44 protein-coding genes and 2 pseudogenes are annotated in these 50953 nt (G+C 42.5%); 18 read left to right on the top strand and 28 right to left on the bottom strand.

The annotated features are described in order from the left end of the window. Positions 1–236 precede the first annotated feature (236 nt). The 4 genes from IFO66_RS21640 to IFO66_RS21625 all read right to left on the bottom strand — a co-directional run bounded on the left by IFO66_RS21640 (position 237) and on the right by IFO66_RS21625 (position 3602). Positions 237–1055, bottom strand: coding sequence for an SDR family oxidoreductase (locus IFO66_RS21640; RefSeq protein ID WP_192027112.1), 819 nt, complete (start codon positions 1053–1055; stop codon positions 237–239). A 299-nt stretch (positions 1056–1354) separates the two neighbouring features. Then, entirely contained in the window at positions 1355–2062 is a 708-nt protein-coding gene (deoD, locus tag IFO66_RS21635) for a purine-nucleoside phosphorylase (RefSeq protein WP_192027111.1), read from the bottom strand. A 19-nt stretch (positions 2063–2081) separates the two neighbouring features. Continuing rightward, entirely contained in the window at positions 2082–2744 is a 663-nt protein-coding gene (gene pnuC, locus IFO66_RS21630) for a nicotinamide riboside transporter PnuC (protein ID WP_192027110.1), read from the bottom strand. Between the two features lie 159 nt (positions 2745–2903). Continuing rightward, the gene (locus tag IFO66_RS21625; protein WP_192027109.1) at positions 2904–3602 is read right to left on the bottom strand and encodes a Crp/Fnr family transcriptional regulator; all 699 of its coding nucleotides are present in this window, start codon (positions 3600–3602) and stop codon (positions 2904–2906) included. 228 nt (positions 3603–3830) lie between these two features. Between IFO66_RS21625 and IFO66_RS21620 the strand changes: the two genes are divergently transcribed. After that, positions 3831–3986, top strand: coding sequence for a DUF1540 domain-containing protein (locus IFO66_RS21620; RefSeq protein ID WP_084509058.1), 156 nt, complete (start codon positions 3831–3833; stop codon positions 3984–3986). 439 nt (positions 3987–4425) lie between these two features. On the opposite strand, the gene IFO66_RS21615 is transcribed toward IFO66_RS21620, so the two are convergent. Next, positions 4426–7536: an MMPL family transporter gene (locus IFO66_RS21615; RefSeq protein ID WP_192027108.1), complete on the bottom strand. Its 3111-nt coding sequence runs from the start codon at positions 7534–7536 to the stop codon at positions 4426–4428. A 177-nt stretch (positions 7537–7713) separates the two neighbouring features. Here IFO66_RS21615 and IFO66_RS21610 point away from each other — a divergent pair, with 177 nt between their 5' ends. Continuing rightward, entirely contained in the window at positions 7714–8295 is a 582-nt protein-coding gene (locus tag IFO66_RS21610) for a TetR/AcrR family transcriptional regulator (protein ID WP_192027107.1), read from the top strand. 357 nt (positions 8296–8652) lie between these two features. After that, positions 8653–9033, top strand: a complete 381-nt coding sequence (locus tag IFO66_RS21605; protein ID WP_192027106.1) for a hypothetical protein — start codon at positions 8653–8655, stop codon at positions 9031–9033. Between the two features lie 396 nt (positions 9034–9429). Here IFO66_RS21605 and IFO66_RS21600 read toward each other — a convergent pair. Then, positions 9430–9561 (bottom strand): annotated as a pseudogene (locus IFO66_RS21600) (amino acid--tRNA ligase-related protein); the annotation flags it as partial. A gap of 377 nt (positions 9562–9938) precedes the next feature. Here IFO66_RS21600 and IFO66_RS21595 point away from each other — a divergent pair. Then, on the top strand, positions 9939–10376 hold the full coding sequence (locus tag IFO66_RS21595; RefSeq protein ID WP_192027105.1) for a MarR family winged helix-turn-helix transcriptional regulator: 438 nt from the start codon (positions 9939–9941) through the stop codon (positions 10374–10376). Between the two features lie 6 nt (positions 10377–10382). Continuing rightward, positions 10383–11021, top strand: a complete 639-nt coding sequence (locus IFO66_RS21590; protein ID WP_192027104.1) for a nitroreductase family protein — start codon at positions 10383–10385, stop codon at positions 11019–11021. Positions 11022–11146: 125 nt separating this feature from the next. Here the strand turns inward: IFO66_RS21590 and IFO66_RS21585 are convergent, their stop codons facing one another. The 5 genes from IFO66_RS21585 to IFO66_RS21565 are packed head-to-tail and all read right to left on the bottom strand — an operon-like array spanning position 11147 to position 15705. Then, entirely contained in the window at positions 11147–12622 is a 1476-nt protein-coding gene (locus tag IFO66_RS21585; RefSeq protein ID WP_192027103.1) for a serine hydrolase domain-containing protein, read from the bottom strand. Positions 12623–12669: 47 nt separating this feature from the next. Then, positions 12670–13785: a HAMP domain-containing sensor histidine kinase gene (locus IFO66_RS21580; protein WP_192027102.1), complete on the bottom strand. Its 1116-nt coding sequence runs from the start codon at positions 13783–13785 to the stop codon at positions 12670–12672. After that, positions 13773–14444, bottom strand: a complete 672-nt coding sequence (locus IFO66_RS21575) for a response regulator transcription factor (protein WP_192027101.1) — start codon at positions 14442–14444, stop codon at positions 13773–13775. Before IFO66_RS21575 ends, IFO66_RS21580 begins: the two co-directional genes overlap by 13 nt. Positions 14445–14481: 37 nt before the next feature. Next, positions 14482–15087, bottom strand: a complete 606-nt coding sequence (locus IFO66_RS21570) for a GNAT family N-acetyltransferase (protein ID WP_192027100.1) — start codon at positions 15085–15087, stop codon at positions 14482–14484. A 6-nt stretch (positions 15088–15093) separates the two neighbouring features. Beyond that, positions 15094–15705 carry a TetR/AcrR family transcriptional regulator gene (locus IFO66_RS21565; RefSeq protein ID WP_192027099.1) on the bottom strand — a complete coding sequence of 204 codons (612 nt, stop codon included), beginning with the start codon at positions 15703–15705 and terminating at the stop codon, positions 15094–15096. A gap of 450 nt (positions 15706–16155) precedes the next feature. On the opposite strand from IFO66_RS21565, the pseudogene IFO66_RS23910 reads away from it, so the two are divergent. Further along, positions 16156–16272, top strand: a pseudogene (locus IFO66_RS23910) (excalibur calcium-binding domain-containing protein); the annotation flags it as partial. Positions 16273–16500: 228 nt separating this feature from the next. After that, positions 16501–17034, top strand: coding sequence for a pyridoxamine 5'-phosphate oxidase family protein (locus IFO66_RS21555; RefSeq protein ID WP_192027098.1), 534 nt, complete (start codon positions 16501–16503; stop codon positions 17032–17034). A gap of 94 nt (positions 17035–17128) precedes the next feature. On the opposite strand, the gene pdxR (IFO66_RS21550) is transcribed toward IFO66_RS21555, so the two are convergent. The 6 genes from pdxR (IFO66_RS21550) to IFO66_RS21525 form a co-directional block, all read right to left on the bottom strand. Further along, a complete protein-coding gene (pdxR, locus tag IFO66_RS21550) occupies positions 17129–18559 on the bottom strand; it encodes a MocR-like pyridoxine biosynthesis transcription factor PdxR (protein ID WP_192027097.1) in 1431 nt (476 codons plus the stop codon). 57 nt (positions 18560–18616) lie between these two features. Continuing rightward, positions 18617–19834, bottom strand: coding sequence for an efflux RND transporter periplasmic adaptor subunit (locus tag IFO66_RS21545; RefSeq protein ID WP_192027096.1), 1218 nt, complete (start codon positions 19832–19834; stop codon positions 18617–18619). 27 nt (positions 19835–19861) lie between these two features. Continuing rightward, entirely contained in the window at positions 19862–22957 is a 3096-nt protein-coding gene (locus IFO66_RS21540; RefSeq protein ID WP_192027095.1) for an efflux RND transporter permease subunit, read from the bottom strand. Positions 22958–23154: 197 nt separating this feature from the next. After that, the gene (locus IFO66_RS21535) at positions 23155–24528 is read right to left on the bottom strand and encodes a sensor histidine kinase (protein WP_192027094.1); all 1374 of its coding nucleotides are present in this window, start codon (positions 24526–24528) and stop codon (positions 23155–23157) included. Further along, on the bottom strand, positions 24525–25205 hold the full coding sequence (locus tag IFO66_RS21530) for a response regulator transcription factor (RefSeq protein ID WP_192027093.1): 681 nt from the start codon (positions 25203–25205) through the stop codon (positions 24525–24527). The genes IFO66_RS21535 and IFO66_RS21530 overlap by 4 nt, the downstream gene beginning before the upstream one ends. Before the next feature lie 116 nt (positions 25206–25321). After that, positions 25322–26185 carry a LysR family transcriptional regulator gene (locus IFO66_RS21525; protein WP_192027092.1) on the bottom strand — a complete coding sequence of 288 codons (864 nt, stop codon included), beginning with the start codon at positions 26183–26185 and terminating at the stop codon, positions 25322–25324. Between the two features lie 131 nt (positions 26186–26316). On the opposite strand from IFO66_RS21525, the gene IFO66_RS21520 reads away from it, so the two are divergent. Beyond that, positions 26317–26841 (top strand): GNAT family N-acetyltransferase, encoded by a 525-nt coding sequence (locus IFO66_RS21520; protein WP_192027091.1) that lies wholly within the window; start codon positions 26317–26319, stop codon positions 26839–26841. A 178-nt stretch (positions 26842–27019) separates the two neighbouring features. On the opposite strand, the gene IFO66_RS21515 is transcribed toward IFO66_RS21520, so the two are convergent. The 3 genes from IFO66_RS21515 to IFO66_RS21505 form a co-directional block, all read right to left on the bottom strand. Then, a complete protein-coding gene (locus IFO66_RS21515; RefSeq protein ID WP_192027090.1) occupies positions 27020–27301 on the bottom strand; it encodes a hypothetical protein in 282 nt (93 codons plus the stop codon). Positions 27302–27400: 99 nt separating this feature from the next. Then, positions 27401–28621: an MFS transporter gene (locus tag IFO66_RS21510; protein ID WP_192027089.1), complete on the bottom strand. Its 1221-nt coding sequence runs from the start codon at positions 28619–28621 to the stop codon at positions 27401–27403. A 30-nt stretch (positions 28622–28651) separates the two neighbouring features. Next, entirely contained in the window at positions 28652–29467 is an 816-nt protein-coding gene (locus IFO66_RS21505; protein WP_192027088.1) for a MerR family transcriptional regulator, read from the bottom strand. Positions 29468–29706: 239 nt separating this feature from the next. Between IFO66_RS21505 and IFO66_RS21500 the strand changes: the two genes are divergently transcribed. Further along, positions 29707–30534 (top strand): lipase family protein, encoded by an 828-nt coding sequence (locus IFO66_RS21500; protein WP_192027087.1) that lies wholly within the window; start codon positions 29707–29709, stop codon positions 30532–30534. A 34-nt stretch (positions 30535–30568) separates the two neighbouring features. Then, the gene (locus tag IFO66_RS21495) at positions 30569–31441 is read left to right on the top strand and encodes a lipase family protein (protein WP_192027086.1); all 873 of its coding nucleotides are present in this window, start codon (positions 30569–30571) and stop codon (positions 31439–31441) included. A 279-nt stretch (positions 31442–31720) separates the two neighbouring features. On the opposite strand, the gene IFO66_RS21490 is transcribed toward IFO66_RS21495, so the two are convergent. Continuing rightward, positions 31721–32779 (bottom strand): LLM class oxidoreductase, encoded by a 1059-nt coding sequence (locus tag IFO66_RS21490; protein ID WP_225445970.1) that lies wholly within the window; start codon positions 32777–32779, stop codon positions 31721–31723. A gap of 155 nt (positions 32780–32934) precedes the next feature. Here IFO66_RS21490 and pdxR (IFO66_RS21485) point away from each other — a divergent pair, with 155 nt between their 5' ends. The 3 genes from pdxR (IFO66_RS21485) (at position 32935) to IFO66_RS21475 (ending at position 37487) form a co-directional block, all read left to right on the top strand. Next, positions 32935–34353 (top strand): MocR-like pyridoxine biosynthesis transcription factor PdxR, encoded by a 1419-nt coding sequence (gene pdxR, locus IFO66_RS21485; RefSeq protein WP_192027085.1) that lies wholly within the window; start codon positions 32935–32937, stop codon positions 34351–34353. A gap of 131 nt (positions 34354–34484) precedes the next feature. Then, complete coding sequence (locus IFO66_RS21480) at positions 34485–35768, top strand: agmatine deiminase family protein (protein ID WP_225445969.1); 1284 nt, start codon at positions 34485–34487, stop codon at positions 35766–35768. 327 nt (positions 35769–36095) lie between these two features. Then, positions 36096–37487, top strand: a complete 1392-nt coding sequence (locus IFO66_RS21475; protein ID WP_192027084.1) for a family 8 glycosyl hydrolase — start codon at positions 36096–36098, stop codon at positions 37485–37487. 132 nt (positions 37488–37619) lie between these two features. Here the strand turns inward: IFO66_RS21475 and IFO66_RS21470 are convergent, their stop codons facing one another. After that, positions 37620–38249, bottom strand: a complete 630-nt coding sequence (locus IFO66_RS21470) for a hypothetical protein (protein WP_192027083.1) — start codon at positions 38247–38249, stop codon at positions 37620–37622. Between the two features lie 124 nt (positions 38250–38373). Between IFO66_RS21470 and IFO66_RS21465 the strand changes: the two genes are divergently transcribed. The 5 genes from IFO66_RS21465 to IFO66_RS21445 are packed head-to-tail and all read left to right on the top strand — an operon-like array spanning position 38374 to position 42537. After that, positions 38374–39108: a response regulator transcription factor gene (locus tag IFO66_RS21465; RefSeq protein ID WP_225445968.1), complete on the top strand. Its 735-nt coding sequence runs from the start codon at positions 38374–38376 to the stop codon at positions 39106–39108. Then, positions 39102–40037, top strand: coding sequence for a sensor histidine kinase (locus tag IFO66_RS21460; RefSeq protein WP_192027082.1), 936 nt, complete (start codon positions 39102–39104; stop codon positions 40035–40037). Before IFO66_RS21465 ends, IFO66_RS21460 begins: the two co-directional genes overlap by 7 nt. Positions 40038–40089: 52 nt before the next feature. Beyond that, positions 40090–41010: an ABC transporter ATP-binding protein gene (locus IFO66_RS21455; RefSeq protein ID WP_192027081.1), complete on the top strand. Its 921-nt coding sequence runs from the start codon at positions 40090–40092 to the stop codon at positions 41008–41010. Then, positions 41003–41764, top strand: coding sequence for an ABC transporter permease (locus tag IFO66_RS21450; RefSeq protein WP_192027080.1), 762 nt, complete (start codon positions 41003–41005; stop codon positions 41762–41764). The genes IFO66_RS21455 and IFO66_RS21450 overlap by 8 nt, the downstream gene beginning before the upstream one ends. Positions 41765–41784: 20 nt before the next feature. Continuing rightward, positions 41785–42537 (top strand): ABC transporter permease, encoded by a 753-nt coding sequence (locus IFO66_RS21445; RefSeq protein ID WP_192027079.1) that lies wholly within the window; start codon positions 41785–41787, stop codon positions 42535–42537. Positions 42538–42599: 62 nt separating this feature from the next. Here IFO66_RS21445 and IFO66_RS24405 read toward each other — a convergent pair whose 3' ends face one another. The 6 genes from IFO66_RS24405 to IFO66_RS21415 all read right to left on the bottom strand — a co-directional run bounded on the left by IFO66_RS24405 (position 42600) and on the right by IFO66_RS21415 (position 50615). Further along, positions 42600–42761: an FDLD family class I lanthipeptide gene (locus IFO66_RS24405; RefSeq protein ID WP_225445971.1), complete on the bottom strand. Its 162-nt coding sequence runs from the start codon at positions 42759–42761 to the stop codon at positions 42600–42602. 105 nt (positions 42762–42866) lie between these two features. Then, positions 42867–44231, bottom strand: coding sequence for a lanthionine synthetase C family protein (locus IFO66_RS21435; RefSeq protein WP_192027077.1), 1365 nt, complete (start codon positions 44229–44231; stop codon positions 42867–42869). After that, complete coding sequence (locus tag IFO66_RS21430) at positions 44228–46072, bottom strand: ABC transporter ATP-binding protein (protein ID WP_192027076.1); 1845 nt, start codon at positions 46070–46072, stop codon at positions 44228–44230. Before IFO66_RS21430 ends, IFO66_RS21435 begins: the two co-directional genes overlap by 4 nt. Further along, positions 46069–49293 carry a lantibiotic dehydratase gene (locus IFO66_RS21425; protein ID WP_192027075.1) on the bottom strand — a complete coding sequence of 1075 codons (3225 nt, stop codon included), beginning with the start codon at positions 49291–49293 and terminating at the stop codon, positions 46069–46071. Before IFO66_RS21425 ends, IFO66_RS21430 begins: the two co-directional genes overlap by 4 nt. Before the next feature lie 532 nt (positions 49294–49825). After that, on the bottom strand, positions 49826–49969 hold the full coding sequence (locus tag IFO66_RS21420) for a terminase small subunit (protein WP_192027074.1): 144 nt from the start codon (positions 49967–49969) through the stop codon (positions 49826–49828). A gap of 196 nt (positions 49970–50165) precedes the next feature. Then, entirely contained in the window at positions 50166–50615 is a 450-nt protein-coding gene (locus tag IFO66_RS21415; RefSeq protein ID WP_192027073.1) for a hypothetical protein, read from the bottom strand. Between the last annotated feature and the right edge of the window lie 338 nt (positions 50616–50953).

Genomic DNA, 50953 nt, shown 5'->3' with positions numbered 1-50953 from the left:
GCTTCCTTCAGATTCTGCCTCACGACAGACACCCTTGCTCTTGGCTAACGGTAGGCGTTCGCCAGCCCCCGTTCGGGACTTTCACCCTAGAGATGACGCCCATGCTGGGCGTACAACAAAAAAACACGATCCATTGGACCGTGTTTAACTAGATTTCCATGTTCTTAATCGATAATTGATCCATTCGAAGCAACGATACACACTGTACAGACTATGCAAATAAACTCCATAAAACTCTACGATTTTATAAAATAATTCGCATTTTCCTCGGCCCATTGCTTAAACGTGTATGCGGGTTGTCCAAGAACTTCTTCTATTGTAGGTACGATCGTATAAGCATATGGTGGTGGATTGAGATGCCAGCTAATTACGAAGTTGATAACATCCTCTCGAACCCCCATTTTTCGCATCTGTTCTCGTTCTTCTTCTTCCGTCGTCTCAAGTAACGTCAACTGCTGTCCCGTTACCTCTCCGATAATCCGAACTTGATCCGTAACAGACAGCACTTCAGGACCAGTCAGTATATATTCCTTACCCGCATGACCATCCTCGGTCAGAGCAACCGCGGCTACTCTGCCAATATCAGCTTCATGAACGGGTGCATTCAAGGAGCCACTAAATAAATCTCTTACTACCCCTTCATTGCGGATGGAGTCCGTCCATTTACGTACGTTGGACATAAATTCAACAGGATGAAGCTGAGTCCATTCCAGATCACTGGCCTCAACGGCTTGCTCAACGGTTCCTTTTCCTCCCGTCCACAGGACTGTAACTTTGCGAACCCCTGATTTTGTAGCCAGCGCGATGATTTCTGGGCCTGTTTGCAAAGGAACATACTCATCACCTGTCGTTATCAAATGTACAGCTGATACGCCTTCAAAAGCCGCCGCCAAGGTACTCGGATCACTTAAATCCCCAATTGCAATCTCGACCCCTGCAGGTAGTATGGCCTGTGGATTGCGTGTCAAAGCCCTAACTTTCTGACCTCTTCGCAGCAGTTGATCCACGACATGACGCCCCACTGTACCTGTCGCTCCGGTTACTAATATCGTCATTGCTCTTCCTCCTCCTTGTGCTCATAATGTCGAATTGAACGGGTACTGGCTCCGGCGGTAATTTTAATAACTTTTCCGATTTTCATGCCGATCCCCTCCATTTCGATCCAGTGGTCTAAGCTAATTATAAACCCTCACATTAATGTTAGGGGCAATAGTTTATTTGCGATACTGACTATTAGGCAAAAAGCAAAAAAGCAGCCGCTATGGGCTGCTTCCTAATTTAGTAAGTGTGTTGACGCTTCTATACGTCACTATTTAGCTCTGTCAGTTTTCTATACGTCTTCGGTCATTTCACTTTAGAGAACGATAGCCGTCTCCAATCCCATGCGGATCATGTCATGCAGTGCCGTCTCGCGCGTTTCCGACGTAATCGTTTCATTCGTCAACATATGGTCGGTAACCGTTAGTATCGACATTGCACGAGCATTGTATTTGGCAGCAACCATATACATGGCAGCTGACTCGTTGTCGCACGCTAGCACTTGGTATTGAGCCATTTTCTTATACATAGGCTCATTGCCGTCATAAAAATGATCTTCAGTCATTATCAATCCTGCACGTACAGGCAAGTTCATTTTTTCTCCGATATCGAATGCCGTCCTTACCATTTTAAAGTCAGCAGTCGGTGCGTAAGAGAAGTTCTCGAACTCATGTCTGAACATCGCCGAGCTTGTACATACCGCTGTACCTAGTACCAGATCCATATGCTGCACGTCAGGATGGTAGGAGCCGCTTGACCCAATCCGAATCAGGTTCTTTACTCCATAATCGTTTACCAGTTCCGTCGCATAAATGGACATCGATGGCATGCCCATTCCCGTGCCTTGAACCGAGATGCGCTTGCCTTTATACGTTCCCGTATATCCAAGAATACCACGAATTCGGTTATAACAGACGGCATCTTCTAGATAATTCTCCGCGATAAATTTCGCACGCATCGGATCGCCAGGCAGCAATATCGTTTCGGCGATATCGCCTACTTTTGCTTCAATATGAAAGCTCATGATGTATTCCTCCTATCCCTTACAAGCCAGTTCCCGTTGCACCTTCACGATTACGATTAGCTTTATGTGCTTGCTGCCACTCGATTAAGCCATCCACACAAATGAACAAGTTAATAATTGCTAACAGAATCATGACATACAAACCTGTAGAAAGATACATGACAATTAGAATCAAGTTCATTAGAATCCACAAATGCCAGTTTTCCACAATTTTCTTACTTAACAAGTACTGGGCAACCAAGCCAATAACCGCGATGAAAGCATCTAAATATGGATTCGTTGCTCCTGTGTAATTGACTTGAATGTAAGACCAAATACCCCATGTTACTAAAATAATAGCTATCCATATTCCGTAACCCTTTGAAGACAAGCGAATAGTTGGTGCAGTATCCTCTTCGCCTTTATTTTTAACCCAGTAGTACCAGCCATAAATGTTAAAGAGCAACTGCAACGCTGACAAAATGACCATCGCGTAAAGGCCTGTTTGGAAGTAAATATACATAAAGCTCGCTACCGCGATGGCTCCAAACAAGAAGTTGAGAACCTTTTGTCTCGCCAACAGCCATACGTTGATGACACCGACGACAGAAGCAAAGATTTCAATATACGAGGAATCCAGATACAAACCCGCCCCAATACTGATGGCACAAGCAATGATAACAAACAAAGGATGTTTAATCATTTTCTATAACCTCCTAAATGATAGACTGACTTGATGCTTACACGTTCCTTTCAACTTTGAAAACCATTTTCACGTTTAATGATAAGGCTTTCATTTTTCCAAATATAGAATTCAACTTACACTTTTGCATCTACAAACCTGTGCAATTCTGATTAATTGTTAAGCTCGACTATTTCGCTCTTCCAGCTCTAACTGTAATCGCATTGCATTCAAAATTATAATTTCCTGTTTGTTCAAATCAATAACACCCTGCTTCTTTAGCTCTGACAAAGTGCGATTGATACTTCGAGGGGTGACAGCAAATTGGTGACTAAGCTGCTGCTTATCGACCTGAATCACGATTCCTTCTGCCCTCTTTTGACCGTGCGGCAGACAACGGAGCAAATAACTGCACACTCGATCATGCAACGTGTACAGATTGTTGTCTCCCTCTTTCTTCAGAATGTCGTACTGAAGCTTCAAGATGCTGCGGATAAAATACTCATTAAAATTGCGGTCCAACTGGAGCCAATTCAAAAAATGCTCGCGCTTCAGACCCATGAGTACGACATCCGTAACCGCTTCCACGTTACTGATAAAAGGAAGGCGATCCACGATCTCAAGCTCTCCAATCATGTCCCCTTTGTGATAAGTAGACTGCACGTATTTCTTGCCGTTTTCACCAATAACGCTAATATCAGCAACACCTTCCACCAAAATATAGAAACTGTCCTGAATATCGCCTTGGGAGAACAAGATGGTACCCGACTTAAACTTGGTCAACTTCCATTCCCGCAAGATTTCGTAAGGGCATTGCTTCATCATTTCATAAATCTTTTCGTGTTGCTCCATATATTTAATCATTTGCTGCATCCCCATATGTTGGTTCACCTCAAGTATATAGCTCTGGCACAGCTCCAAGATAGGACGCTAGTCCGGCATTTATATAAAAGTAACGGCATTTTAGCGGTCAATCTTTACATAATCGAGACATATGTCTTTCGGGTATAAAGCTACCCATCATTCTATCCGCATACTCCTATTTCCTCTCCAAGTATAAAGAGCCATAGTATTCGACCATCCTAAATAAATGAGGAGGTGAACACTATGGCTAAAGACGTATTGTGTGAAGTAAATAACTGCAAGTTCTGGGCAGCTGGCAATAAATGTGCCGCATCGTCCATCTATGTCGTAAGCAATCGCGGCAATCAAGCGAGCAATAGCGGAGAGACAGACTGCAAAACGTTCGAACCGAAAATTTAAATTCCATTTAACACATGTAGTTTACGAACCACGCAACATGTAAATTAGAGAACTTGATTATGGAGCAGCCCTAGCGGGGGTTGCTCCTTTTCATTGTTCTCGACCGAACATCTGAGCAGCATTTCTGTCTCCTTAGTACAAGTATAACCTCTAAATGAGAATTATTTTCATATGTGTACAAAACTTATTGCAGCCACTTGCTTATTACTTATTGCTTATTTACTCACAGTACATCATAGACGCTAATGCTGTTCGCATAAAAAAGCCACAGGAGATGAAGGAAATCCCTCATTTAAACCTGTGGCTAGCTTTGCTAATGTAATCGTAGACTGCGATAATGCGATAAACTGGTGCTCAGCGTGTACTACTTCCTCTAACGAGCGCCATTGACATATTTACGTAAAATAGCCTCTGTCGCAACCGATAGCGCAACTGCCGCTTATTTTTCCTTGACCCCTAGCCTTTGTACCCGCTCCACTACCGCTAACAAAGCAGGAAGCATCACCGGCAGCATTACAAATCCTAGCAAGCATAAGCCGATCATAACTGTCATCGCTACTTCAATTAGTGTTAGCACTCCCGAAGGGATGAGCGCAGCAAATGTACCACCAAGAATAATTGCGGCTGAGATAACAACTCCACCTATATGACGAGCCGCCTCGATCATGTCTTCCGCAGAATGACCATCCGTTTCACGATAGCGCATCATTAAGAAAATACTGTAGTCTACGCCCAGCGCGACAATCATAATGAAGCTGAAGAACGGAACATTCCAACCTAATTCATTTACAGATAACAAGTGTGTCGCAAGGAATTCACTTATCCCCAATGAAGTAAAGTAGGCTAATACCAATGAAAGAATAATAAAGATGGGTATCCATAAGGAACGTGTGATGAAAATAAGCACAATGCCAATGCCGATCAACATAATCGTTGCTGTTCGTGCAAAGTCACCGCTTGCGATCGCTTCAAGGTCCACATTTTCAGCTGTTTTTCCACCCAATGCTGCCTTGGCATGTTTCAAATCGCTTGCTTGGATCGCAGCCTGCACTTCTGTGTTGATCTGCTTTACGATCGCCATTGCTTCTTTCGAATACGGATTCACGTCCAGCATAATATTCATTTGCACCGTTTTGCGATCTGGAGACATGTACATATCCATCGCTTGTTTAAATTCCTCGCCCTTCAATACGTCTTGAGGAATATAGAACTTTTCCGAAGCCTTGGAATCACTTAGTCCTTGCAAATAGTTCTGAGCATCGCTCAAGCCCGTACTCACTTCTTCCAAGCCTTTCGTGCTTGCTGACAAGCCCGATTGCAGCTTCTCCATATTACTTGTTAACTTGGTCAATCCCGACTGCAACTGCTTTTGACCAGCATTGATATCTGCCAATCCTGTTTGCAAAGCAGGAGGGACTGCGGTCATTTTGTTCGAACCATCCGCTGCTTTTTGCAATCCGCCTTGTAGTTGGGATGCCCCATTATGCAGCTGTGTCACACCTTTTTGAAGCTGTACGAAACCACCATTCACAGCGGAAAGCGAAGCATTTGCTTCTTTAAAGGATGACATGGCTTTGCCATACTCTGTCTTCAAAGTGCTCAGTTGCTTGGATAGTTCCTCCATCTGCTGCTTACCTGCAGCAGCAATACCGATTGCCGTTTGCAAATGCTCATCATTCGCTGCATCTGGATTGGATTGAACATAAACGCCCAAAGCACCTTCGATTTGCTCAAATGCCTGCGCCGCTCCACCAATCGCTTGCTCTAAGCTTGCAAATTGCGTGCTAAAGGAAGACAGTCCTTTCTCCAGCTCCGTATAGCCTTGATGCAACTTCGGCATTGAATGTGATAGCAGATCCATTTGTTCTTTAAGTGATGCTAGACCACTGTCCAACTGTTTAGCGCCATGAGCACCTGAATGTATGCCCTTCGACAACTCTTCAATCGCTTTGCCTAAACTCGAAACACCAGTTTTCACTTCATTCGTTCCATCGATAAGCAACTGCACATTTTGTACGCCATTCGTGTCTGCTTGACCGATCTCTTTATTTGCAGAAGACAGCCCGTCGTTGATCTCGCCAACGCCCTTTGAGGCATCTCCTAAGCCTTTATTTAGTTCCTTTGATTGATCTTTCATATATAACTCATCCATTTTCTTACCAACTGGACGAGTCGTCGTATACACTTCCGCGACACCAGACATCTTGGATATTTGCTCCGCAAGCTCATCCAGCTCTTGTAATGCCTTAGCATTATCCAATGGCTTATCCGATTGAATAAGCAATGTCGTCGGTGAAGAGAAACCTGGAGAGAAATGCTTCTCTATGACCTGAATACCTTGCTTGGAGGCATAGCTATCATCCACCTCTAGCAAGTCGTTGTAGCTCAAGGAATCACTGTACTTCACGACAAATGGGATACATAGTATGGCAATAAATAAAAGGGCTAGAAACGGTCTTGCCACAGATGTCTTCGCTAGCACACCCCAAATTCTGCTTTCACCGTGTCCATCGAACTTCTTAACAGGCCAGAATAACTTTTTCCCTAGCGTAACCATAATGACCGGGTTCAACGTCATCAGTACAAGCACGAGCACGGCAACACCAATAGCAACTGCAGAGCTCGCTCGATAAATACCGAATTCCGCCAAAATTAATGCCATAAATCCGATAAAGACAGCTAACGCACTATAGAGCACCGTTTTTCCAGCAGAACGATACGTTGCTTTTACCGCTGCAAGTGTATTTTCCTGCCGAGTAAGCTCTTCTTTGAATCGAGAGAATAACAAAATATTATAATCGGTTCCGATACCAAATAAGATGACGACTAGAAACACCTGTGTAAAGTTGGAGAACGGGTAGTTAAACCACTCTACAAAATGAGCCACGACGCCAAGTGATACGACATAGGAGATTCCTACCGTTACTAACGAAACAACCGGTACGATAGGAGAACGGAATACGATAATAAGTACGACGATAATAAAGATAACCGCAATAAGTTCGGTTTTCTTAATTCCTTCTTCTGTCGACTTTACAAAATCTTCGATAACTAGGCTGTTGCCTGTCAAATACGTATCTACCGCGTCCACCTTGTTCATCAACACTTCCAACTGCTCTGTTGCTTCAGAGATCGTGCCTTGACTATGACTAACTGACAGCTGCGTTAAAATGGTCGTCTTATCTTTCGAGACGAGCTGACTTTTTGTGTGCTCATCATCTAAATGAGTAAGCATATTTTCAATTCCAAGCTGCGTTTGCTTCGATTGGAATTGTGAAATAACAGATTCAATTTGCTTATGCTGCTCGCTCGTTAAGGGCTTATCACTTCCACTATGGAATACAGCAATAATCGAATAGCTATCGCCACTGTTCTCATCCATCTGGCGTATCATCTCATGCGCGATATTACTTTGCGCACTGTCCGGGATCGATACTTGCCCCTTTTCTCTCACTAATTCCCCGAGGTTCGGCATCGTCATTACGATAACGGCGGTAATGATAATCCAAGCGATAATCGAGGCAATTCTCAAACTCTTTATGTTTCTCATTTTCTAGCTCCTATCTTTACAACATCATCAAAACTGAACACGTGTTTACTTTTATACATGAAAAAAGTATACTCATTGTGATAAAAGCATACAATGGTCAATTTTTAATCATTTATTCAATTTTGAATATATTTAATTAATTATGTTTAATTTTAAACAAAACAAGGAGAATGCCAAATGAGGGAAAAAGCAGAATATAGAAGCGCCATTCGTTCGAGGAACATGATTCGTCGTGCTTTGGTCGAGTTAATGCTGGAAAAAGAATACCAAAAGATTACGATCAAAGATATTGTGGAGCGAGCTGATATTAGTCGTGGAACCTTTTATGCCCATTACTCGGATGTACATGCTGTCATTGAACAGATTGAAAATGAGATTATGGAAAAGATGATTGAATTTCTCGATGAATTCAAACATACCGATCTCATTCAAAATATGATGCCTTTCTTAGCGAAAGTGTCGCACTTCTTAGGTCAAGATATTGAATTTTATCGCATGCTCATTGCGGTCGATGCTGCGAGTACATTTATGACGAAGATGAAGGCTATACTGATCGAGAGTCTACTCAGTTACGAAAGAAAAATGAATACGGTTCAAGAACGTGAAGCGTTTAATCTACACGTCAACTTTTTCGCAAGCGGCCTGGTTGCGATGTATGAAGACTGGTTCAAAGGCAAGCTTAACAGCTCACTCGATGACTTAGCTGCAGCGGTCAGCCGTATTATGGTGCAAGGGTTTCAACCTTTTCTATTGAAATAAATGCATGCAAAAAGCCAAGCGATGTACAGGAGGTATCCTGGTGGTCGTTTGGCTTTTTCTAGCTTATGTTGTATATAGCAACTCGATACATATTAGAATAAATTACCTGTCCATATGAGAAAGGTTGGTATAGAATACAATCACACAGCAGACGTTTACATCTTCCCTACCATACTCCTAAGAGACATTCATAATTCCCGCTACTTCCTTCCATTCATCTGACTTATGCGCTTTCAACAAAATAAGGATAACGAACTTTATACTCTGATAAGGGGGTGATCTTCAAATCTTGAATCCATGAGGTATCGGTGTGTTTCAAGCGGCATCATCAAACCCATTCTAAGGAGGAAGAGTGAAATGAAAAAAGTAAGTTTTGGTCTAATCGCGATTATTATGCTGTTCGTGTTGGCGACAAGCGCATTTGCAGCAACTGCTTCTGCTAATTCACAAAGAACGGAAACAGGTGTTACCACGCATACAGGCGGTAATCTTGCCTTGGACTTTTCTGCTTACGATTCTCGTATCCACGGTTTTATGCATATCCATGTTTATCGGGTTACAACTTCCGGTGATGTCTTTGTCGGCGGTGGATTTAGCATTGAAGGAGGACGGCCTACCGATAACGGCATTCGCAGCGGCACTGTTGATTTGGGTTATCAACCTGCAGGTACTTACAAATACGTCATTATAATTCCAACTAACTGGATGGGACCAAGTGTCTCTTGGCGTACGTATTAGGTCAAAATAAAAATGAGCAGTAGCATGTTCGTATTTGCACTTGCATTTACACTTACACTTACATTCGCATAAACAAATTATATTTTTCAGTTCTCATTGTAAATAAAGGGGACTGTCTCACAAGGAATAAGCCAGCTAGATAGACAGCCCCTTGTTTTGTTTCATCTTCGTAACAACAACTCTTTCAACAGATACGAATGAGATCCGAATCAGTTCCACAAACGTAACGGTTGCCACAGAGGCTATTCAGTGGAAACTTACTCATTTTAAAATCTAACGGTCGCCTGCGAGCTTATTTGTTAGTGATATCGATATCATTCATTATTAATGCCAAAATAAGCGCACTCACGACCGTTAAAAATGAAATACGTACGAATTCGCGTTAATAACGTCAATAGCGACCGTTAGAAGCGTTGGCGTTTCAACTTCCAAATAACCTAACGAGTCCAAATAGCAACGCATGGATTGAATAATACAAGAACACGCAATAAATGTTTGTTGAACGTCTTCGTTCATAATTAGGTCTACCGCTGTCATTATGCAATTTTATGGGGCTTGCATTGGCTTTTATCGGTTTGTATCAGAACATATCGTGCTATACGCTCCCCATCAATTACACTCCAGCAATACGAAATGATCAGGAATGTTTCCATTTCAAATTTTATTTCCAATCTTACTATAACGATTTTGATGGCCTTTAATTTTCCATGCTTTTAGAAGACCAGCACAACATCGAAGCTGCTCGAAAGGTATACATTTGCAAACTGTACCTATCAATGTTATATTACTTGATACATCAATAGTTGACCCATCAATTATTGATCGGTCAAATAATATAGATGGCGTAGAGATATAGCTCTAAATGAAATCGTTCGTATGTTTGCACTCTTAGGAGGCTCGAAAGCATGACACGTAATGATTGCACGGAGGAGCAGATATTGACTCTGCTTAACGGATTGTGCAACAAAATCCACCACAAATTCGAACATTGTACGGGCATAAGCTCGTCTCGGCTCGAAATATTGCACGAACTGTGCGGAGGAGCCGAGATTAAACAGTCCCTTTTACAAAAGCGTATTAACATCGACAATGCCGCAATTACTCGCCATCTTAAGCAGCTAGAAGCTGAAGGCATGGTGACGAGACGCAAAAATCCTGACGATAACCGCGAAACCTTTGTTCGCTTGTCTGATGAAGGACTTCAAAAAATCGAAGGCTACAAAATCGAAAAAGAAAATTTCATTCGCCAGATATTGAAGGACTTCGATGAGAAAGAGATTCCAATACTGGCCGATTTTCTCGCACGAATGAAACACAACATTTCACTTAACAAGGAGCTGTAAGCTATCATGAGCAAATTTCAAACAACAAATGACTTTAATGAAATCACATATGGTCGTCGTTCTGTAAAAGAATATGATCCAGAGGTTAAAATCAGCAAAGAAGTAATGACTGCCATTCTAGAAGGTGCTACGAAAGCCCCATCTTCTGTTAACATGCAGCCTTGGCGCTTTGTCGTTATCGAAAGTAAGGAAGGTAAAGAGAAGCTTGCACCACTGGCGAAATTCAATCAGCCCCAAGTACTCACCTCCTCTGCCGTTATCGCTGTATTTGCTGATATGGAGAATGCAACGTACATGGATGAAATATTCAGTAAATCCGTAGAACATGGCTATTTGCCGCAAGAAATGAAAGACGTGGTCATGAGTATGTATAAGCCATACTATGATACGATTTCTGCAGCGGATCTGCGCGATGTCAACTATATCGATGGTGGTCTTGTATCGATGCAATTGATGCTAGTTGCACGTGCACATGGCTATGATACGAACGCAATTGGCGGTTATGAAAAAGCTCAAATCGCTGAAGCTTTTGATATGGACAAAGAGCGTTACCAGCCAATCATGCTCATCAGCATCGGAAAAGCAGCCAAAGAGGGATACCCTTCCTATCGCTTGCCAGTTGAAACCGTAGCGACTTGGAAATAAATATGATGCCAAGTGCTGAAACATAGCGCTAGCCATCCCATGTAAGCGATGCTTCAAACCGACTCAAGCCTTTCGGCAAGGGTCGGTTTTTCTTTCATCTTCATCCACTTCATACAAAACACAGCCTACATAGGTTGCGACTTGCTTCTTATTTGGACATACAAATGAATTCGATAAACTAATTTCGCTAAATTGACCAGTGAGACTACAACCAGAAACGTAATTAGAGACGGCATCGCCATCCATAGTCCGATCAAAGGCACAACTCGGCCGCCTCCAATAAAGGTTGCAATAGGTGACAAAAACAATAGGATCAAAATAGGGAGCAAATTCAAAAGCGAAGCAGTAATCCATTTCACTGTCGTTATTTCCTTCGTCTTTCTACCCATACGAATACATGTATATATCCCTGACAGAGCCGTTGCAACGATTAAAATTATCATAACGATCTCCATATTTCTACTATTAAATGTAGTAGACTCAGCCTTTTCGCCCATCATGATTTGAGCAATCCCATCAACAATAGCGGTGTAGTCAACAAAAGCATTCAACCCCGCCGTAAACAACATCGTTATGCCCAACTGCTGATCCACAAAAATAATCTCTTCCGCCTTGTAGGTCCAGAAAATGCCTCCATGGGAAATTGTCCTTCCCCAACGTTCATCCTCACCTGCTATCCAACCCATTCCGTAAGGTCCAACTTGTCCAGCCGCATGATACTGCTGCATAAGTTCTGGAGTAAGAAAATGACCGTTATATTGGGCAAGCATCCATTTTGCCATATCTTCTGCCGTGGAAATAATGCCCGCAGGACCATCAATAAACCAGGAAGGCTCAGCTCTATTTACGGGATGGCCGAACGCAATATAATGCCCACTCGGAATCGATGGATTTTCGTTTATTTGTGCTGTCGAGCTTACGTTGAAGGTGTGATTCATTCGCAGTGGTTTAAATATATTTTTATCCAAATAGGAAGAAAAGCTTTGTCCGCTTATCTGTTCCACCAGCAGAGCTAAATATTGATAATTTGGGTTATGATAGCTGTACGCTTCACCAGGATTATGGGAGAGCTTAACCTTGTTTAACGAAATATTAGTCTCCTTCAGCGCTTCGTATTGTGGAAAGCGTGTCATATCAGGATTGACTTTGTCGGTGAGACCACTCGTTTGATGTAACAGCTGCCGGACTGTTATCTGGTTAATACGCTCGTCTGTAGGCGAAAAATTTGAGGAATCCGAGAAATAAGAACAGTATGGCGCATCAAGATCGACTTCCCCCTTTTCCACCAATTGCAGCACAGCTAACGCCGTAAACGATTTGCTTAAGGATGCAATCGGCAGCGGAGTAGTACTCGTTATTGCGCTCGCCTCGGAAACACCACCATAACCTTTTGTATAAAACACATGATCGTTATTGGCGATTGCTAGAGATGCACCTTTGATATTGTTAACTTTCATCCTTTCGACGACATACTCATCGATTTGTTTCAGGACTTCATTCTTGTTTCGAATTTCTACAGCAAGAACGGGATTGGCGAAACTTAACCCCAGCATTAGCAGACAGCATAAACATAGAATCCATTTCTTTCGCAAAATGACCATCGTAGCACCCCTCATCTATGTGATAAGAAGAGCTTAAACGATAGTTATCAACTATTTATCAACTCCGCAACAAAGCATGCTGTTACTCTTCCTCCACCTGAGGAACTGTTTCCGATATGCAGACTCCCCCCATGCTTTTCACATAACACACGGCAAATATAAAGCCCTAGCCCATGATGCATATTCGCCTCCCATACCTCTCCACGATAAAAAGGAAGCTGCGCCTTTTGCAAGGCTTCACCAGAAAAGCCAACACCGTCATCCATGACCGTTATGGAAAAACAGCCTTTTTCGAATTCATAACGAACACGTATATGACTGACAGCATAGCGCACGCCATTCGCAATCACATTTTCAAACACCTGCATCACCACATGCTTATCGACAACCACTTTTTTTGAATCTGTTGAAATGGACGAACTCACAGTCTTGCCTACACGTTCTGCAATTTGACGAGCGTTTTCGTTCAGCAGAGAAAGAAGAAGATCCACTTCCATTTCAACACCATGTAAAGGCATATCCTCCAACTTTTGAATCGAATTCATTGACTCCGTGTATCGTTCCAGCCGAACAATATGGACATTCATCGTTTGGATCGTATCGAGCAGCTTTTCTTCGGATATTTTATTCTGCGGCACATAGGCGGTAAGAAATTCAGCGTATCCTTTTAATACAGAAAGTGGCGTCCTTAGATCATGCGCAAAAATAGCATTCAACTGCTTCCGTTCTTCAACCGAACGCCAAAGTACTCGATGATTGGCTTCCAGTTGGCTTCGCATCTTCTCAAACGCTTGACATAGCTTCCCCATCTCATCTTGATGATCATAAGTAATATGAAAACTCAAGTCATTTGCCGAGATGTTCTCCGATCCCTTCATCAGGATGTCCAATGGTTTCTTCAGCTTCCATTGATAGAAGATCATGGCCATCACCACAATACCTACAGCAACCGTTACAAGTATCACCGCAATAAGTACATACAGCACCCAATCGTCTCCTGAAGGAGTATTCGCGAACTTCCGTCGCAGCCTTTCCGCCCATTCAAATTCCATTACAATGATGACTGATACTGTCACAATCGTACAACTACAGAGCAAAATAAAGGATTGCAGCAACGTTAACTGTTTCAGCTTTAAGCACAGCCACTCGATTATTTTCGCCATTTATACCCTACTCCCCAGACGGTTTCGATCCAGCTTTCGCAGCCATGCTCTTTTAACTTTGCACGAATTCGACGAATATGTTCCGCAATCACAGAGCTGTCACCTTGCTCGTCCAAGCCCCAAACCTTTTCATAAATACGTTCCTTATCAAATATCATCCCAGGGTGGGTGGACAGCAGTTCGATAATAGCAAACTCTTTTTTCGGAAATGAAAGCTGCGCACCCTTGCAATACATCACACGCGCTGAATAATCTACTACAAGATCCCCACTGAATTTTACCGCAGCTTTATTGTGACTTCGCGTCTCCCTACGCAAATGTGCCTCGACTCTAGCTCTCAATTCATGAATGCTAAACGGCTTAACGATATAATCATCTCCGCCAGCTTGGAAACCTGCAATTTTATCCGCATCCTCGACACGAGCCGTTAAAAATAAAATAGGGCAGGAAACAAACTGGCGGATATTTCTGCATAGATCAAGCCCGTTGCGTTCAGGCATATTAATATCTAGTAAAATAAGATCCGGCTGATCTTCCATTTTCCACAACGCTTCATTACCATCCTTCGCCGTCATCACGACATACCCGTTCATTTCAAAATAATCCGTCAGCAGCTTCCGAAGATCCGCTTCATCATCGATAATTAATATTTTTTGCATATTACGACTCCTACGTCTAAATAACTCGCTTGGATACTCACTTTACGTATTTTAAAGATACGATATGATTAATACCGATTTTTACTGCTCTCTTTGTAGGTATAGTCTTGCGCTTATATTCTTGAAAACCTAGCTTGTGATATAAGTTCATGGCAGGTGTATTCGTATCTGCTACCTCTTCAATGAAAAATTGTTCAAAGGGAGCATACTCAACTATATGACGGATGATCGCGCTCGCTGCCCCCTTCCCTCTGCATTCTGGAGCCGTTCCAACAAACTCGATAGAACCATGCACCGCATCAGCACCATCCTTCGTTGCTTGGGGTGCTTCGAATTCTTTTTTCAAAACGAATCCAGCGATTGTTCCCTTAAATAACCCCAAGTGCTTCCGCAGCTCTGTAGGATTAAGCTTAACCGAAGATACCCTACCGTCCGTACATGCAGCCATAGCCGCAATGGTGCCTTCGTCGGTTAGCGCTACATAAAATTGATTCAACACGAACATATGGGCAAATGCTCTTGCAATTGCTTCATTGTCCTTCGAAAAATAGCCGAGCCACTGCGAGAATCCTTCTGCAAAAATGCGAGACATTTGCACCCTTGGGTCAAACTCCAATTGATCCGCTCTAATCACTGTAAACATATCCGCTTATTCCCCTTCCTTATACAGAAATGAAGTGAGCGCAGCTGGGGACGGCATCTGGAAATTGTGCTGCAGCATCATTTTCATAGCAGCTAGCCCATGAATTGTCGAATAGAACAATACGACCATCTCATGCGGATTTCCTGAACGAAACTGCCCCTGCTCCTGACCCTTTGTTATAAGTCTCGCTGTTGCACGGAACAACTGCTCACTAACCCGCGTTACCTCGACATAGTTAACAGTTGCTCCCCCACCAGTCAAAAATGATTGCTGCATAAGGATCAGTAAATTAGCAAACTGTTCGCCTGTCATCATATCGTTGTATATTTCATGCACAAACTGATCCAATGCTTGCTTAGGTGAAACCTCATTTGATTCGAAATACTCCTTTTGTTGAATCATGCCTGCAAGCGCAAAATCCACCAATTCGTTAAACAATTTCTCCTTAGACTTGTAGTGCCGATACAAAAGTCCGATGCTGATTTCAGCTGCATCGGCAATATCCTGCACATTGGTAGAGCCAAATCCTTTTTGTACGAATAGCTGCATGGCAGCTGTTTGTATTTTCTCTTTTGTAGCGTTTCGCATTTGTTCATACTGTTCTTTCGTGCGTGGCATTGTACAACCTCTTTTTTTGAGTGAGTTTTTACTCATTATAAAAAAGTCTGCTGCAAAGATCAATCGGAAAGATCAATAAGGGCTCTCCGTATCCAAAGCATTTAGTTTCATACAATTCTTGATATGGTACAATCTGTAAACGTTTGATAGTATGTTGTTTGTTCGCAATTATAAATAAAAGGGGAGTAAACGATGAATAAACCAATGTTCAAAAGATTGTCATTATCGCTAGCACTTGTTCTCACTCTTGGAATGTTCGGCACTACAGCAGGGACAAGCTTAGCAATGCCCAATTCTGCTTCCGAACAAGCTGAAGCACAAACAGTAGAAGTTAAGTCTAAGTCTGGGAAGAAATCAAAGAAGTCCAAGCCTAAGTCTGGTTCCTCAAGCAAGTCAAAAAAACCTAAATCAAAATCAAAAAAAGTGAAGCCAAAACAAGAACAAGAAACGGTATACTACAAAAACTGTACAGCTGCACGCAATGCCGGTGCGGCCCCACTATACGAAGGTGATCCAGGTTATCGCATCAAACTTGATCGAGATAAAGATGGAGTAGCTTGTGAATAAGTAATTCTGTTATAAAAAAGCCACAGGATGAGAGGTAGTTAGTCCTCTCTGAACCTGTGGCTTTTCACATTACGATGTTAGCTGAATCCGATACCTAATCAAAAAGGAAGTAACAACGTTACTATTTCAAAAATTATGGACTGCTCTATTATCGCATTTATGGATGTACTAACTCAGTCCAATGATTGATATACTTACGAACATTCCGTATTGAAGGAGTGGTTAACAATGGATATGGTTCGTTACAAAATAAGAGAAGTGTCGGATAGCGACAAAATTAAAGCCTTCCTGAGTAAAGCGCGAATTGGACATCTGGGTATGGTCGATGATCAGCTGCCCTATGTTGTTCCGCTCAATTTTGTTTGGGCAAATGAGAAGCTTTATTTTCATGGAGCCACAGGTGGGAGACGCAATCAAGTCATGAGTAAGAATGCAGAGGTCTGTTTTACGGTGTGTGAAGAATATGGGACCATTACCGATCCCGTGCCTGCTAAGACAGACACTGCATATATGAGTGTTATGATTTTCGGGAAAGCTGAACCCGTAGATGAACTGGATGAGGCTACCTTTATGCTGCAGGAAATGCTCCACAAATATGTGCCTGGTTATTACAACCGGCCGTTGTCCAAGCAGCATGTAGATAAGTATAGGTCTGCAATATTCCATAGTCCTGTTCAGGTATACCGAATTAATCCCTACCATATAACGGCGAAAGAAAATCCGATCGAAGAGGGAAAAATGTTCACTCAACAGAACAAGTAAGAGCATGCATATGAAGACAGCATCCTATTCGCTGCATGATTAAGATTTGATATCACCTACGATAACTGCAAATGAAAAAACGGAGATGCTTGCATTATCGAAGCATCTCCGCCAGACGATATATACCTGTTTCTATCTCGGACTCATTTACTCTGGCAAAGCCCAACACCCACCCTTTGCGACTGCTTTCCAAACAATAATGACGCAATGGATATATACGTATACCCTGTTCTAGTGCTTGATCCGCGGCGGTTTCTTCGTCATACGAGCTGGTAGCTTCAAGGAACATATGTAATCCCGTTTCTACGCCGCTTAATTTAAAACGTTCTCCGAGTCCGCTTGAGCCAATAGCTTTGGTCATCGCTTCGTGTCTACGGCGATATACGTTTCTGACTCTTCTCATATGACGCATGAAATACCCATGCTCCATAAAGTGAGTAAGCGTCAATTGTTCCATAATAGGAAGGTGCCGATAAGTTAGTTCATGAACGTGGGCAATCTGCTGTATCGCATTTCTCGGTCCAATGATTGCTGATATTCGTATACCAGGAGCAATCATTTTTGAAAAACTCATCATATACAAGGTGTTCTGAGATTGCTGGCTGAACAACGTAGGTAACGGGTCACCGCGATATCGAAACTCGCTATCGTAATCGTCTTCCACAATCCAAAATTGCTGTTGAGCGGCCATATGTAGCAATTGCTGCCTGCGTGGTTCCGACATAATCACCCCAACTGCACACTGATGTGCAGGCGTAACATAGACAAGTTTGGATTGCGGATGAATGCCGTCTACCTGTAATCCGTAATCGTCTACAGGGACAGGAACTACATTCATCCGCCGATATTTCATTGCCATCCAGGCGGCCGGGAAGCCGGGATCCTCTACGGTAACCGTATCCCCTTCGTTCAATAGTGCTTGGGCGATCAAATCAAGGCTATGTTGTGCGCCCGAAGTTAATATAATTTGATCGATATGCACGTGGACGCCTCGCTCAAGTGACAGATAACGTTGAATCTGTTCGCGCAGCGGAACGAAACCATAGGCGTTACCGTATGCCCAAGTAGCTAATTCCGTTTCTTTGGAGGCTTGCAAAAAGGAATGTCTCCAATTTTTTTGAAATGGTTGATCCAAATAAGGCTCGTGTGGGCAGAAGTCAATCTCAACATGTCGATCTTCCTTACCTCTAAACCAGTTATTCAGATGGCTGACTGCATCGTTTAATAAGGGTAATTCGGGGGTGATAGGGCCTTGAAGTGCTTCATCTTCTGTAGTACCTGTGCTACAGGTCCAGTCACTTACCCTTGTCCCACCGCGTCGGGAAGTAACCGTGTAGCCCCGACTAAATAATTCCTCATAAACAATTTGTATCGTTGAGCGGGAGACACCTATCAATGGTGCTAGCTCACGAGAAGGAAGAAGCAATTCTCCTGGCGGCCATTTACCAGTTGTGATATTATGAATAGCTTGGTCAAGCAGTTGCTGCCATATCGGGCGTTTGTCATCACGCTTAATTTGTAGCATCCATTTCACCTCTAGTTGGGTTCGATCTGAAGTATGGACTGCATCCATTGCTTCTTACTATTGTACTACTTTGACCACTTCTCCTGCTGCTATATTGTGTTGACCTGACACAACTAATTGTTCTCCCGTTTTGATCCCGCTAATTACTTCTTGATAAGGGCCCTTCACACGACCTAATTGCACTTCCCGCTTCTCCGCCTTATTACCATTTAGTACGAATACAAATGATGCACGTCCTTCCCTTACTACACTTAAGGATGGAACTGCCGCAACCGTTTCCTCCTCTGGTGTTGTTAACTGAACATGTACTCTTGATAAAGGTTTTAACGCATAATCCGTGTTGGATGCTTCCAACTCCAACGTATACAATCTCGTCGCAGCGTCGGGTACATCCGACAGATGAATGACCTTAGCGGTACGCGGCGTACCATTGCCACTGGGATCACGAAATGTTAAACTTTTTTTGCTCCCAATCAGCTTTGCAGCGGAGTCCGTTACATGTGCTTTTATTTTCACGGTTTCCGTCATCTGAACGGCTCCCAGTATACTCCCTGCTTGAATATTCGTTCCTTCTGTAAGCTTGATGTCCGTCAATATACCATTAGCTGGTGATACGATATGCCCATCATTCCAAGTCTGCTCCGTTTGTTCAAGCTCAAGCTTGGACGTTGCCACTTCGGCCTCCTTAAGAGCCACTGTTTTTTGCCTATCCAGTGCTTCCAGCTTCGTTATAGATGCCTGCAACTCCAGCTGATTACTTTCTAATTCTGTCTCAGAAGCACCCTCGCGAATTTGCTGTTTCATTGCTTCTTTAAGCTTATTGACATTAGTCGTTAATTGGAGTCGGGTGTCGTCTATACTATCTTTCGTCGTAGATAGTGACAGCTCGGCAGTCTTAAGAGCTAGCTTCGCCTTTTCCTTGGCAATCTTAGCATCACGGCTTTCTAGCTTGGCGATGACTTCACCTGCCTGAACCACTTCGCCAGTCTTCTTTAACAGCTTTACAAGAGCTCCACCTGCCTCGACCCTCACTTCAACTTGAGTAACGGCGTGAACTTCTGCTATTTGCTCCCTTGGATCACCCATACTATGTTTACCGACAGCTACAACCTTAACCTGCTGCGGTTCATTCTGTTTAACAGACGTATTTTCTGACGTTGCAGCAGGAGTTGGTGATGTTGAGCAGCCTGCCACATAAGCTGTACACAGTAAAAGAACGCAAACTTTTAATATCAAACGTTTTGGCGTAGTGCTGCGTATAACCTGCATCTTCATTTTGTCATTTCCCCTATCTACAAATAATTAGCTAACTTCGTGTCCAGATCCAGAAGGTACGTTCCGTTTGAACAATCGGCTCATCCACACTTTGAATGATTCGATCATTTCATACACGATTGGCACAACGACAAGCGTAAGTATCGTAGAAGTAATTAATCCGCCGATGACGACAACGGCCAGCCCCTTCGATATTAATGTGCCGTTCGATATGCCAAGAGCTAACGGAACCATTGCTGCTATCGTCGCCCCTGCTGTCATAATAATGGGACGCAGTCGAACTTTACCGGATTCGATAAGAGCATGCCGAACGAGATACCCTTCCTCCCGCAACTGCTGCGTACGATCAAGCAGGACGATTGCATTCGTCACCACGATTCCAATTAGCATCAGGAAGCCAATTAATGAAGTAATATTAATAGATTCATTTGTGACCCATAGCCCTAGCAACCCGCCGATAACCGCTAAAGGCAGAGAGAATAAAATAGCAAAAGGAGTACCCGCATTTCCGAAGCACAGCACCATAATAAGATAAACAATCGCTACCGCAGCTCCCATTGCAGCAAACATTTGATTGAAGCCCTTCGTCATGTCCAAGCTCACGCCGCGAACCGTTGTCGTTACTCCTGCTGGAAGCTCGATTTGATTGAGCGCGTCTGTTACTTGCGCACTTATCGAACCTTTGTCTACGGAGTCAATCTTAGCTGTCAACTGCACCATCAGCTTCTGGCTTTCCCGCTGAAGCGCGACTGGCGCTGTAACTTGCTGTAGCTCCGCCACTTCGTTCAAATATACAGTGGTTCCATCAACTGCCTTCATCGGCATTTTTCCGAGCTGCTCCAATGAATTTTTGTCTTTAGGAGCAAGTTCAACTGCTGATCGATAAACCGTGTTATCCAGACGAACACTGCCAAGTTCATAGGTAGCAAGCCATTGCCCGACATACCTATGAACAGTTGATACTTCCAAGCCAAATCGTTTCGCTTTGGCCGGATTCACGGTAATCTGAACTTCTGTCTTGGCATCTCCCAAGCTATCTTTAATTTTCTTCAACGTAGGGAATTCCTTCATCTTCGTCTTAATAATCGCGGAGGCCTGTTCCAGCAACTGCTGATCCTCTGCATAGATTACATAGGTGAAATCCGTGGAGGACTCCCCACTGCCTTCTTTTAAAGAGCCTGGCAATACTTCTGATCCTTTAGGTAGCTGGTTGGCAATAAGCTGCGTATATTGCTCCATCACAGCTTTAGGATCGGCGTCCTCATTTACCTCTGTAATGACCTCTAGCGCAAACGGAACACGATCTTCACTTTCCCTATATCCAACTAGCGCTTCCACAAATGTAAATAGCGGTTGCCCTTTCTCGTCTTTCGCTTCATGCAGCAGCGTTTCAATTTGCTGTGCCTGCAAATTTGTGCTGTCAAACGGGGTTTCTGTTGGTAATTTGATCGTAAAGTTCATTTGCCGTTCGACTGCACTTTCAGGCAGGAAATCTTTAGGCAGATTAGGAATAGTAAACATTACAGTCAAAATGAGTAACAACCCTGAAAACAGCAATGTTTTTATTCGATGAGTCAAGCTCCAAACGAGCACTCGTTCATACCAATCAACTATTTTTCCTCCTTCATGCTCCTTCACGCTCGTCGCCTTCGTGCTGCGAAGTACCATCATCTTCGCCATCATCGGAATAATCGTTAATGAGACGAGTAAGGAAGCAAGCAGCGCACAAGATACTGTAATCGCAAACGGACGGAATAACCCACCAATGATACCACTAACAAAGGCAATGGGAAGAAATACGCCTACCGTAACAAAAGTCGAAGAGCTGATTGCCATCGCTACCTGCTTAACGGCTAACAATATAACTGATTCATTCCGCTGGTGTGCCTTTTCCAAATTGGCATAGATGCTCTCGATCACGACGATACTGTCATCCACGATCCTTCCAACGGCAATGAACATGCCTCCGAGCGACATAATGTTAAGGGTGACGTTCATGCTGTGCATCATAATAAAGGTTAATAGAATGGAGAGCGGTATCGATACGATCACGATTAAGGTCATCCTCATATTCCGTAAGAAAAACAAGATCATAAGGGAGGCAAGGATGATGCCCAGCATACCTTCTTTCATCAGACCGTTAATAGATGCTCTTACTTCATCAGCGCTGTCATAAATTTTACTGAAGGACACTTCTGGGTAAAGTCCTTCCCAGCTGCGGATTAGCTCATTGGCATCATTGGAGAAATCAACGGCATTCGTGGCAGCCGACTTATACAGATGAACGCCTACAGCGGGCTTTCCATCCATACGGGCGATAAAATTAGCCTCATTGACAGCTTGAATCGTCGAAATCTCTTTTAACAGCAGGGTAGCACCCGCTGGAGACGTAATTTCCAAGTTCTCTAAGGAAAACAGACTATTCATCTCGCCCTGAACACGAGCCATTTGCGTATTTCCATTAAACTCAACGATTCCAGCTGTACCGTTCGTCAGCGCCGATTGTACGGCATCGGTCACCAAATCCGGTGTCATGCCGTAGGCTGACAATGCAGCCGCATCCAACTGAATATCTAGAGACGTCCGGCGAGCGCCTATCATATCGATGTGATCGATCCCGTTAATCGACTCGAAGCCGGACTTGAGCTGCTTCTCAACTAGTTGGTCCAATTGGCCTTGTGACATAGCCCCCTTGGTGTGAATCGCTAAGTAATAAGCAGGTATGGATGCAAAACCTAACGTAGATACTTTTGGTCTGCCTGCTCCATTTGGCAATTGCACATCTTGGACTAGACTTTCTAGATCTTGCTTCATCTTGTCGATCTGAACTTTCTCATCAAATTGAAGCGTAATCAGGGAACTGCCATCATTAGACGTAGAACTTACCATCGTCAGCCCTTCAACATTCGCTACTTTGTCCTCAATCGGCTTCGTAACCAGACTCATTACATCTTGTGGTGAAGCTTGATAAGGAGTTGTAATCATAATGACGGGTATAGAGATATTCGGCATATTCTCTACCTTCAACGACGTTCCCGAAAAAGCCCCTGCTCCTACTACAATGGCGGTTATTATGATCATAGCTGCTATTTTGTTCATAGAAAATTGAATAAGTGATTTCAAACATTAACCCTCCTACCCTATCATCTTTATAAGCTCTACCTATGTACTGGGCTTTTCTTCCTGCTAGCTTGAAATCAGTCTACTACACGATTATGAACATAATATGACGTCATCACATATGGAACGGTATTATACGATAAAGAAAAAAGCCAATGGCCAAGGATTGCACTCCTTCATCCATCGACTCTGTTGTCGCCTCATGAAATGACATGTGGCAATGTAACGATTACCGTTATTCCTGTGTCTGGGTTGCTCTGTAGGACAACGGTTCCCCCATGCAAAGAAACAATCTTTTTAACAATAGCTAACCCTAAGCCACTGCCAGACTTACTCTTCGTATGGGACTTATCCACTTTGTAAAATCGCTCAAATACTTTCACTTGCTCTTCCTCGGGAATACCAATCCCTGTATCTGTAATTCGCACCTCTATGGAGCCTATATTTTTCATAATCGATATTCGAATTTGACCGCCTGCTGGAGTAAACTTGATGCTGTTGCTAATCAAATTCATCCACACTTGATTCAATTGGTCTTCATCTGCCTTAATCTTCGTGCGAGATAGATTCATGTCCCATTCTATTGATTTGTCCGACCATAGAGGCTCACTCGCCACAACCACTTGGCGCAACTGCTCATCCAAATCATACATGCGCGGAGAAAAAGGATGATGCTGCGATTCCAATGAAGCTAGCTTTAGCAAGTTTTCGGTGAGACGCGAGACGCGCTCGCTCTCTTGCTGGATAATCGATAGGTAGCGAACTCTATCCTCTTCGGATAAAGAATTATGTCGAAGAGCTTTTGAAAATCCAGAAATGGAAGTAAGCGGGGATTGAATCTCATGAGACACGTTAGAAACAAAGGTTTGTCTCATCCCTTCAAGCTGCTGCATTTGGCTCGCCATATAATTAAAGCGTCTTGCCAACTGTCCGAGCTCATCCTTTCTGCTGCTCCACTCTAGATTAATGTCGAACTCACCTCTAGCCAACTGCTCGGTAGCCGCCTTCATGCCTCGTATCGGTCTCACTAAATACTTCGCGCCAATAATAATGATCACACAACCTACCAATAAATTCACAACCAGTGCAAATATAAGTAGCTTGGTCGTAATTGCGGACATTGAGCCTTCAGACGCTTGAATAAACAGCGCATAACGGCTGCCCGCTTCTTCGTAAGGTAGTCCAATAACAAGCTCAGATGGAGAAACATCACGTCCCCTGTACGTTTCACCATTTAATACAAACCGAACAACTTGATCGGAAATAATAAATAGATCAGATGCACCTTCACCATTTATCACTTTCATTACTCTGCTGCTATCGTATAACATAATATCGTATTTTTTGGCATATCCTTTATGCTCTAGTAGAGCGCCGGCTTGCTCAATTCCATTACTACGAATGCCCTGCTCAAGAATAGCAACATCACGGGTCAATTCTTCCTGAAGATTAGCGATAAATTGATCCCCATACGACTTAACAACAAACTGTGACAACAAGAAAGAACTTATCAAACCAACCGATACAGCTGCTACATAGGTGAGCACAACCCGAACATATAGAGATTTGATCATACCTTTTGTTCCTCTAGCTTATAGCCTAGACCACGCTTGGTCTCTATTGTGAAAGCGCAGTCCAATCCAGCGAATCGATCTCTTAACCGTTTAATATGAACATCGACTGTACGGTCGTCTCCTTCAAAATAAGTTCCCCATACTTGCTCGATAAGATCATTTCGAGTAAATATTTTACCCGGATAGCTCGCCAGCTTATATAGGAGATCGAATTCTCGTAACGGAAGCGACAACTGTATACTGCCTATGACCGCTTCATATCTATTTTTATCCAGCAGCATTTTACCCACTTGCACCCTCATAGAGGATTGAATATGATATCTCTTCAAATGAAGCTTCACTCTCGCTACGAGTTCAATCGGGTCAAATGGCTTGACGAGATAATCATCCGCACCTAGATTAAAGCTTTTAATTTTATGCTCGGTTTCTCCCTTAGCCGTCACCATCAGAATGGGCATCTCATGAAAATCGTCCCTTAAGACGCCGCACAAATCCCACCCATCCATTTGCGGCATCATAATATCTACGATCACTAAATCTATTTTTTGTTCATTCAATCTTTCTATCGCCTCAACACCATTACTTGCATGTATAACCTTAAAGCCGTCTCTATCCAAATAAAAGCGAATAAGCTCTAAAATATCTGGATCATCATCTACAATTAAAATGTTAGCCATCGATACATCCCCCTGTAACCTAGTTACTGCTAGAGTCTTTTAACTAACTTACATCTATTATATAGATGTATACCATATATTGTATGATTGGTATACTTCCATTTAGCAGCACAACATTAAGATGAATTGGCGTCGACCCCAAGCAGTTCCAAAGCCAATCTAACGTGAGATTGTTCACGCTTCTCCGTCAAATAACAGGCGTAGCCCTTTAAAATGGGTAACTCGACAGACAGTGGGATTTGATACAGCTTGCTCGACTGGAGATACGGATCAGCTATCGATCTAGGTAAAAAACCAAACACAGAATGGTTTAACAGCATCGTAAGCATCGTGGACGAATGATCAGTTTGAAGCGCCGGAATGAACCCCGGCTCAACAAGCGAAGTGAACCATTCCGTGAAAGGATTGCCCCAATCGATATGACAATAGGTCTGCGCGGAAAAATCAACTTCCCAGCATTGGGACGCTTCATCAGCAGATACAAGAATGATTTCGTCTTCGAATAGCAGCCGTTTCGAAATGCTTGGATGATTGGGTGGGTCCAGCTTGATCGCAAGGTTGGCAGTCCCATCCAACAGCAGATCACGAATCATATAGCCTGGATCGATATAGCTCAAAAATTTTACGGCAACATGTGGATATTTATTTCTAAACTCAAGGATTCGATTCAAGTATCGGCAGTGCCATACGGAACCTGGGCCGCTCATCACGATATGTTCCCGATATTGTTCGGACAGGGATATTTTGCTCTCTTCAATAAGCTGAAGCATCCGTTCAGCGTAAGGCAAAAAAGCGACTCCTGATCGTGTTAGACTAACGGTTCGATTATCGCGATCAAACAACCGCTTGCCAACACTTTGCTCCAACGCTCTAATTCTTGCGGTGACAGCAGATTGCGAAATATGCAGATGTTTAGCGGCAGTAGTAAAATTGAGCGTTTGGCATACCGCTATAAAGGCTTCCAAATGAGACTGATCCATTCGTATCCCTCGATTCGATTTATTTATTACTGCAATACTTAAGATTCGTTATACAAATTATTCTAGGTCAACTATACTTCTAGTACAAGATCGTTAAGCAAAGACAATTTGGGTATGGGAGGAAATCAATCATGAAGGATGAGCTACTGCTTATTGAACTTACAAACAAGATTGACGATTACATTGAGGAAGAGCTTGCTGACCTTCTCGTACAAGTGGTAGATAACGGCGCTTCAATCGGCTTCCTACCACCGCTCTCGCCTGTTGAGGCTCAGGATTATTGGGCGAAAGTCTTGGCCCCAGACGTAAGGTTATGGATTGCTGTATGCAATGGACGTGTAGCAGGTACGATCCAGCTCCATCTGTGCGGTAAGCCAAACGGGAAGCATCGCGCGGAAATTGCTAAATTGATGACACACCCACAACATAGAAGAGCAGGTGTTGGGCGTGCCCTTATGCGTACGGCGGAAGAAGCAGCATGGAGCGCTGGCCGCACACTTCTTGTGCTCGATACACGAGAAGGAGATCCGTCCAACCTGTTATATCGTTCTATCAGCTATCAACAAGCCGGAATTATTCCGTCCTTTGCGAGATCAGCAAGCGGAAATCTCGATGCGACGGTGCTATATTACAAGCTACTTGAAGCGAATGCCTGAGTCTGGACGAAGAACTATGCGACAAGTACGATAACGGAATAAAATACTAGACGATACACTGTCTATATAACAAAAATAGCCCAAAGTCACACTAGGTTGAAAGCAACCACTTTCCATTTGTGTGAACGGGCTATTTGTTCTTTGTTCTTCCTAATAGTAAGCTGCATTAGAGTAGATATTAACTAAGCCAATACATGATCGGGCTAAAGACCACAAAAATAAATCCTATGCACAACACTACATTGACAAGTGCTAACTTATTGTTCTTGCATAAAAAGGCACCCATAAAGCCAATGTACCCTATTCCTACAGACCAATATAAATAGTGGAAATTAGAGAAGATAAACAAGGCAGCGATATAGCCAATTACATTTATAACAATACAAGCCATTGAAAGATAAATAAGAACCTTTTGCATAGCCGAATTTGTAACTACTGAGCTACGAATCCCCTTCAGCAATCCTCCCACCTCCTGGTAAAACGTGGATTAAAGTATCATTATACATGATATTACAAAATTACAAAATAAAAACGCAACCTTGAACAGCTGCGCACGGTTTTACACTCCACTATCATTACAGGCGCTCCTTGTCGAACTCCGTTTACTATAGATAGTTTGTTTTCGGTCCAAGCTGTAGCTGATAAAGGTCAGCAAAGAGGCAGCGATCGCAACGATACCACCGAACCATGATATATCGATTATGTCCCTGTTCGTGGTGACAATCCCGCCAAGAGCTGAGCCAAGCGCGATTCCGACATTTACAGAGACAGGCGTCAACGATGAAGCCAAATCTTTCGCAGCTGGATAATGTTTATCAGCCAAATCAATGAAATACAACTGCATCGTGGAGTTCATGACATACACGATTAGAGCAATAAATGAAATGCTAATTAATCCTCCGACGATTGAGTTAGAGGTAACATACAACGATGCGAGAATGAGCGCTTGAATGAGAAACACGTATCTAAGCTTCCTAATCCCATCGCGATTGGCCAATTTTCCTCCAATTAGTGTGCTAAACACAGACACAACTCCGTACAGCAGAAATACAAGGCTTATATACTGATCTGGAACAAAGAGCACATCTTGCATCAAAGGAGTCAAATACGTGTATACGGTATAAGTGGCTCCAATACTTAGCGCCGGAATAAAGAATGCAATGACAATACGCGAATTGGTTAGCAATCCAATTTGTTTCTTTAATGAACTCTGCGTTCCCTTTAGTCCTTTTGGAATTGTCACCGAGCTTGTAATGAGAGAAATGATTCCTAAAAGAGAAGTAAACCAGAAGGCCAACTGCCAACCGCCCCATTGTCCGATATAGGTACCCAGTGGGACACCGATTACACTAGCAATGGTAAAGCCCATAAAGATAATAGAAATGACAGTACCCCTCTTTTCGGCAGACACAGATTCGCTACCAACAGCCATCGCAAGTGCGATCAAAACTCCGGTAACAACAGCCGTAATCATTCGAGAAACAAGAAGCAGCGCATACGAACTGGATAAAGCGGTTAGGATATTGCCTGCAATAAATACCGCAATCAAAGTAAGCATAAGAGGGTACTTGGAGTACCGACTGAATATGGCCGTCAATATAGGTGTACCTATTGCAAAAGATAGGGCAAATGCTGATACAAGCGCTCCTGCTGCTGAAATCGCTATATGTAAATCAGCTGACACTTCAGCCAGCAACCCGACAATAACAAATTCACTTGTTCCTAAGACAAAGGTCAATAAAAATAAATGTAAGGTCAAAAGCTTTTGTTGTTTACTCAAGCTGCAACTCCCCTTTCCATGCAATCGTCTTTAGGCTCTCTCGACAGCAATCTGAACTTCAGCAACATAGGTGTCTGGATCACCTAACTTCTCATGAGGTAGACAAAGTTCTCGCCGCGGCTCGTTCCCCTTGATTCGATAACCATTTCGTTCGATCCACAATGCCAATTCCGTACTCGCCGTACAAGAGCTCGCCGTGCGACAAATGTGGGTAAGCGTGGCCATGCTCGTAACTTCCGGCAATCGTTTTACGATGAAAAGTGAGCTGCTTGGGACTTCGTTCGTTAATGGACGAGCCACTTCGATATCGATCTCATCCTCACTATTTTCACAACCGTGCCAGAGTACAATTTTACTTGAAGAGGACTGGCCGAATTTCCCCAAATAATCATCCAACTGTTTAAAAAGCTCCGCTATGTGCCTGTATGACGTTCTAAGACGGTAAGAAATCACAAGCTGAGGCTCCACTTCCTTAAGAATGACATCGTGCGACGTCTGATTCTCCCCTTCACGCTCGATACAGCATAGGCGCTGCTTGATTCGATCTAGCCTAGCTTGTTCCTTGTCTAGCATGGACTGAATCTCGTTCTGCTTTAACCGAAACATTCCTCTAATTTGTTCAATCGGGACTTGCTCACCCATCATCTGACGAATTTGTTCTAACGAGAACCCAAGTTCTTTGTATGCCAAAATACGATTGAGTTGAAACATTTGGTCAGCCGTGTAGTATCGATATCCCGTATATTTATCCGTGTGAGTCGGCTTGAGCAAGTTCAACTGATCGTAATATCGAAGCGTCTTGACGGACACTTGACTAATTTTCGAAAACTCACTGATTTTAAACACTGGTTGATAACCTCCCTTACATGAATCGTTCAATGCTCCCCTTGTCTTTTCCAAGTATAACTATCCAGTTAAGGGGAGAGTCAAGCGGGTTAAAAAGCAATTTTTCCTATGAGCGGTTTAGCTTAATTTCGTGAGGCATGGGCAGCTAGTAAAGGTGAATCGCCTAGCGCACTTCAAAATGGTCATTCATATCATATCGCGTATGCAGATTAGCCCTAATGTATAGGGGGAACGAGAAGATGGGTACTTCCGTAACAAAATCCACGATTACTAGAAATGCGATCTTTCTTGCGGCCATGAGCTATCAAGCCTATCAGTTGTTTTTTACCAACAAAGTGGAACTACCAAAAGGCTTTAAGCTTCGCTCCATCATTCGTGTACTAGCCAATGTAGAAAATCCGAAAGAGGAGATATTCGGATTCATAGCAGAATCTAAGCAAAAAATTATTGTTGCCTTTCGAGGCTATGCAGACTACCCCGCAGAGCTTCTTGCAGGATATGATGCGCTTCAAATTCCCTATCCTTATGTCCAAAAAGCAGGTCACACGCATCGAGGATTGACTTGCATGTACCAATCTACGAGAGACAAAATCATCCGCGAGTTAAACAAGCTCCCTGCAACCAAAAAACTGTACATTGCTGGTCATAACTACGGAGGAGTCGTTGCCACACTTGCTGCGCTGGATATTGCAGTGAATACGAAGTTTAAGCGCACTAACGTCTATACGTACGGCAGCCTGCGAACCGGAGACCCAATTTTTGCAGCACGATTTAATAAAGTGGTAAATAATAGCGTGCGCGTCGTCAATGTCCTTGACGCCAATGCTACTTTTCCAGCCACGTTTTACCCACCTCCGTTTACGAAGAACGGGTTGAAATACCAGCATGTGAAAAATAAATACCCGCTCTCCTTCCAACTCAACAGTACAGCTCGAAATGATGGAATTGGCTGTTATTTTAAATATCTGAGTAAAAGGGACCCTGCTTATGCCAAAGCGCTCTGCCAGACGAATCCGGGCTTTTGTCCCAACACAAGCATGTGTGTGCCGCTACTAAAAACTTGTTAATTCCACTGCCTAGTGTAAGAGAAAGGAGTCAACTATGGGGAGCTATGGAGTGAATCACGATTCTATGAATAAAACAGCTATTTTTCTCGCAGCTATGACGTACCAGACGTATGTGCTTGTTCAAGCGAAAAAGATATTTTTACCAAAAGGCTATAAACTGCGCTATGTCATTCAAACTCTTGGTGGTGTTGAACAGCCGATCAAAGAAGTGTTCGGGTATATTGCAGAATCTAAACATAATATCGTTATGGCCTTTAGAGGAACAGGTTCATTTCAAGACAATGAATCGGATCAAGATATTTTTCAGGTCCCCTATCCATATGTTCGAAATAGCGGGAAGACCCATCGAGGATTTACGTGCATTTATAGCTCCGCAAGAAATAGTATCATTCAAGCGCTAAAGAAACTGTCCCCTACCAAGCGACTGTATATTGCTGGTCACAGCCTAGGAGGGGCATTAGCTGTGTTAGCAGGCTTAGATATTGCCGTAAATACGAAGTTCAGTAAACCAATCGTGTATACGTATGGCTCCCCTCGTGTTGGAAACCCCACCTTCGCCGCCAAATATGATCGAGTCGTAAAGAACAGTGTACGTGTGTTCAATGTCCATGACATTATTCCCTATATACCAGATAAAGTGTACCCTCCTCCCTTTACCAAAGAAGGGCTCTACTATAAGCATGTGAACAGAAAGTATCCTATATCCTTTCAATTGAACAGTGTGGCAGGGCTTAACCATAGCATTGTTTGTTATTTCAATACGCTTAGCAAAAAGAACCCTGCATACACGAAAGCCATCTGCCAACCCAATCCGGGTTTTTGCCCCACTACAGGGGTTTGTGTTCCTTTTCTAGGCGGATGTGGATCAACCATAACTAAAGGACAGTTGTATTGTGTAGGCTGTTAATGGAGTAATTAAATCCTGCGAAACGATAGAGTGAGTGAGGGGGCGTTATATATAAATACTGAAAAACCCTTTGGTGCTCCAAAGGGTTTTGTCATCTTCTATTACTTCCGTCCATCCGATCGTGTTTGCATGATCTATCACGGACATTCAGTGCAACCAATAAGCATATTAGCAAACAGCCTTGATCAGCCACCATTACGCTATATTCCGCAAAATATCGTTAAACCGAAACTATGTACACGCCGTTCAATAACGATTAGCTACGATTGAAGTCCCCTCTTACCATCCAGTAAATAACGGGCTTGGGCCAGCATGTGTAGGAAAGAGCGGCAGCACTTCCTCTGCTAGCTCTTGAATGACCTCAGCAGTCGGCCGACTCGAAAATTGGATACCGAGCGCAGCATGATTAACACCCGCTTCTCGCCATTCTTGTAAAAGTTGAATCAAGCCTAGTCGTCCTGTACGCAATACAAATCCTCCACGCAGCGGTGTTCGAGGATAATGGATATCCTCCACCAGATCAATCCATTCGTTGGTCATGTGCGGCTTAAACATTCCGCCGGGAATTTTCTCACGCCAAGCCTTGATCTTCTGTGCAAGCATCTGAGGGCCAGCAGCATTTGCCGTCGCTTGGGGATAAGTAAGCCAGCCGTCACTGTGCTCTGCAATCCAGTCCAACGTTTGTCGACTTGAACCAGTGACCATGAGTGGTATACCTCCTGCCGCAGGCTTAGGGAGCAGTTCCACTCCTTTTAAATGCCCCAGAGAAGATTGAATCGTGGGACTTTGATGTTGAATAAGCGCACGGAAATACTCCACGGTTTCTCGGAACCTCACCTCACGCTGATCCGCATCCAGTCCGTATGCCGGGAATTCTACGGGGCGATCCCCAGAAGCTATTCCAAGTACAAGGCGCCCACCTGACAGCACATCTACAGATGACGCAGCCTTCGCCAAATCGATGGGATGACGAAGAGTAAAGATTGCACTTCCTGTTACTAAGGACACGTTCTTCGTCCTTGCAGCAAGATAAGCCAAATAAATAAACGGATCGAACACTTGTCCAGCATCTCCAAAACTAGGATCGAATAGCGGAACATCCCGTACCCAGACAGCAGCAAAATTGGATTGATCGATTTTTTCTACGATATCAGCTTGGCCCTGTAATACGTCCATTTGACCTCTATAGAACGTAAGCGGCAAAAATATACCGATTGTCAATTGATCAGGGGCAAACATGCGACAGAAACCAGGATGCTCATGAAAACTTCCACCAACAACGCTGGCCGTTGATACTTCTCTATCTGTCTGTTCACTAGGTTTAATTTTTTGGTCCAATTCACTCGCCTCCCCAATTGTCAGTGTTCCAGTCCTCTACTCTTGCGCCACAATCCGACTGAAACTGATATAATTGTATGGAACAATTGACCCTATAGGTAGTGACAACTCTAAATTCAATTATGGGGTCAGTTTTGGCTGCGAGGAGGATATCTATGATTGATTTGACCATATTGCTGGATGGAAGATCCGAAGATCCACTATACACTCAACTTTATCAATATATAAAAACAGAAATTTTGAGTGGAAAGTTAGCTGCTCAAACACGACTTCCGTCTATCCGCGCACTATCTTCCCATCTCCATATTAGCCGAAATACGGTAGACTTGGCCTATCAACAGTTAATAGCCGAAGGCTACGTGCAGAGCAGACCGAGAAGCGGCCTATATGTGATTGACCTAGAACTTGAGACATTATCTTCCTCGTATTCGAGTAGTATGAATATGCCGAAAGCTTCTGTACAAGAAAGATCTGCAATTCAGTACGATTTTCGTTATGGTGATGTAGATGCTGAACATTTTCCATTCAGCACTTGGCGTAAGTTATCTAATCAAAGTTTACAGATGAATCAACAAATGCTCGTTTCCTATGGCGATCCTATTGGCGAACTTGGACTTCGCAATGAAATTGCCAACTATCTGCATGGCTCAAGAGGAGTAAACTCCTCACCGGATCAGATCATCATTGGAGCTGGTATCCAGTACCTACTCGGCATAGTAGCTGGATTACTAGGAGCTGCTATCAACAGCATAGCGATGGAGGAGCCAGGCTATGACGGGGCGCGAACCATTTTTCAACATAACGGTTTACCTGTCCACCCTATTCCACTGGACGAAGATGGGCTTAATATTCAGAAGTTATATGAAAGTAAGTCCCGTATCGTATACATAACTCCATCTCACCAATTCCCTCATGGAATGGTTATGCCGCTTGCCAAAAGAATGCAACTGCTAAAATGGGCAGCCGATATGAATGGCATCATTATTGAGGATGACTACGACAGTGAGTTCCGATATGTGGGCAAACCGATACCATCCCTACAAGGCATGGATACTCATCAACGCACGGTCTATTTGGGAACTTTCTCAAAATGTCTTCTTCCCTCCTTGCGTACTGCCTATATGGTTCTGCCCCCGGCCTTGCTAGAGCTTCACAAGAAGCATAACTATCGATTATATGACCAGACGGTTTCTCAGCTCCAACAGAAGACACTGGAGTTGTTTATGAGCAATGGCCATTGGGAAGCCCATATTCGTAAAATGCGCAAAGTATATCGACAAAAACAAATGACGCTGATATCTACGATCAAGAAGTTGATGGGTAACCAAGCGACCATAATCGGCCAAGATGCGGGACTTCACATTTTATTACGTGTACATAATGGCATGGATGAGCTGGAGCTGATTCAAACCGCGGAGAAGGTAGGGGTCAGAGTCTACCCTGTATCCCCTTTTTGGACACACCCAACTCAAGCCGAACGTTCGATGGTTCAGATCGGCTTCGGCGGTTTAAGCAATGAGGATATTATTACGGGAGTTCATGCCCTTCATCACGCATGGTTTAACAATTACTAAGCAAGCCATATAGATAGTCCGTACATTCGAGCTTCGCCACTTGACAACATCGTTATTCAGACCTGTATGATCAGATCGCAACAACCAAACTTCGATTGTAAAATGATGAAATGTGAGAGGATGGATGTGCAATGACGATCATCAGCATGAATAACCAATCGATAACGGATGTGCTTCGCTTTAGAATGCCTGGAGAGTTCGAGCTGCAAGACAGTGTTATGCTCTGTTGGTCTGATATTGAAATTCCTTGCGAAGGATACAACGTAGACACCGTAAGTGTGGAAATTGTAAAACTCATGCTGGAACATGTTGATTTAGTCATCGTGAACACCTCAAATGAGCAGGTTATGCAGCGTGCCAAACAAAAATTAGTGCAGCAGCATGTTGATACGAGCCGCATCCAATTCTCGCACATCGAGAACCAGGTTATATACCCACGAGATTTTGGCCCCGAGATCATGATTGATGATACGGGTTGTCGCAAACTCGTCGATTTTGATTTTGATATGTACGGTCTTATGGACAAATATGCTCGACCTTCTAGACTGATGGAAGCCTTCGACCGCGAGCATGCCAAGCTGCTTGGCATTGAGGAAACGGTGTTTACCCGTTTGATTGGTGAAGGTGGCAACCGCGAGTTCAATGGACAAGGTGTCATGATGACCATAGAGGAGACCGAGGTTCACAAACGAAATCGAGGCATGACTCGTGATGAAGTGGAGGCAGAATTCAAACGTATTTTCAACTTAAAACAAGTCATTTGGCTTCCCCTCCCTACTTTTGATGATGATCATATTATGACTGGTCCTGTGCCCGGCCCCGATGATATTACACTTGCCTATCGCTCAGCATCAGCCAATGGTCATATCGATGAGATGTGTCGCTTTGTCGATGAGAGGACGATCGTACTAGCTGAGATTACCGAAGAAGAAGCTACTCAACATAAACTTGCAGCTATAAACAAATCAAGACTGGACCAAGCCTACGATGTTCTACGAAATTGCCTTGATACTAACGGCGAGCCATTCCGCATCATTCGTATTCCGATGCCTGATCCGATCTATGTTCAGGTTAAGCAAGGAGAACCTTTATACCAATCTTGGCACGGATTAAAAGACTATCTTGGTTTAACAACATTATTCGATGGTTCCCCTATTCCAAGTGGAGATATGACAATGCTGCCTGCTTTAAGCTATTGTAACTTTCTTATCTTGAATGACATCGTAATCGGGCAAAAATATTGGAAGGCAGGACTCCCGGAACGTATAAAAAAGAAAGACGAAGAAGCAGAACGCGTCCTTAAGGATGTATTTCCAAATAAGCAGATTGTGCTGCTAGACACGATGGCACTAAATTTATTTGGTGGCGGGGTTCATTGTCATACTCGCAATGTGCCTGCTGCGTTACAGGAGTAAAAACAACTTCATATCAAAACAAGAAGACGTTCATGCCCTAAGCCTGAACGTCTTCTTATGTTACAACCAGTCGTTGAAAACAATTTCTACGTATATTGCATGGTTACATACCTATAGCACTAAAAATATGTTAATTCTATGTCTTTTTCATTTAAATAAACCATATTTAACTATTCTTTATCTGAATTAAAAAGGAAATTACCAATTATTGTGGAATACATAAACTTCATTTATTTTCATGAAGGAGGTGATGCGAGCTCGAACATTGGTGTCGGTATTTGTCTCCGTATTATCAAAAATCATGAATTTTGAAAGGAGTACATCTATATGAAGCCGAAAAAACCATTCATACTCATGCTCTGTTCTGCCTTACTCATGCAAACGCTAGTGTTCTCTGCCATTACCTCTGCTCAACCAACGACTCCTCCATCTGTGACAGATGATGTAGATGGACAACATGCACATGAAGAGAACAATGATACATTGGCTGCTGCCCAACGAGCATTTCCACAGCATGTTACTTATTCCAACGGCATTATTAAACCAAGCGTTTCTCAATCCAAGTTAGATCAAGAGGTTCGCAGATTATATAATGAATGGAAAGCAAAGTACGTGAAAGCCCACCCGTATAAGAGCGGCCGTTATTTTGTCCACTACAATCAGAACGGAGAATCAACGAAAGATCCGCTTGACGCTGTTACCGTATCTGAAGCTCACGGCTATGGCATGATAGCAACCGCCTACCTTGCAGGCCATGATGCAGACGCGAAAAAAATATTTGATGGGATGTATCGTTTTTATCGTGACCACCCGAGTACGATTCACTCCGACTTGATGGCTTGGCAGCAGGTTGATCGCAACGGAGCTATTGTTACTACTCCAAACACTGGTGGCAGCTCCGCTACTGACGGAGATATGGACATTGCTTACGCACTGTTGCTCGCAGAGAAGCAATGGGGCAATAACACAGGCATTAATTACGGGGCACAAGCGAAGAAAATCATTAATGCTATTATGCTCAAAGATGTGAACCATACCTACTATCACCTAAAACTTGGTAACTGGGCGCAAGATTCGGATCCTAAATACGGACCTGGGACACGCACATCAGACTTTATGCTACACCATTTAAAGGTATTCCAAACGGCTACAGGCGACTCGCGCTGGAATCAAGTCATTACGACAACCCACGCTGCCAGAGAAAATTTATACTACGGCTATGCTGCCAATACGGGGCTCCTGCCTGATTTCGGCATTCGTAAAGGTCAATACTACGAGCCTGTCAAACCGATAGCAGGTAAACCTTTCTTAGAAAACATAGTAGGAGATGGAATCTATTACTATAACGCTGCACGCATTCCGTGGAGAATCGCTACCGACGTCATTTTAACAGGGGATACACGTTCCAAGTTCCAGTTGACCACACTTAATAATTGGATTCGCACAGAAGCTAAAAACAACCCGGCTAACATTCATGGTGGCGGTTTTTATCTAGACGGCACGAAATATATGAATAGCGGGACCTATTATGATCTAACCTTCACCGCACCATTTGCAGTCAGCGCTATGACTGATAATAACACGGCCAATAAAGAATGGCTTGATAAACTGTGGACCAATATTACTGCACAGCCTACGAACCAAGCATCGTACTTCGGCAACACGGTTCGCTTGCTTAGCGTAATCGTCGTGTCTGGCAACTGGTGGTCACCAAATTAATTCTTAGCTACTTTCAGCAGGCATCCCTATAAAAAATGACGTTCAAGCTTCTCAGCCTGAGCGTCATTTTTTTGGAATTTCACATATTCAATCTGATATACCGTTCTCGGATATCATCAATGATCTAATCCACTATTCCAGCCCATGTTCTTCTCTAATCTGGTACAAGCCTTGAAGAAGTACTTCAGCTGGATCTCGGTTTAGAAGAAGATGCATAAGCAACAAATCAATTTTAAAAGCACACACATTATTTCCATCTGCTATAGACGGGAATCCTGTCTCAAACACTGGGCCGTGCTCCTCATGCCACTGCAAGCCCGCATAAACCTCTTCTGGGGCAAATTCTTCTTTAACTGCAGCTATACATGGTCCGACAATTTGACTATCGATAATCGCTTTCGCTTCTTCTTCACTTGTTGGAGGTGGCGGTAGTGCTTTTCCACCTTTCGTTCTTATTAACTCGACAAAAAATGAAGCCATCCAAGTGGAAGGATCCGTATCGGATTGGAACTTCTTAATTAGCTCTTGTAGGAAAAAGCCGCATTCATATTCTTCATTAGCATCATCTTTTACAGTAAAAATAAATACAGGACCGAAAATCTCGTGGATTAATGCGCGTCCTGTCACTTGATCGTACTGTGTTTTCAATGCAGCAACACCATTATGACAAACTGCATGAATCAGTTCGGTCCATTTCTCTTCTGAGAATGCTCCTTGTTGGCTGTCACCATTGATTTCGTTATTTCCTGTTTCATTACTCATTTTTTCATCCCCTTTAGAGCATCTATCATTTGATAGTATCCTCTTTATAGGTAAGCGTCAAACAGTCTCTTTAAGAAAGAAACCCTTATGGTATATAATTTTATGATATAGCAAGTATTTCAGGTTGGAGTTGATAAATAAGATGCAGCCTTATATTTTAGCCGTGGAAGATGACCTAGAGATCAGTAAACTGATCGTGAAGACACTCTCTGAAGAGAACTATAAGGTGGACTCTGTTTATGATGGACGGTCTGCTTGTGAAGTTTTACGCAATCAAGTTTATCATTTAGTCATCCTTGATTTGATGCTTCCTGATATGGACGGCTGGGATGTACTGCGATGGATTCGAAACCATATGAATATACCTGTCCTCATTTTGACCGCTCGTGACTCGGAAGCTGATACAATACTTGGGCTCAATCTCGGTGCTGATGATTATTTAACCAAGCCCTATCATGTAGGGGAGTTGATTGCACGGGTCAATGCCCAACTTAGACGATATTTAAAATTGAACGAACAATCCCCAAAAGAATCTTCTATACTGCATCATGGTGAATTGACACTCAACTGTCATACTTGCGAAGCCACCGTGCGAAATCAGACCATTTCTTTAACAGCCAAAGAATTTGCCATCTTGGAACTGCTGATGCGCTCTCCCAAACAAATATATAGTAAATCACAGATCTTCGCGGCCATTTGGCATGATGATTATACTTCAGATGACAATACCGTCATGGTTCACATACGAAGATTACGGGAGAAAATTGAAGAGAATCCTTCGCAACCTGTCTATATCCAGACTATTTGGGGGATCGGTTACAGAATGGGCAAATTGGACTCGGAGGATATAGTATGGTGATACTGCTATCTTTATATGCCTTGACTACAACCTTGTTACTTGTAGGCATAATCATTCGATACAGACATGTTTGCAAGCAGCTGCGAAAAATTACCCATACCCTGTTCCGCATCCGTACAGCCAATGACCATCAGCGTGTGCGAGTTCAAACATCCGTTCAGCTCTTGCACCAATTAAGTGATGAACTGAATCAGTTTTTGCGACATCATAAACAATTGGGAGAGCGCACACTTTTCTTGGAAGAGGAAAGAAACCAGATGTTGATGCACCTTTCACATGACTTAAGAACTCCACTTACTTCATTATTAGGCTATATTGAAGTAATTCAGAGAAATGCTGTTGGCTTATCTGCGGAAGATAAAGATTCCTATTTGGATGTAATCCATGCCAAAGCCGTCAAATTGATTACCCAGATTAATGATTTTTTTGAATTAGCCAAGCTTGACTCGATGGAGTCACCTCTTACACTTGCTCCTTTTGATATTGTCCCTGTTGTTCAGGAAGTCATTCTATCCCTACATCAACCAATAGAACTTAGTCAGATCGAACCCATTCTTAGACTTCCTAATCATCCGGTATTGGTCTACGGCAATGCACTCGGAACGGAGCGGATATTGCTGAATTTGATCACCAATGCCTATCGCTACGGAGTGGAAGGTCAATTTCTTGGTATTGAAATTCAAGCATCCACCAATGAAGTCGTTGTTCAAGTGTCGGACAAGGGCAAAGGAATATCCATCGCAGATTCCCCTTATATTTTCAACCGTTTTTACACAGGTCAGCGTTCCAGAGGCCATCATGTGCAAGGAAGCGGGTTAGGGTTAGCTATCGCTAAGAAACTGGCCGAGAAACAAAACGGATCACTTACATTTACCTCCGTCCCCTTCGAGAACACAACTTTTTTTCTTACACTTCCTGCGCATCCGTAAGGTTTTTGTAAGATACTACGATTACAATCAATAATAAGAAAGGAGTGGCTTTATGGAACCTATTCTAAAAACAATCAATTTGACGAAGACATATGATAATCACGCAGCAGTTAACAAAATAAATATGTCGATCGGAAAAGGTGAAATTTATGGTTTTCTTGGACCGAACGGTGCTGGAAAAACTACGGCAATTCGAATGATGCTAGGTCTCGTGAAGCCCACTTCAGGAGAAGTAGAAATTTTCGGTGAAAAAATTTCTAAAAACAGTTTTAAGGCGTTTGAAAGAATCGGCGCCATTATTGAAACACCCGGCTCTTATAAAAATCTTACAGCTTACGAGAATTTGGATATTCATCGAAGACTAATGGGCATATCCGCCAAATCTTCAATAGAAGAGACACTGGATATGGTTGGTTTGCTAGAAGTGCGAAACCGGAGAGTCGGCAAATTTTCACTGGGTATGAAGCAGCGGCTTGGACTAGCCCGAGCACTGCTCCACCAGCCTGACTTTCTAATTCTTGATGAACCAACGAATGGACTAGATCCGCAAGGAATTAAAGACATTCGCCATCTTCTACTTGATTTGGTCAAACAACGTGATATTACGATTCTTGTATCCAGTCATATTTTAAGTGAGATTGAGCAACTCGCAACCAAAATTGGTATCATTCATCAAGGCCAGCTTCTCGAGGAAATGGATATGGAACAGCTTCGGCAAAAAAACCGACACTATTTGGATATTACTGTATCAAACGATCAGCAAGCTGCATTCATCTTACAGGAAAACCTGAGCATAGTAGATTACACAATTACAGAACTTGGGAAGATCAGAATTTACGAACGTATGAATGAACCTATGATCATTAACAGAACGCTAGTTGAAAATGGAGTGGATGTCGCAGAGCTAGTTCTCAACAAAGGTAATCTGGAACAATATTTCCTTCAACTTACAGGAGGGAATGCTGTTGTCTAATCTTCTATTCACGGAAATCACAAAACTGAAACGTTCGCCGGTTGGTGCTGTCTTACTCATCTTCATTCTGCTGCCACTGCTTCTGCAACTAGTTATTAGTCTAGGGATTTTCAGTAATGGTAAAAGTATCGGTTGGTTTGATATTTTTGCTACCCATGAATTTTTGGTCAATTTACTGCTGGCTCCAACCTGCTTTGCTCAAATCGCAGGCTTTATCTTTGCGCGTGAATATCAGGAAAACACGATTAATTATATTTTTATTTCACCGTATTCAAGACTAAGAATCTACATCACGAAAGTCTTCCTGCTGTTTCCGCTCATTCTAGTAAGCTTGTTCCTTTCCTATGTGCTTTTGGTCAGCCTAGGCATGTTTTTGACTGCAGAGCAATTGACAGGAGCGACACTGCTTATCCATGTTCAAAATCTGATCATTATAGCCATATGGCAATTCGCCTTATGCTTTGTTGCTCTCGTACCAGCCATTTTATTGAAAAATAGCTATTCCAGTATCATCGTAGGCGCAGGTGGGGTAGCCGCGTCCATTATGACTGTTCTTACAAGTGTGCCTCCCAAGTACGGCTCATTCAATCCTTATTACTTCCCCGCCCACATTGTAAGTCAGTTGACCGTAGGCAACCATATTCCTGATTGGGTACTAATGAGAGGCTTGTTAACTATGCTAATTATTTTTACGTTGTGCCTATGCGTCACCCTTTATAGTTATACACAATCGGATATACACAGTGGAAGCTAGGAAAAACCGGAGGTAGTCCAATGACGACAATTCTATATACAGAGCTCCTTAAATGCAAGCGAGCTTCAATACTATGGATTATAGCGGCAGTAATTGTTATTCCTTCTCTCATCTCGTTTTTTATCGGTTTTGGTTCATGGGCTATACTGGATTCCCCACCTAAATGGAGTGGGTTTCTTGTGTTTAGTCAATCTTTAATAAATATGCTAATTGGTCCTCCTGTGTTTGCTATGCTGGCAAGTTTCCTATTTGCTAGAGAATACCAAGAGGGAACGGTACATTCATTTTTTCTGTATCCTCGGCATCGTGCTTTGTTTTTTTTAGGTAAACTATGCATCCTACTCCTGCTCATAACTGCTATTATCGGGATTACCTTCCTTATAAGCTTAGGAATTGGATTCATGTTTACAACGACACACTTACCCTACGATTTATTTATCGGTAAAGTATGGGAGCTTCTAAAAATTATAGGATTGCAATTTCTACTTGCTCCAATCGCTATTCTCGCTGGCGTTCTCAGCCGTCAAATTATCGCCGGAATCATAGTAGGTATAGTAGGGGTCACTTCATCAGTTATTCTAATGATCGCCTCAACCCCTCTACAATATTCCGTTTACAATCCTTATTCTTTTGTCACTTTTATTATTGACAGCCCACTGGAAAGCTCACTCATGATCCGAGGCTTTGGAACTTTAATGACATTGTCTATTGTATGTACGGCCATCAGTTACTATCATTACGTATCCAGCGATGTGCAAGGATCCGGTGTTTAATATCCATAACGGCAATATGAAACCCCCCAATTCATAGATTGGGGGGTTTCATTCATGTTGTACTAGATATCACATTTTGGACCGTAAGTAGGGCAACCTTTGAATGTAGTAAGCCAACAACTATCTCCACTACAAGAACCAGGAGTACAAATTATTCTACTTTGAGCCAAAGTTGCACTTGCCTCTTCTTTCACCGACGTTACTTGAACGTTCAAGTCAAACATGGAGTTTTTAGCCATTTACCTTACCCCTTTCAAAATGTTTTGTAGATAAATATCTACAACCCTATATTAACATATTAATCTATAGATTACAATATTTCTCTCAATTTACTTTATAAGAAAAATAGAATCCCAATCATCCCCACTCTCAAACATAGCATCCAAAAGTGCCAAACTAATCCCTGCCAAACCTTCCAACAATCCTGGTTTGCTGATTTCTATAAACTTTCCATCTATGGGAACCACATCTGTATATTTAAATGGAGCATCGGACTGACGCGATTCAAGAATACGCTGGCTAAGCCGATCGCATTCTCGCCGCAAATCTTTATGACCGCTCTCTCTCCACATTCGATACGCAATCTGGAGTAACCCACTCCATCCATGGCAAAATATCGGGGAAAATAAATTCCATTCTTGATCTGGTCTTTTAAAAGTAGCTAGCATAGCAGACATCGCTATGTCTTTATATTCTTGTTGTTCTAACGCAACGCCGGCGAGCCACAGAGATCTTGCAACACCTGGCGAACCATAACACCAAGCTTCTCTACTCTTCGTTTCTCTCACATATGTCCCAGTTATTTGTTCCTCCCAACTTATGCAAGCAGGCCAGAAGATACCATACTCATCCTCCCTTGCCCATTGAATAAGCCAGTGGGCGATGGTGTCGATCGCTTCTTGATGACCCTGCACGATTACTCCCTGTTCATAAGAAATGGACAGGAAAGCCAATACTCCAGGGATACCGTGACTCAAACCACAATTAAACAAACCATTCGGATATAGTTCACGTTCATGCTCATGAATGAGGAATCTGGAAGGGATGTGCCATCCTGGAACGAACTGCCCATCGACACTTTTAGGCTGAGTCAAAAGAACGCAATATTTCAAAATATCCTCTACTGCCCCCCGAATCCTCGGCTGTTCTGTGAAATACAACAAGCTACGCCCAATGCCACTCCATCCTTGGATCACGTCATAGTGAAACATATCGACACCGTCTGATATCGCTTTCATAGAAGCATCCAACTGAAGTTTGTAATGAGACATAAACAGGTCTAACATCTGGTCTGTAAAATGAGTGTAGCGAGTCCCATCACGAGACAAAGCTTTTGCGCCCATAAGAATCCCCGCTAATCCCCCCCATAAAGAAAGCTGCTGAATGCCATCCTCATCAATTTTAGCTTTCATATCAAGCATATATTGATGTCCAATCTCGTCATAACCTCGCTCCGGGTTTATTCGATCCAGTTGGCCAAACAGTACACAGAGACCCGGCAATCCATGAGATAGACTTAAATCTCCCCAGACGATTCCCAGTAAAGGATGTGATTCCTCCTTTTCCGTTTCTTCTAACACATTTTTTTTGACATATTCACGATTCCCTAATAAAGCAGCTGCTTCTAGCACCTCAGAAAGTACTTTTTCCTTCAACGTGCCTTCTCCTAAATTTAACACGTCTGCTTGAGTCATATTTTCACAACCTTTTCATTATCTAGATAAGCCGAAGCCTGCATCGTGTACAGCTCGTAATATAAACCCCTCAACGCCATCAAATCGTAGTGACTACCATATTCCACAATCCTTCCCTCATCCATCACTGCAATTTTATCGGCATACCGGACTGAGGAGAAACGATGGGAAATAAAGATTCCCATGCGGTCTGCCACCAACTGTCTAAACATTTGGAAAACTTCATACTCCGCTTCTGGATCCAGAAATGCACTAGGTTCATCCAAAATGTATAAATCAGCATTTCGAATATAGGCCCGAGCTATGGCAACCCGCTGCCACTGCCCTCCAGAGAGTTGGTGCCCTTCTTCAAACCACTTCCCCATCTGTGTATCCAAACCCTGAGGAAGCTGGTTTATTAACGGTAAAATACCGGTTTTGCGCGCAGCTTCTAAAATATGCTTGTCGTTGTCAATTTGATGAACTTCACCAAATGCAATGTTATGCCTCATTGACATTTCGTAATGAACAAAGTCCTGGAACACGACTCCAATTCTTTCTAACAGCTGGGAATGATTCATATCCCTCGCCGAGTATCCATTTACTAAAATATTTCCCGAATAGCCTTGATAAAGTTGAGTTAGCAATTTCACCAAAGTAGACTTGCCCGAGCCATTTTTACCGACCAAAGCCAGAGTTTCCCCTTTATTCAATTCCAGACTGACTTCATGAACAGCATACTTTGATTTATTCGGATACTTGAAACTAACATCCTTAAGCTCTAATCGGTTTATTTTGTCATTCAATGCAACGTCTGATTCTCTATTGCTTGCCTTCTCTATTTTCAAGTCTAAGAATGCAAATAACTGCTGCATATAGAGGTTATGTTGACAGAGCGACAACAGATGCTGAAGCACGCCCTGAGAAGAAGACTGTGTATTGCTGACAGCCTGTACCATAGCTACAAAACTGCCGATCATAATTTCCCCAGTATATGCAGACCACAATACGAGAAAAATGACAGAACTGATTACTACCAAATTAAGCAACTGAAAAAGAATAGAAAGCGAAAATCTTCGAAACGCCAACTTTTTGTCCTCAACAAAAAACTGACTATAAATATTTTTATAGTGACCCAGCAGGTAATTGCCCAGATTGAATAATTTTATTTCTTTAAAACTAACATCTTTCGTTAATAAAAAAGATAAATACCACGACTCTCGCATTTTAGGTGCCCGCTTAAAATGAACGTCGAACTCACGCTGGCCTAATTTTAAAAAAGAAACAAAGGAAGTTACAGGCAGCAAAATCAATAAAATAGCTACCCACCACCGCCAAACAAGCAAAATGGCAGCTGTAGAAAGAAGCGTAACAGTCCCGCTAATTAGTGAAAGAATGGTCATAAATATTTGATAGGGCCGACTGTTCGCTTCGCTTTGCGCACGAGTTAGTTGATCTTGAACTTCTGCTTCCTCAAATGTAGCCAATGATAACTTAACGGATTTCTCCATAATTTTGATATTCACTTCATTAGACAACATCGTTTCAAACAAGTGATGAAAATAACTTTCCGTATAACCTACTAACTCGTTCAATAAGGTAATAGCTATCAACCAAAAAAATGCATATATAACACCATCAAACACACTATTACCATGCGCGATAACTACACTATTAATTAAATTTTGTGTCGCCAGCAGCAGTGCAGCTGGGATCAGCCCCTTTACCACATTTAATATGAGAATTGTAAGAAAGTAGAAGTGGTGGGTTTCCCATAATATTTTGAATACACGAGGCAGTAATTTGAAGGAGCGGACAATATTAATTACTTTAAAATGAAGAACTTCTTCTCTGGCTGTCATGACTTCATACCTCGAATCTGGGTCAAATTCCTCATCGTATGTCTAGCCAACGTTAAAATTTTCATTTCTCTGATGCGATCTGTTCCAATCAACCGATTTACATGCATGTGAATGATACTTTTTACTAAGTGCTGTGGATGATTAAGCAAATCTCCCTGTAAATCCATTTTTTGAACCTGTTCAGCATAGGCGCGTATCGCAGCACTTCTGGCATTAAGCAGATCCATCACTAAAGGACGGTCTGCATTGTCGGGGGCTTGGACAATACCGGGCTCAATCCACCCAAGCAATTTAGTTCGGTAATTCCGGTATAAGTCCAAATACTCCTTATGCGCTGATTCAGGAATAAGCCAGTCCATTGATCCGGATATAGAATAACCAAATTTTTCTAGTATATCTATAACACTAACAATAGAAAAGAAGTCATAATCCATGTCAAGAAGTCCATTTTGTTTGTTCCTAATCCATTCCGTTACTAAGAGACTGTCTTGGCAAAATAACCTTTCTGCGGCTGATATGAGTGACTCCCCACCGTATCTCTCAATTTCCGGATCATAGCTATCTATGACTATACGGGATAATAAACCTTCCTGCTGTAGCGTCTTCGCCCATTGATAGAGCTTCGGTATTCCCACTTGAACTAAACCTGCTGGATTACCGTGAAATCTAATCCGAAGATGAGCGCCCTCATCGTAATAACGGATAAAGAAAAATTGGTCCATCCAGCCCTCTTGTAAAGATTCTTTAACGAAGTGATACAAGCGATCAGCAATAAATTCTTCTTGGCGTTGACTAAAACCATACATCTTCACATACAACCAGTCGCTGCCTGGAAGGTGCAAACGCTCCACCATTGGAATGTACTCATGCTTATGAATTAGAGACGGAGAACTTTGTTCAGTAGAAGCTACAGGTGTTCTGAGTAATGGCACTGTAATCTCCGTCATGTATGCACCTTCTGGGCCTGTACAACAATGCTCTTCTAAGTAATTTCCAGTTTCGGTTAGACGAATTAACTCGCCTGGCTGCAACCGTTCATACTCCTGTCGAATTAAATCCACATGTAGGATCTGATCCAAATTTAGCAACAAACGGTGATCTTCTTCCCTCAAATAGACATATTGGGGGATTTTCATTTTCTTCCTCCATACTGCAAAACGCTTCATCCACTCTTCTAATAACATACCTTTATCTACTTCAAGCATACTTTGATTTAGTCTCCATTCAGCTGAAACCAGTACTACACGTCCTACACGTATGCGCGGTATAACTGGAAGAATATCTTTGCTGGTCCAGTGGATCGGAACCCATCTGCGCTTGCCTTCAAAAGCAATATCAGCCATAAAATGATATATATTAGGTGCTTTGGACCAATCCAGCATATTGTTAATATGCGGTACAATTCTTTTGCCTAGCGACTTAGATTTTAGATAAAATCGATTGTCCTGGCAGCCTACCAAAATATCTGAGACGGGAATCGTTTGTCTCTCACTCTTAGAAGAATGCGTGCCAATAGCCAACTCGTAGAACGAATGATTTTCACTGATGACTAAATTCGCAGATCGGCCAGCAGAGGGCAAATAGACAATCTCCACCGAAATAGCGTCTTCACTAAGTCTTTTCTCCTCTTCATACAACTGCTTAAGCTTGTCTTTAAAAGGCTCCTTCATCATATGCATGAAGCGTCCAAACGTCTTTCCTGCTCCCAGCGAGCCAGGATTAGGCGCAAGTATCAGTTGATAGTTCCCCTCATCAACCGCCGAAGCAGAGGGTGAAGTTAAATTAAAATACAGTTCCATTGAAGTAGGCAGCTCGTGTTCCTGAATTTCCCCTACCTGTAATAGTTTAATCTTCTCATCTGTCAACACGATCTCCATACTATTATCCATAATCGCCTGCCGGATCCACTCTTCTATTAACACTTCTCTTTGTTTAGGGAAAATTTCAGGTTTTTGTCCTAATGTTCGATTGGAAGGAGGATATAGATACGTAGCCGGTGCGCCCAGTCCCAAATCAGTATCTAACAATTCTAACAAGGAAACCTCCTGATCCACTCCGTAGCGTTCCATAAAATCATTAAGATAAGATTGAAGATAAAGAGAGCCTGTCATTGTTGGGGATAATCGCCAAAGAACATCTGCTGCACGTTCAATTTCTTTCTGGATGGAGTTATGCAGATGTAGAGGTTTACTAGATAAGGCCAAATCAACTTGCAATAAATCTTTTGCTTCATGAATCTGTTTCATGAATTGCTGTATATTTCGAAGTTGTGCCTCCCCTTTTCCGATCGGTAATCTATCAAATTGTTGAATCATCGTGTAAAGCGTATTTAGTGTAATATTAATATCTTCTATACTGCTGTTGGAAGCAAGCTGCTGCAAAAGGTAGGGAAAAGGATCTGTATTCATCAGAGGTGGTCGCAACGAAGTCATTAGAAACTCCTGCCGAATGAGCTCATTTAAAAATGCTTTGATAACTTCAATGGCGACATCAGGATATTTACTGTGGACCCAATCTTGTAACTCTATAAAAGGAAGGGGGTTGTATGCCTTGGATAATACATCTTCAACTACAGGGGTCAAGCGAATGGTCACAGAATCGTTCTGAAATGATTTCCCTACCTTTAGATTTTGGCCGAAACCAGTATGATAAGGATTGTTTAATCTGTTACCTGCTTTGTAAACTGAAGTATTACTCTGAACCATAACACCGTCGATAACCCGTTCATCTTTTTCTAGGTCACTAATTATTTTCAATAACCACTCCATATCTGGACGAGTATATTTCTTATAGCTTTCAATAGGTTCTAAAGATAACTGAGTATTATCCTTGAAGGTTCCATAATCCAGGCCTGAAAGTAACCCAAATGGCGTTGGTCGAGTCGTTATCCGTATTAGATAACGGGTTAAGCTTCGGATTCGCTGCATGCTCTTTTTGTGGCTGAAAGAAAAATCAAATGTATCAAGGGAAGTTAATAAACTCGGGCTTGAAATTGCAAGCGCTTCTCTAATTGATGGATGGAGAGCCATATGTATAAGATAACTGGCGTGAGCTTGGTACTCATTCGGAACGTCATCCTGCCTCCATTCATCTTGCCGTGAGAAGACCGTTTCATACACATTGAGAGGTAATAAAGGAGTACGAAACATAAAAAAGTCTGCTGTGCTATAAAAATATAATGCTTGTACTCTTTCTGGTGTCATTAGACTTGCATCTGGCATTACTACCACTCCTTTAATAAATAATAAGGGCGACAAGTTACGACGTTTATTTACATTAATGATAAGTGTAAACTAAAATATGGATATATAATAACACGAAAGAGACACGTAGTATACAATAATGAAATCATTTTTAAAGTTTTTCTCTTCTCCCATTCCAATATATATATCCTCCAAAAAATAAAAAACACGACCCATTGAATCGTGCAACATTTATATTTGGTGGAACCAAGGAGGATCGAACCCCTGACCTCTTCGCTGCCAGCGTTATAGATTGGTTTTTCTCGCTTCTGTTACAATCGTTTGGAACCCCTTTATATCAAGGTTTGTGGCTTTTGAGTTACTCACAATATCAAAAAAAGAACGCTATTCGCTTGATTTTTTACAACAGATTTACAACAAGTTTACAACAATATCTGATCATTAATACATTCCACTAGAATCCTCTTGTTTATATAACGCACGCCCTAATCTAAAGTTTTCTAAGTTCTAAAAACCACTCAACTTAGATGATGATCTGCTGTATATGATACTATACTGTAGTTTTATGCAGTGGTTGGTTTCCCATTTCCGATGCCTGTCTAGCACTATAACCCGCCCTAATAGCTACCTGTGTGGCATCGAGGTCAATAAGGAACTCTTCTACGTATCTTTGTTGTTTGGCCGTCAGTGCCATCTCATTCACCTATTATAATATGCTTAGTAACATATAGTGAGTTCCTATGAAGGCTATAGTCACTTCAATTCAATTGTCGTTGGGAACAGAAGGAATCGAACCTCCTCCGTATAAATTGCACTCTAGATACGGTTACCTGCATTTGCTTGTTACCATGAAAAAAGCCGCCGAATGACCAGCGACTTTTACAGGGTATTTAACTGAAAGTTATATCCGCTTTAATTGGATAATTAGCGCTATTTTGAATTAACACGCTATGAACACCCGGCGTTAACGTTAAATCCCCTTGGTAATATCCATTATTTGCAAAGATCCATCCGTCAACATATCCTGTTGTATTGTTCTTTATAGCAATTACTGTTTGAAACGGTTTATTGGCATCGGCTGAATTCACCGGCTGCTGGAAAACTCGTATAGTAGTTTGTTGACTGTATTCTATGTTGAAATAATTTCCAACCTGAATCATATAGCCCAGGTTGGTAAGATTCGAGACCCAATAATGACCGTAAAAAAGGGATGAATTTTCTTCCTGAGAAAGTTTTGTGACTGGTTTCAAACTCTCGACAGGTTGAGCGAATGCGGTCGGAGAAACAATACTTAAACATGATACAGCGAGAAGTACAGTTAATAGCTTTTTCAGTTTCATGATAATCCCTCCACAAATAGAAAATTTGTCCTACAAAGCCTATTATTGATCGTATTTTATCAATTTACAATATCATTTCTCACATTTAATTTTATTTTTTTGCGTTATCGTAAAACAAAATACCGCCCCATAAGGAGCGGCTGAGTTAGGAGAATAAAGGTTATGAGTGTTGACCTTGGTTAGAGAACCAACCTAATACCCTTAAGATCATATTCTGGATAGGCTACACTTAGTTGGACAGAAAAAATAAGGGCTAGTAGAATAAACACATCATAACTAGGAGCGGATCTACTATGCCAAGACAAAGACGTACATTTACTGCTGAATTTAAGAGACAA

Origin of the sequence: Paenibacillus arenosi (assembly GCF_014841135.1) — a bacterium.
In the GTDB taxonomy this organism is placed as follows: Bacteria; Bacillota; Bacilli; order Paenibacillales; family Paenibacillaceae; genus Paenibacillus_B; species Paenibacillus_B arenosi.
The sequence above is the reverse complement of the archived record's forward strand: the minus strand, read 5'-3'. Positions and strand labels throughout refer to the sequence as shown.

What these genes read in the sequence shown, in the direction of transcription:
- IFO66_RS21425 (WP_192027075.1), bottom strand. Translation starts at nt 49,293, where the DNA reads ATGCCAGATGCAAGTCTAATGACACCAGAAAGAGTACAAGCATTATAT.
- IFO66_RS21640 (WP_192027112.1), bottom strand. Translation starts at nt 1,055, where the DNA reads ATGACGATATTAGTAACCGGAGCGACAGGTACAGTGGGGCGTCATGTC.
- IFO66_RS21585 (WP_192027103.1), bottom strand. Translation starts at nt 12,622, where the DNA reads ATGGTCATTTTGCGAAAGAAATGGATTCTATGTTTATGCTGTCTGCTA.
- IFO66_RS21420 (WP_192027074.1), bottom strand. Translation starts at nt 49,969, where the DNA reads ATGGCACTGACGGCCAAACAACAAAGATACGTAGAAGAGTTCCTTATT.
- pdxR (WP_192027085.1), top strand. Translation starts at nt 32,935, where the DNA reads ATGATTGATTTGACCATATTGCTGGATGGAAGATCCGAAGATCCACTA.
- IFO66_RS21580 (WP_192027102.1), bottom strand. Translation starts at nt 13,785, where the DNA reads ATGGCGAAAATAATCGAGTGGCTGTGCTTAAAGCTGAAACAGTTAACG.
- pdxR (WP_192027097.1), bottom strand. Translation starts at nt 18,559, where the DNA reads ATGCTACAAATTAAGCGTGATGACAAACGCCCGATATGGCAGCAACTG.
- IFO66_RS21455 (WP_192027081.1), top strand. Translation starts at nt 40,090, where the DNA reads ATGGAACCTATTCTAAAAACAATCAATTTGACGAAGACATATGATAAT.
- IFO66_RS21575 (WP_192027101.1), bottom strand. Translation starts at nt 14,444, where the DNA reads ATGCAAAAAATATTAATTATCGATGATGAAGCGGATCTTCGGAAGCTG.
- IFO66_RS21570 (WP_192027100.1), bottom strand. Translation starts at nt 15,087, where the DNA reads ATGTTTACAGTGATTAGAGCGGATCAATTGGAGTTTGACCCAAGGGTG.
- IFO66_RS21415 (WP_192027073.1), bottom strand. Translation starts at nt 50,615, where the DNA reads ATGAAACTGAAAAAGCTATTAACTGTACTTCTCGCTGTATCATGTTTA.
- IFO66_RS21475 (WP_192027084.1), top strand. Translation starts at nt 36,096, where the DNA reads ATGAAGCCGAAAAAACCATTCATACTCATGCTCTGTTCTGCCTTACTC.
- IFO66_RS21530 (WP_192027093.1), bottom strand. Translation starts at nt 25,205, where the DNA reads ATGGCTAACATTTTAATTGTAGATGATGATCCAGATATTTTAGAGCTT.
- IFO66_RS21520 (WP_192027091.1), top strand. Translation starts at nt 26,317, where the DNA reads ATGAAGGATGAGCTACTGCTTATTGAACTTACAAACAAGATTGACGAT.
- IFO66_RS21495 (WP_192027086.1), top strand. Translation starts at nt 30,569, where the DNA reads ATGGGGAGCTATGGAGTGAATCACGATTCTATGAATAAAACAGCTATT.
- IFO66_RS21480 (WP_225445969.1), top strand. Translation starts at nt 34,485, where the DNA reads ATGACGATCATCAGCATGAATAACCAATCGATAACGGATGTGCTTCGC.
- IFO66_RS21605 (WP_192027106.1), top strand. Translation starts at nt 8,653, where the DNA reads ATGAAAAAAGTAAGTTTTGGTCTAATCGCGATTATTATGCTGTTCGTG.
- IFO66_RS21615 (WP_192027108.1), bottom strand. Translation starts at nt 7,536, where the DNA reads ATGAGAAACATAAAGAGTTTGAGAATTGCCTCGATTATCGCTTGGATT.
- IFO66_RS21460 (WP_192027082.1), top strand. Translation starts at nt 39,102, where the DNA reads ATGGTGATACTGCTATCTTTATATGCCTTGACTACAACCTTGTTACTT.
- IFO66_RS21430 (WP_192027076.1), bottom strand. Translation starts at nt 46,072, where the DNA reads ATGACAGCCAGAGAAGAAGTTCTTCATTTTAAAGTAATTAATATTGTC.
- IFO66_RS21435 (WP_192027077.1), bottom strand. Translation starts at nt 44,231, where the DNA reads ATGACTCAAGCAGACGTGTTAAATTTAGGAGAAGGCACGTTGAAGGAA.
- IFO66_RS21545 (WP_192027096.1), bottom strand. Translation starts at nt 19,834, where the DNA reads ATGAAGATGCAGGTTATACGCAGCACTACGCCAAAACGTTTGATATTA.
- IFO66_RS21595 (WP_192027105.1), top strand. Translation starts at nt 9,939, where the DNA reads ATGACACGTAATGATTGCACGGAGGAGCAGATATTGACTCTGCTTAAC.
- deoD (WP_192027111.1), bottom strand. Translation starts at nt 2,062, where the DNA reads ATGAGCTTTCATATTGAAGCAAAAGTAGGCGATATCGCCGAAACGATA.
- IFO66_RS24405 (WP_225445971.1), bottom strand. Translation starts at nt 42,761, where the DNA reads ATGTTTGACTTGAACGTTCAAGTAACGTCGGTGAAAGAAGAGGCAAGT.
- IFO66_RS21535 (WP_192027094.1), bottom strand. Translation starts at nt 24,528, where the DNA reads ATGATCAAATCTCTATATGTTCGGGTTGTGCTCACCTATGTAGCAGCT.
- pnuC (WP_192027110.1), bottom strand. Translation starts at nt 2,744, where the DNA reads ATGATTAAACATCCTTTGTTTGTTATCATTGCTTGTGCCATCAGTATT.
- IFO66_RS21590 (WP_192027104.1), top strand. Translation starts at nt 10,383, where the DNA reads ATGAGCAAATTTCAAACAACAAATGACTTTAATGAAATCACATATGGT.
- IFO66_RS21610 (WP_192027107.1), top strand. Translation starts at nt 7,714, where the DNA reads ATGAGGGAAAAAGCAGAATATAGAAGCGCCATTCGTTCGAGGAACATG.
- IFO66_RS21445 (WP_192027079.1), top strand. Translation starts at nt 41,785, where the DNA reads ATGACGACAATTCTATATACAGAGCTCCTTAAATGCAAGCGAGCTTCA.
- IFO66_RS21625 (WP_192027109.1), bottom strand. Translation starts at nt 3,602, where the DNA reads ATGGGGATGCAGCAAATGATTAAATATATGGAGCAACACGAAAAGATT.
- IFO66_RS21525 (WP_192027092.1), bottom strand. Translation starts at nt 26,185, where the DNA reads ATGGATCAGTCTCATTTGGAAGCCTTTATAGCGGTATGCCAAACGCTC.
- IFO66_RS21470 (WP_192027083.1), bottom strand. Translation starts at nt 38,249, where the DNA reads ATGAGTAATGAAACAGGAAATAACGAAATCAATGGTGACAGCCAACAA.
- IFO66_RS21565 (WP_192027099.1), bottom strand. Translation starts at nt 15,705, where the DNA reads ATGCCACGCACGAAAGAACAGTATGAACAAATGCGAAACGCTACAAAA.
- IFO66_RS21500 (WP_192027087.1), top strand. Translation starts at nt 29,707, where the DNA reads ATGGGTACTTCCGTAACAAAATCCACGATTACTAGAAATGCGATCTTT.
- IFO66_RS21620 (WP_084509058.1), top strand. Translation starts at nt 3,831, where the DNA reads ATGGCTAAAGACGTATTGTGTGAAGTAAATAACTGCAAGTTCTGGGCA.
- IFO66_RS21555 (WP_192027098.1), top strand. Translation starts at nt 16,501, where the DNA reads ATGGATATGGTTCGTTACAAAATAAGAGAAGTGTCGGATAGCGACAAA.